Raw genomic sequence first — 56709 nt, 5'->3', positions numbered from 1 at the left:
GACATCAGTGACGCCCCGCGGACACCGACCTGCCACCGTCCTTCCGCGCCGCGCCGAACGTGGCGGCAGCACCCGCGGCCGCGACCACCGGCCAATGGCCCGAGCTGCCGGCCCGTCCCCTCGACGCCGCACCCCAGGAGTACCCGCTGGAGCCATCCCTGCGTCGCCTGACCAGGCTCGCCACCGAACAGGCGGCCACCTGACATGGAGCGCGTCGCCTTTCTGATCGAAGAGACCGGGCAGCACATCACCTGTCTGCTCAACCCCGAGACGGTGGTGATGACCCGGACCGCCGGGGTGGAACCGCGCCGCTCCTCCGGCGGTCGGTTGACCGGTTCCGGGCTCGCCGACGACCCGCTGATGTTCACCGGCGGCGGTCGCACCGAGCTGAAGCTCGACCTGCTCTTCGACGTCGACCTGGCGCCCTCCCACCTGACGGTCACCGATGTGCGACAACTGACCCGGCCGGTGTGGGCTCTGGCCGAGAACTCCGCCGAGGTCGAGCGGCAGTTCCGTCCCCCGCTGGTGATGCTGTTGTGGGGGTCGGCCTGGTCGATTCCCGGCATCGTCACCGAGGTCGCCGAACGCTTCGACCGGTTCGCCACCGACGGATCGCCGCTGCGCTCCTGGCTGCGCCTCACCCTGGTCCGGGTCGGCACCGCCGCCGACCGTGAGGGCGGCGAGGCCTGGGAGTTGCAGCAACGGCTGCCACCGGTCGACCTGGCCGCGCCCCCGGTGGGAACCCTCGCCGTGGTCGGCGACGGCAGCACCCTGGCCGGTCAGGCGGTGCAGGCGGCGACGATCGAACCGGCCCAACTCGGGTTGCTGTCGCGGGCCGCGTTCGGGGTCGAACTGTTGTGGAAGGACCTGCTGCAGTACAACGACATTGACGACCCGCTGCACCTCACCGGCCCGCTCGCGGTGCCACCCATCGGGGAGCAGTCCCCATGAGCCAGCAGCCGACCGTGGGTCAGCAGACCATGCGACAGGGCCAGTCGATGCGGCAGGTGCAGGGGCCTCCCGAGCTGATCATCACCCTGGCCGGGCGGCGGCTGAGCACCGGTGAGGTGGCGCGGGTGGTCAGCATCCGGGTGCATTCGGCGCTGGCCCAACCGGCGCAGTGCCTGATCGCCTGGGCCACCGACGAGCGCCTCGGCGTCGACCCGTCCACCGGGGACGCGCTGCGGGTCGAGATCGGCGGCCATCGCGAGCCGCTGTTCACCGGTGAGGTGACCGTCGTGGAGTACAGCTGGCGCGCCGACAGCGGCCGCCAGGTGCGCGTCCGCGCCTACGATGCCCTGCACCGGTTGCGCAAGCGCCAGTTCCACCGGCTGCACCCCGCCGCCACCCTGCCCGAGCTGGCCACCACCCTCAGCGCCGGGTGCGGGCTGGCGGTGGACGCCCCCGACGTCCGACTCGGTGACGTCTACCAGGTCGCCCGCTCCGACCTCGACCTGCTGGTGGCCCAGTGCGCCCGGGTCGGCGTCTACCCCGTCGTCCGCGACGCCACCCTGCGGCTGGTCACCCTGTCCGGGGACGGCGACCCGACCCGCGTCGACTACGGCGCCAGCCTGCACTCCGCCGAGATCGAGGTGAGCCAGGAGCCCGCCTTCCGCACCGTCGAGACCAGTTGGTGGGACGCGGTCGCCGCCAGCTCCGACCACGAGACCGCCGGCGACGCCCGGGCCGCTGCCGGCGTCAGCGCCGACCCCGATCCCGACCGGGTCGGCGGCGGCGGTGCCCTGCTGCGCGCCGACGACCTGGGCGAGCCCGGCGACCTGGCCCAGGCCGAACTCGACGTGCGCCGGATGGGTGAGGTGAGCGCCGTGCTGGTCGCCCAGGGTCATCCCGCGCTGCAGGCTGGGCGACGGGTCGAGGTCCGAGGGGTCCGGGCCTCCCTCGAGGGCGTCTATGCCATCGCTGAGGCGACCCACGACATCACCATCGCCGGCTACGAGACGACCCTGAGCACCCAGCCGCCACCACCGCCACCGCCGCGGCCCCCCGACCAGGTCACCCTGGGCGTCGTCGACGACTCCGACGACCCCGAGGACCGGGGGCGGGTGCGGGTCCGTCTGCCCGCCCACGGTGACCTGCTCAGCGGCTGGGCACCGGTGCTGCTGCCCGCCGCCGGGCCCGACAAGGGGCTGGTGGCCCTGCCCGAGGTCGACGACACCGTGCTGGTGCTGCTCCCGGGTCGCGACCCTGCCCAGGCGATCGTCCTGGGTGGCCTCTACGGCCAGCTGCTGCCACCCACCGTCCCGAGCGGACAGCGGGGGGCGTCGATGACCATCCGCACCCACGACGGCCAACAGCTGACCCTGGACGGCCCCGAACACACTTTGTCGCTCACCGACGGGGCCGGGTCCCGGGTCGAGCTGGGACCCGACCTGGTGCGAATCACCGCGGCCACCGACCTGCTCATCGAGGCACCCGGACGCGCCCTGCGCATCCGGGCCCGCACCGTCGACTTCGAGGAGGCGCCATGAGACTGCTCGTCCTGCCCGGGATGCTGCGCTGCGGTCACGACGGGGTGGTCGCCACCATCGCATCCCAGACCTGGGTGCGGGTGGCCGGAGCCCCGGTGCTGGTCTCGAACGACCCCGAGGGCCGCTCCATCTCGATGTGCCCCAACATCAGCACCAACACCAAACAGTGCACCAGGACCGGGGCCGTCACCACCGGCTACTCGACCTGGGTGCGCATTGGCGGGGTGTCGCTGTGCCTGGACTCGGTCGAGGGCTTCACCAACGGGGTGCCGCCCTCGAAGTACACCGTGCGCGACCCCGGACAACGATTCGTGGGGGCGGACCGATGAGCGCCCGCTACCGCGCCCCGGCCTTTGTGGTCGCCGGTTTCGACGATGGGGGCCTGCCCGGGCTGCGCCTGGACCCGCGCGGACGCCTGGCCACCGTCACCGATGCCGCCTCGGTGCGGCAGGCGTTGTTGCTGCTGCTGAGCACCCGACCGGGGGAGCGGGTGAACCGGGCGTCCTACGGCTGCCACCTGTTCCGGTTGGCATTCGAACCGGCCGATGACACCACGGCCGGCCTGGCCATCCACTACGTCTCCCGCGCCGTCGAGACCTGGGAGCAGCGGGTCACCGTGCTCGGCATCGAGGCCGGCGTGCCGCAGGACGACCCGTCGGTCCTGGAGGTGCGGATGCGCTACCAGATCAAGGCGACCCAGGGCGAGGACGAGATCGCCGTCGCCGTCCCGATCCTCGAACCGGGGGCCCGGCCATGAGCATTCCCGTCCCGAACCTCGACGACCGCGACTTCAGCGACCTGGTCGCCGAGGCGCTGGCCCGCATCCGCCAGGTCGACCCCGAGTGGACCGACCTGTCGGTGCACGACCCGGGGGTGGTGCTTGTCGAGGCGTTCGCCTACCTGACCGACGTGCTGCTGTACCGGCTCAACCGGGTGCCCGATCGGCTCTACGCCACCTTCCTCAACCTGATCGGGACGACCGTCGGCCCGCCCGGGGCCGCGACCGTCACCCTCGAATTCACCCGTGCCAAGCCCGACGGGGTGCTGCGGATCCCGCGCGGGACCAGGGTCACCTGCCCGCCCTCGGCGCCCGGGGTGCCGCTGCCGGTGTTCGTGACCCTGGCCGACGCCGTGATGACCGAGGCCGCCACCACGGTGACGGTCGAGGCCGCCGACGTGGTGCTGCACGACGCGGTGGTGCTGGGGGTCGGCACCGGCGGACCGGGCCAGAGCTTCACCCTGCCGGAGGCGCCCGTGGTCGGCGACCCGGGTGTCGGGGTCGGGGTGCAGGTGCCCTCGGTCGAGGCGCTGCCCAGCGGGCAGGCCGTGGTCGTCGACGGCCTCGCGTTCCGCGGCTTCCGCGAGGTAGGCGTGTTTGCCGATGCCCGTCCCGGCCAGGGCGTGTTCGTGCTCGACCGCAGCGCCGGCATCCTGTCGTTTCCGTGGTTCCCACCCGACGACCAGCAGCCGCCGGTGGTGCCGCAACCCGGCATGCAGGTGCGCGCCTGGTACCGCACCGGCGGGGGGTCCCGCGGCAATGTGGCGGCCGGCCAGTTGACAGTGCTGCGTGACCCGCTTCCGGGGGTCAAGGTCACCAACCCGACGGCTGCCACCGGGGGGCGCGACGCCGAGCCCCTGGCCGCGGCCCTGCGCCGCGGCCCGCAGGACTTCCAGGCCCGTGACCGGGCCGTCACCGCCCGCGACTACGAGGTGCTGGCCACCCGCCATGGTGGCGTCGAACGGGCCAGCGCCTGCACCCGGCGCGAGGCGTGGGCGTTCGCCGCGCCCGGCGAGGTCGAGGTGGTGCTGGTGCCTCACGTGCCCGCCGACCAGCGCCCCGACGGCAGGGTCACCCAGCAGGCGCTCGCCGCGAACGAGCGCGAGCAGGTACGGGCCCAGGTCGCGGACTACCTGGCCCAGCGGGCAGCCATTGGCGCGGTGCCCGTGGTGGGCTGGGGCCGGTACAAGACGGTCACGGTGGACGCCCGGGTCGTCGTCCGACCCGACGAGAACCCCGAGGCGGTCCGTGCGCGCATCCTGGCGCGGCTGGCCAGCACCATTACCCCGCTGCCCGACCCCGGGGCCGACACCGGTGCCGGCTTCGGCCGTCCGCTGCGGGTCTCGAACCTGTACCGGGCCCTCGAGCAGGCCGAACCGGGGGTCCAGTATGTCGAACGGGTGCACCTGGAACTGGCCGAGGTGCCGGACGCCGACGCGTCCGACCTCGTCCAGGCCGAGGGACAGCCGGGCACCTGGTTCGTGGCCCAGCACGGCACCGTCTTCCGGACCACCAACGCCGGGGACGGCTGGGAGGCGTGCGTCACCTTCGACGGGGAGACGGTGCGGGCGATCGTGCCCTGGCCAGCGACGGGTGCCGGCGGGGAGGTGGGCCGGGCCCTGCCCGGGCACGTCGCGGTGGCGACCGACGCGGGGACCTCGGGTCGCATCCATGTCAGCACCGACCTCGGCGGCAGCTGGCGGCAGCTGGCCGAGTTGGGCTTCGGAATCGCCGACCTGGCCTGGCTCGACCGGGCCGGGGTCCCCACCATCCTGGCCGCCGGCGAAAAGGGCCTCTACGAGATTCCGCTGGCGCCCGGGTCGGTGCCGGTCCAGAACGTGGTGGACCCCCAACAGCCCGACCGCGGATTCCAGGCGATGGCCACCTTCGTCGACGTCCGCGGACGGGTGGGGGTGGCGCTGGCGGCGGAGGCGGCAGGCGGCATCTGGTTGTCGGCGACCGGCGGAGCACCGGACTCGTTCCGGGTGGTGCGGGCAGCAGGCGACGAGATCCGCGCGCTGCGGGTGCAGTACGAGGGGGCGACGGTCTTCCTGTGGGCGCCGCGGGCAGCGCCGGAGGGGGACGGCACCGGCTGCATCCGGCTGCCCATCGACGAGTTGGGCAGGGTCGACGCCCCCACCCTGGCCAGCCGCTGGCAGGAGCTGGGCGCCGGGTGGACCGGCGGCAGTTGCTGGGACGTCCGGGTGGTCGGTGGCCGCGCCCATGCCGCCAGCCAGAGCGGCGGGGTGCTGTCCATGCAGCTCGGGGCCGGCGAACTGGTCTGGCAGCAGCCGAACGTCAACTGCGGGCTGCCATTGCGGGACCGGCGCCGGTTCATGCCGGTCACTGCCGTCTCGGGGATCATCGACGAGGACGGGCAGCCCTACCTGCTGGCCGCCGGCGCCGGGGGTGTGCACCGGTCCACCGACGGTGGCGTGACCTGGCGGACGTGCGCCGCCAGAGTGGTGGACGACGTGGTCACCATCCCGGCGTCCTGGCTGTTCTGCTCGGGTGACCACCAGGTCGAGGTGGTGCGGACCGATGGCTAGGACCTCACTGCGCAACTGCCTGCCCGAGGTGTTCGCCTCGGCGTGCCTGCCGGGCAGTCCGCTCGCGGCGCTGGTCGACGCCGCCGACGGCATGCAACGACCGGTCTTCGACGTGCTCGACGACCTGGACGCCCACGTCGACCCGTTCCGGGCCCCGCCAGCGATGGTTGCCTACCTCGCCGCGTGGGTCGACCTCGGCTGGCTGACCCTGCCGGCGGCCGGCGCCGGGTCGCGCTCGTCGCTGCCGTTGGGCAGCGCCCCGCTGCGTGACCTGATCAGCGCCTCGGCCGACCTGGCCGCCACTCGTGGGACGGCGGCCGGGCTGGTCCGATTCCTCGAACTGGCCACCCGGCAGACCGGCTACACGGTCCAGGACGCCGGCCTGTTCCACGTCCGGGTGCTCGTCCCGGCGGGGGCCGCCGACCAGCGCGAGACGGTGGCGCGGATCGTGGCGGCCATCAAACCCGCCCACGTCACCGCCGAGGTGGTCGTGGCGCAAAGCGCCGGGCCCGGGGAGGCCGCATCATGAGCATCACGCTGACACTGACGGTGGCGCAGGTGAGCGTCGTCGACGGCCGCGGGATGCTGACGGCCTCGGTCACCAACGGTGCCGCGGTCCCCGCCCGCGTCGTGCTGGGCGGTTTCGCCCCGTCCGGCGGTGCCCCCTCGGCGGTGGCCTGGACCAGCATCGATCGTCCGCTGCGTGACCTGGCCGCCGGGGCCACCGAGCAGTACGCGGTGGTGTTTGCACCGCCGCCTGGTACCGCCGCGGGGAGCTATCCCGTCCGGTTCATCGCCTACTCGGCCGACCAGGCGCCCGAGGAGTATGCCGACCAGGCCCGGCAGGTCGACGTGCTGGTACCCGCCGCCCCGGTGGTGGCGCCGCCCGTGAAGAGACCGTGGTGGCCGTGGGCCGCGGCGGCGGCGCTGGTGGTGGTCGTGGCGGTCGTCGGCTGGTTGGTGCTGCGGGGTGACCCGCCCGTGGCGACCCCCTCGACCAGCCCGGCACCATCGTCGACCTCGCCTTCGGTGCCCTTGACCAACACCCGGTGGCAATTGACCGCTTTTGAGGACGGCACCGTACCGGTGGCCGGTACGCAGGTGACGCTGAGGTTCACCGACGGCCGCGTCAACGGTCGGGCCTGCAACTCGTTCAGCGCGCCGGTGGTTGTCGCGGGGTCGAGCATCACCGTCGGGTCGATCGTCAGCACGCTGGTCTTCTGCACTGGTGCCGGCGTGATGGACCAGGAGAGGCGCGTCCTGGACACCCTGGGCGCCGTCACCACCGTGGCCCAGCAGGCCGCCACCTTGACCCTGACCGCCCCCGACGGTCGGTCGTTGACCTTCGTCGCATCCTGACCCACCGAGAGGACTCCCATGAGCACGATCACGCTGACCATGACGCAGCCGACGGTCACCCTGGCCGACGGTCGCGCCACGGTGACCGCCTCGGTCACCAACGGCTCGCCGGTGCCGGCGAAGGTGGTGCTGGGCGCGTTCGCCCCCACGGGGGCTGCGGCCGGGTCCGGCGCGGCCGGGTGGACCGCCATCGAGCGGCCGGTGCGCGACATCGCCGCTGGGGCCACCGAACAGTTCGCGGTCACCTTCGCCCCGACGTCGGTGCCGTCGGGCGGCAGCTACCCGGTGCGCTTCATTGCCTATTCCGCCGACCAGGCACCCGAGGAGAATGCTGACCAGGCCCGCCAGGTCGACGTGGTGGTGCCGTCGGCGCCGGTGGTGGTGCCGGTGAAGAAGCCGTGGTGGCCGTGGGCGGCGGCCGCCGCCCTGGTGATCATCGTCGGACTGGTCGCCTGGTGGCTGCTGCGACCCGATGACGGGGGACCTGTGGCCAGCCCGTCCCCATCGGTGTCGCTGAGCCCGACGCCGACCCCGAGCAGCCCGGCGCCACCGTGCCGGGAGCCGCTGGTGCCCCGGTTGACCCGGCCCACCGACCTCGTCTGCGTCACCAAGGTCAGCGCCGCCCAGGTCGTGATCGACAACTCACCCGAGGTGCAGGTCGACCGGCGCGCCGGGGGCGGGGCCTATGGTCCCGACACCTGCAAGGTCGGCTGGGTCTGGCGTGACGCCTTCGAGGGTGACCATGTCTGCGTGACCGGTGAGACCCGGGCGCGCACGGCGGCCGAGAACCGGGCGGCGACCGCCATCGTCGCGACGGTGAAGGCCACCATCTTCACCGCCAAGGCGCTGCCCACCACCACTCCCTGAGCGAGTCGGCCATGCCAGCACCCATCGACCGCAAACCGCTGATCGTCCTGCTCGGACTGGCGCTGCTGGTGCTCGTCCTGTTCGCAGCCGGGGTCGTCGGTGCCGGTCGCCGTCCCGCGGCCGAGACCAACCCGTCGTGGTTCGGTGCGCCTCGGGGTGGGCAGTTGGAGCCCGATGCCCTGGTGCTGGTCTCGGGGGCGTGTTCGGTGTCGGGGTCGAGCCTCAACCTCAACGGTGGCTGTGCCTTCGAGGTCACCCCGGTGCAGGGCGGCCTGCCCTGGTCGGACGCGGTGCGCCGCGCGAAGCTGCGGGTGACCGGCGGTGTGGTCATCGTCGCGGTGCGGATTCAAGGTCGGACGATGTCAACCACGCTTGACCCGGGGGAGGACGTCCGGCTGGTCTTCACCCGTGACGGGGGGCCGTTGACGCTGGGCTGCGTGATGGTTGGCGGCTGCACGGCGGTGCTGCTCGGGGACTCGGGACCATGAGCGGGGCGGGGGCGATGCTGGGTGAGGTGCTGCTGCTCGGGGACCCCGGACCATGAGCGCGGCGGGGGCGATGCTGCTTGAGGTGCTGCTCGGGGACCCCGGACCATGAGCGCGGCGGGGGCGATGCTGGGGGAGGTGCGCCGTCCGTTCCTGTTCCTGGCCTGTCTGGCGATGCTGCTGGTCGTCCTGGTCGAACTGGGCTCGGGGCCGACGCTGGGCGGTGGCGCCGCGGGTTCGATCGGGGCAGCCGCCGCCGGGGTGCCCGGGGTCGAGCCCGACATGCTCAGCGACGTGACCACCGAGGTGCCCCGCGGCAACGGGATCCGTTACCTGGTGCTGGTCGACGGGTTCCTGCTGTTCTCGGTGGTGATGCTGGGCGCCAGCGTGCTGGTCAGCCAGCGTGCCTATGGTCGGGTGCAGGGCATCATCACCCTGGTCTTCTCGTTCCTGTGGCTGATCATGACGTTCGTGATGGCGCTGGCCGCGTTCGTGCTGCTGATGGTGATGATCGGGTTGTTCCTGGCGGCCCCGTTCGGGACGATCGCCTACCTGGCGGTGTGGGGCTACTTCCCACGGGGCCAGTCGGCCGTGGTGCTGGGGCTGTTGCTGTTCCTGAAGCTGGTGTTCCTGGGGTGTCTGGTGCTCGCCCAGCAGCGGTTCCTGAGGGTGGTTCCGTTGATGACCCATGTGGGGGTGTCCTTCGTGCTGCAGGTGTTGCTGGGCGTGGTGCACGGGTTCCTGCCGTTCGTGGTGGTCAGCATCGGCGACCAGTTGTGGGCGCTGGTGGTGGCGGTGGTGGCCCTGATCGGGACGGTGGTGACGCTGGTCTCCTCGGTGCCAGCGGTGGTGAATGCCGCGCGGGTCTCGGCGTCGAGGCGCCAGTGAGGGATGGGTGTCGGCGCTGCACGGGTCCACCCGCTTGGTACACACATGCCGGGGTTGGCCCGTCCAGCCGGGTTGGCGTCATCCACCCGGGTTGGACCGATCTACCCGGGTTGCGCGAATCTACCCGCGGTGCACGCCGGGTAAATCGATGCAGGCCGGGTAATCGTGGCCCATCGCCCCGCCGGACCCGCAAACCCGGCCCTTCCTTGGCCCTGCACGGAGTCGTACAGTGTGCTCAGGGAGGGCTGCCTCCCGCGGAGTCCCAACGAAGGGGCACTCATGGACGCGCACCAGATGTCGTTCACCTTCGACACGCCGCCGGTGTCGAGACGCACCGTCATCCGGGCCTCCGGCGCGGGCGTGGGCTTGTGGTTCACCGGGTTCATGGGTGCCAGGGCCGTGGCGATGGAGGTTCCCAGAGATGCGTCGGCGGCCATCCCCGGGGGCACCCTGGACCCGGGAAGGGTGCCACGCTTCGTCACCCCGATGCTGATTCCGCCGGTCATGCCGCGCGCGGGCACGGTCGTCCTGCGGGGTGGCAAGAACGCTGACTACTACGAGATCTCCATGCGGCAGTTCCGTCAGCAGATCCTGCCGGCAGGGATGGCGTCGACGACGGTGTGGGGCTATGGCGCGGTCGCCGCGTCCTCGAAGAAGGGGCTGCTGCTGCACCATGCGCCATCGCTCACCATCGAGGCCCGGGTCGACCGGCCGGTACGGGTGAAATGGATCAATGACCTGCGCGACGAGGCCGGGAACTATCTGCCCCACCTGCTGGCGGTGGACCCCACCCTGCACTGGGCCAACCCACCCGGCGGGACGACCGGCCGCGACACCCGCCCCAGTTTCAGTGCCACCCCGGGTCCCTACACCGGGCCGGTGCCGATGGTCACCCACGTCCATGGCGCGGTGGCCGTGGGTGACGAGAGCGACGGATACCCCGAGGCGTGGTTCCTGCCCGCGGCCCGCGACATTCCCGTCGGCCACGCCACCGAGGGCACCTGGTATGACTTCTTCGCCGCCAAGGCGTCAGCCAGGTTCGGGGTGACCTGGGGACCCGGCTACGCCGTCTCGCAGTACCCGAACACCGACCGGGCCTGCGCGAACTGGTACCACGACCACACCCTCGGCATGACCCGGCTCAATGTCTACGCCGGTCCGGCAGGCTTCTACCTCCTCCGCGGCGGCCCGGGCGACGCGGTGCTGGACGCCGTGTCCGGCTCGGCAGCCGTCCTGCCAGGACCGGCACCCCGGGAGGGCGACACGTTCCCGTCGAACAAGACCTACTACGAGATCCCCATCGCCATCCAGGACCGGTCCTTCAACGAGGACGGATCGCTCTTCTACCCCGATACCCGTGCCTTCTTCGACGAGATCATCGGGCCGTACCTGCCCGAGACCGACGTGTCGCCGCACTGGAACCCTGAGTTCTTCGGCAACACGATCATGGTCAACGGCACCACTTGGCCGTTCCAGGTTGTGCAGCAGGGGCGTTACCGGTTCCGGATGCTGAACGGCTGCCAGTCACGCTTCCTCGTGCTTGACTTCAGTGCCATCCCGGGGGTGGAGGTGTGGCAGATCGGCAACGAGGGCGGCTTCCTCGACGGGACGCCGGTCAACCTGAGCACCGCCCACCGGAACCGGCTGCTGATGGCGCCCGCCGAGCGTGCCGATCTGATCGTCGACTTCACGCATGTCGCAGCAGGCAGTTACGTGCTGGGCAATATCGGCCCGGACGAGCCCTTCGGCGGCGGGGAGCCCGATGTGGACTTCGACCTGGCTGATCCGGCCACGACCGGTCAGGTAATGCAGTTCCGGGTGGTGCCGGCCACGGCGGCGGACCCGTCAACCCCGCCGGCGAACCTCGTCCTGCCAACCAGGACGCCGTTGCCGGCCGCGTCCGTGACCCGGCGTCTGGTCCTGGCCGAGATGATGTCCATGCACTTCGATGACGCCCCCGTTGCGGCACTGCTGGGCACCGTTGACGGGGACCCGGACGCCGGACCCGCAGCGTTCACCCCACGCATGTGGCATGAGCCCATCACCGAGAACCCGACCCCCGGCACCCCCGAGATCTGGGAGTTCCACAACGCCACCGCGGACGCCCACCCGATCCACGTGCACGAGACGAAGTTCGAGGTGGTCAACCGCCAGACGATCCTCGTCGACGAGGAAGCGATGACAGTCCAACTGGCACCCGGTTCGACGCCACTGCTGCCCGAGCCGTGGGAGGCGGGGGCGAAGGACACGGTGGTGGCCTACCCGGGGCAGGTCACCCGGATCAAGGTCCGGTTCACCAGTGCCGGTCAGTACGTGTGGCACTGCCACATCGTGGAGCACGAGGACAACGAGATGATGCGTCCCTTCCGCGTGGGCCCGGCGCAGGCGGGGCAACCGTGAGTTGAGGGCCCGGGTGTCCCCAGCAAAAAGCCCCAGGACCGGAACGGGACGCCCCTTTGCGGCAGTTCTGGCGATCCTGGGGCGTTCTGCTGGGTCCGGCCGGGGCGCAGCACCTCGGAGGAGCGGTCCGGTCAACCCAGTCGGCGCACCCGCGACCTCGCCACCCACACCCCGACGAAGCCGGCGGCGAACAGGACGAACTGGGTCGCCCACGCCAGCCGGAAGTTGCGCGGTGAGTAGCCTCCGGCCAAGTCCAGCGCCAGCCCGAACAGGGCCATCCCGGTCACCCCGAACAGGAACGCGCCCATGATGACCACCCCGGCCGCGGTCCCCATCCGGCTGGGTGCGTTGCGGGTGCGGGCCACCTCGATGCCAATGTTGGAGCCCGCGGCATTGGCCGACATGGCCACGATCCAGGTCACCAGCACCCAGGCCGGCGGACGCTCGAAGCTGAGCACCAGCCCCAGCGCCACCACATTGGCGGCAGCCACCGTCAACGAGATGGACGACAGTCGCGTCGGATGGCGTGGTGCCAGCCACCCGATCAGTGGTCCGAAGACCAGCCCGCTCACGACCAACAGCGTGAACAGCCCCGAGATGGCGGTGGCCGACAGTCCCACCCCGCCCTCCAGGTAGGGGTATCCCCACATCATGGCGAAGACCAGCCCCGGGAAGCCGGCCACCGCGTGCAGGAAGAAGCCCAACCGGGTGGCTGGGGTGCGCCACACCTGCCGGGCGGTGTCGATGAAGCTGAACTCCGCGTCCGAGGAGGTGTGCACCCGGCGTCCGTCCGGTCGGTTGCGGACGAATCCCCAGGCCAGCACCATGGCCCCCAGCGAGACCATGGCCAGCAGCGTGAACGCCGGCGTCCAGCCCCGGCTGCGCAACAGGGCCGCGAAGGGGATCGTCGACAACAACTGTCCGGCCTGGCCGAACATGCTGGTCAGCTGCACCAGCATCGGCACCCGCACCGCCGAGAACCAGAACGGCAGCAGCTTGATCACGCTGGTGAACGTCATGGCGTCGCCGGTGCCGATCAGGACGCGGGCCACGATCGCCGGCACCAGCGACGAGGAGTAGGCCAGCGACAGTTGTCCCAGCGCCATGATCAACGCCCCGGTGCCAATGGTCAGCCGTGATCCGAACCGGTCGGCGAGCAGCCCCGCGGGAACCTGCATCACCGCGTAGGTCAACAACTGCACCACCACGAACATGCTCAGCACGGTGGCCAGCACCCCGAAGCGCTCGGTGGCGGCGAATCCCGCGACCCCGAACGAGGAGCGCTGCCAGATCGCGGAGATGTAGGCGAGCAGCGCCGCCAGGTAGACCAGCCAGCTGAGGCGGGAGTTGACGGCGTGGTTCACGCCCAAACCCTAGGCCCAGTCGGACGACGGTGACGGCCTCGTCCGGGACTCAGGGGTGGGTCGGTCAGCCTCGGGGGTGCTGCAGCGCTGAAAGGGGTCAATCGGGCTCAGTCGCAGCGCGTCCGCAGTTCGCGCAGCTCTCGGGGGATTGCAGACTGACGTACGAGCGACGATTCACCCCGACCGGCTTCGCCGACCGGTGGCGGTAGCGGTGCATCCGTGGATCTTCGACCAGCGATTGAAAGGAGCCCGAAGAACGCTGGTCGTTGAAGACCTGTGGCCCGGGGTCAGCTCTATACAAGCGGAACGGCCAACCACTAGCGTCATCGCATGGAGACTCTTGCACCGGCGCAGAGGCGGGTCATGGCCCGGTGGATACTGTGCATCCACGGGATCGCGGCGATCGCGATCGGGTTCATTCTCGTCGCTTCCGCATTCGGCATGAGCGACCTCTACCGGTGGACCGCGGACGTCGCGGCCATCCCGGGCGCACGACCCTACGAAGGCTTGTTGTCCAACATGGGCATCATTGCTTGGTCGAGCGCCTTTGCCGTCGCGTTCTTCACCGGAGTGATGACACTGACTAATGGGCCCCGGGAGGTGCCGCGACTGCTCGTCGGCGGAGGTCTGGTGACGTTCGTGCTGCTTGTCGACGACCTCTTCATGCTGCACGACACGTTGCTCCCGGAGTACCTCGGCGTTCCAGAGGAGATTGCCACCGCGCTCGTGGGGCTGGTGGCGCTGGCCTTCCTCTGGATTTTCAAGCAGCAGATCCCGCGGACCCCGTGGCCACTGTTGGCGATCGGGGTGGCATACCTCGCCATCATGACGGTCTTCGACTTCCTGGAGAAGCGCGTAGACATCCCGGCTCACCAGGCCTGGGAGGAAGGCGCCAAACTACTGGGCGTCCTCCACTGGTGCGGCTACCTGGTCCTCACGTCAGTGACGGTGCTCGCAGGACGGCTGGCTGCCCGACCCGGGGAGCGGCTCGCGTCGTCCGGGATCAGTGGTCGTGGGGGCGGTCAGTGAGCGACGGATCTGGTTCCCCTAGATCGTGGGCTGCTATCACCTGATCGTGTCACGTGAGGACCCCACGGCCGCCTCGTGGGAGTGCAGTCGCCGCCTGGCCATGTTTGCGTCTGTCGACGACGCTTGAAAACTGGTCACTTTCGGCGGTGAAAAGTGGACACTCGACGATTGGACACTGATCACTTTGGAGGACCAGGCGTTGATCCGCAGGTTGGTTGCCGAGGGGGTGCCGAAGGCCCGGATCGCGGAGCGTTGGGGGATCGCGGGCCACGGTGTTGAGAGCGGTCCGTTCGGGGGAGCCGCCCCGGTATGAGCCGAGGTCGACGGAGTCGTCGTTCTGCAAGGTTCGAGCCGCGCGGATGAGGGCGTTGTTGGCCGACACCCCAGAGATGTCCGCCACGGTGCTCGCGGAGCGGGTCGGTTGGGAGGGCTCGATCACCTGGTTCAGGCAGGGGCGCGACGACGGGCGCGACCTCGTCTAGGCACGCCCCGGCGGCGCCGCTCAGCGACCGGGTCTGCCCGCGTCCCGGAGCTCACCCGAGGTGGTGCGCGCGGGGACGGCCCCTTGGCGTGTCTTTGCCCGTTCCAGCGCCTTGGCGTACCCGATGCCCAGGCCGAGCAGCAGCAAACCGACGACCAGGAAGGCGGCACCTCGCCAGATGCCATTAAGTGCGGACAGGTCGTAGAGGAACAGCTTGGCGACCGCGACACCGGCCAGTCCGAGGGCCAGCTTGATGCCCAGGTCGGCGTTTTCGGTGCGGCGCAAACCACGCATGAGCAAGAACGCTGCGGCGAGCATCCAGATGATGGTGGCGATGGCGTGGCCCGAGACGAACCCGACGGTGGGGTCGTCGATCTGTCGCCCGACGCCGACCCCGAGGGCGACGGCGGTCATCATCATGCCCAACAGGCCCACCACGACGGCCGCGACCAGACTGGGGCGGGTCGCCGAGTTGGTCCGGGCGAGGCGGCGGACCGTCCACAGGGCGACCGCCGCCCACAGCGCTGCCAGGAGGCCGGTGAGCAACAGCGGCAACCACGGTTCGTACTGCAGTTGGCGCCGCGACAGTGACAACTCGATCATGGGCACCGTCGCCAGCAGTGCCACCGCCGAGATCACGGCCGCCGAGCCGGCGACGGGTTCTGCGCCCAGCACACCGGCGAGGGCGGTGACCAGAAGTGCGGCACCGAGCAGTGCGGGGGCGCGGTAGCCGTCCGGCACCGGCAGGGCCATCACCAGACGCAGCAGGGCCACCGTGGCGAGGACCATCACCGCCCAGCCGAAGGCGTCCGACCGGGCACGGTCACGGGGCACGACGACGAACAGGATGAAGCCGACCACGATGACGGCGCCGAGCAGGGCCTCGTTGGTGCCGTGGTCGTGGGCACTGCTGATGACCAGGTAGGGCAGTCCCGCGCAGATCGCCATGAATACTCCGGCGCGGGACGCCTGGCGCTGGTGAGCCTCGGCCGTGGCGACTCCGAGTCCGGTGGCCAGCAGCAGCGCCGAAACCACGGTCACCAGCCACACGTCGTCGGTGGGACGGCCGAGGTTCGACGCGCTGGCGTTGAGCTGGACGACCGTGGCGGTGAGGATGCTGACCACTCCGAGCAGTTTCCAGTCCCGGACGTGCAGCGGCGCCAGGCCCACCGTGACGAGCACCACGAAGGCACCGGCCCACGCCGGTGAGTCGGTCAGCGGCAGGGCCAGCAGCCCGATCGAGACGACCTGGATGATCGCCATCCATTGGCTCTGCCAGCGCAGGGAGGCGAAGATGCCCACGGCCGCGACCAGCCCGGCGAGTGCCAGGCCGGCCGGCAGCGGCACCCATTGGTAGAGCCGGGTGATGGCCAGCACCACCAGGTACAGGCCCGCGTGTCCGGTGGCCGCCAGGGCCAGGGCGCCGTTGTTGGTCCGTCCGGTCGGGCCGCGTTCGTGGATGACCCAGGCGCCGATGACCAGGGCCACCGACAGGACCGTCCCCAGAGTCACTCGCAGGGTCGGGGTGAACCAGTTCTGTTGGACGGCCAGCACCAGCAGCAGGGTGAGGCCGGTCAACGTGACCAGGGCGCCAGCGATGCCGAGGACGCGGGTGATCGTGGACTCGCGCTGCCACCACGCGACCAGTGCGCTGGGCGGCGGGGGCGGGAACGGTGGCGGCGAGTGTCTCGGGGCTGGTTGTCCCGGTCCCCTGGGGAGGGATGGCGGCAGGTGTCCCGGTGCCGTGGGGTAGGGATGGGTCGGCATCGGGGGCCGCGCCATCGGCGGTGTGACCGGATGGAGCGGCGCTGCCGGAGCGGGTGCTGGGGTGGCTGGGCGTCCGGACAGGTCGCTCTCGAGTTGGTTGAGGCCCTGCCCGACTCGGTCGATTGTCCGCTTGGCGCTGGCCAGTTCGGCCTTGAGCCGGCGGATTTCGTCGAGCGGTGATGCACTCATGGCTCCATCATGGCCGGGCCGGGGCCAGATGGTGGGAGGAGCCACCGTGGGTTAGTCGATCTGCTCGCCGGCCAGGGCACGGGCGGCGAGGCGTTCGTCCTCGCTGGCCTCCCACACCTCCCGCGCGGCATGGAGCCCGAGCAGGATGATGCCGACGCCCAGCACCAGGTCCGGCCATCCCGAGCGCGTCGCCGCCGTGAGAAAGCCCATGGCGATGATGGCCACATCGACCAGCACATCGTTGCGGGCCGACAGGAAGGCTGCTGCGCTCAGCGATCCGCGGTGGTGGCGGACGCGCGACAGCAGTACCGCGCTGACGCCATTGACCGCGATGGCGCCGAGGGAGGCCAGGACGAGGGGAGTGACCAGTGGGGGATGGGGTTGGCGAAGCCCTCGATGGCCTTCCAGCCGGCGAGGATGGCCGGTGTCAGCAGGACCAGGGTCATCAGCTTGCCCAGTGTCGCGCGGCGGGCCAGCGACCAGCCCAGCGCGACGAGGATCAACAGGTTGATGGCGGTGTCCTCGAGGAAGTCGACGCTGTCGGCGAGCAGTGACACCGACCCAGCGGTGAGTGCGACTGAGAACTCGACGAAGAAGTAGGCGAAGTTGAGCAGCGCCACGATGAGCACGGTTCGCCGGAGCTGCTGGGGTTCGACGGGTTGGGTGTCCTCGTGGGTGGTCACAGGACGATCTTCACAGATGGAAGTCGGTCGGTTGCTGCCTACCGGGCGTGGGAGGCGGTGAGGTCTGTGGTGCGGGGGAGGTGAGCGGGTTCATAGCGGCGCGTCGTGGCGTCGTGACGTGGCTGGTGGTGTCCGGGTCGGGTGAGCTCGGCCGCCTGGCGGGGCTGCGGCAGTTCGGTGCACCTGCACGGGTTGAAGCGCGGCAACAGCACGCAACTGCCGCAGCTGTTCGTCGAGAGGTAGCGTTTCGGCATGACCTCTTCGGCGGACAGTGCACAGGGCTCATTCACCGTCACCTTCGATACGCCGCTCGCCCCTGAAGACGCACTCCGTCGCATCCTTGACCTGCGCCAGCACGATCGGATCATCCCGTTCACCCGTCTGACGCCGACAATCGCTGCCGACCAACTCAGGCCCGGTAAGGAGTTCGTCGCGCGCACGGCCATCGGCCCGGTCGGGTTCAACGACGTGATGCGGGTGGAGCAGATCACCCTGCGCCGGGACGACCATTCGGCGGCCAGCGCGGTCATCAGCAAGCACGGCCGGGTCATCAGGGGCACCATTCGGCTGACCATCACCCCGACGCCCACCGGCAGCCACGTCCGGTGGGATCAAGCAGTCCAGTTGCCGTGGCTGCCTCGATTCACGCAGGCCCCGGCCGTCCGCATCATCCGGGTGGGATACCGAAGAGTGCTGTCCCAACTGCTCTCCGCAGAACCCGTCGCCACCACGCCATAACCGAGACAGCAGGTGGACGTGATCCTCACCCCCGACGGCTTGATCGAGCGGTCGGGTGTCGCGCGTCACACGTCTTCGTCGGCCACGTTCCTCAGCACATGGAACGCCGGCTCCTCGTAGGGATGCACCTTGCGCAACACCTCCACCACCGTGGCCCGCAGCGCGCGGGGGACCGCCAGTTCGATCCGGTTCTCCGGCACCTGCTCCTCGTCGCCGACGTCGCCGATGGTGGGATCGGCGCCCGGCAGCGGCCGGAACTGACCCATGCCTGAGGTCGTCCAGGCGCACCGGTCGTAGCGGCCCATCTTCCCGGCGCCAGCGTCGAACAGTGCCTCCAGCACCGCTTCGGTGTCGTCCACCGGGACGTAACAGACCAACACGTCGAAGGGTTCACTCATGGCACCAGAGTAGGAGGCCATGCCGGCGCCGTCGGCGAACGGCGGCCAGTCATCCACGACGGCACAGCGGCCAGAACGCCCTCCCACCAACACCCAAGACGTATACTCATGTCTAGACAAGGTGTTCCCTACTAGTGCGAGCAGTCGGGTGCAGTCTCACACTGAGCCATCGTCGGCGATGGCACTGCCACCGCTCCCGCCATTGAAAGGCCACGATGATCGACTTCGCGCGACTCAACCACCATGACCTCGGCAAGTACTTTGACTTCTCGGTGCTGCCCAAGGAGACCACCGAGGCCGACATCCGTGCCGGTTGTCGCACCGCCATTGAGTACAATTGCATGGCGTTCTGCTTCTCCTCGACCTACTGGATTCCCGTGGTCAAGGAAGAACTCGCAGGCACCGATGTCCTAATCGGTGCCGCGATCGCCTTCCCGTTCGGTCAGCAGTCCAATGCCGTGAAGTGCTTCGAAACCGAAGAGGCCGTGCGCCTCGGTGCGACCGTTCTGGACAGTTGCATGAACGTTGGTGACCTGAAGGACAAGAAGTACGACAAGGTGCTCCAGGACTTCAAGGACTACGTCGACGCCGCCCAAGGGGTCACCACCAAGATGATCCTGGAGACCTGCTACCTCACCGATGACGAGGTGGCCACCGCCTGCCAGCTGGTCGCGGAGTCTGGCATCGATTGGGCCAAGACGTCATCGGGCCAGTACGAGGGTCCGACGCTGGAACAGGTGCTCATCATGGTCGACACGCTGAAGGGCACCGACGCCAAGGTCAAGGTTGCCGGGGTCAAGTTCCCCCGACCCCAGAACGCGTACACGTTCTTGAAGGCCGGCGCCGAACTCATCGGCACCCGCGCCGCACCCGAAATCATCGATGCGCTCCCGACGATGCGCCGGATCGGTTTGGTGGAGGACTACACGGGCTGACCTGTACAGGGCAGGCGCCGGCTGGGGACAACAACGCTGCTTCCCCCGGGTGTCGACCACGCTCGAATGTATGCACCTTCCCAATACGGGTGAACCGCGCACCGACCTAGGCCCTTTGGGTGCTTAGCGGTGGGCGCAGTGAGTGAATGCCTGACGACGAGATATCGTGTCGGCAACAGCCGCCGATCACAAAGTGAGGGCTTTCCACTCGTGTCAACCCATTCTCTTGCGATCGGCCCGCGTCATGGCCGCCGGTGAATCAGCCGGCACCGAGGCGCGACGGCAGGTGGCACTGGCGGAGGCCCACGAACGTGCAGCGGTCGATGCGCGTGCCATGGCGGGGCGGTATGGCATAGCGGAGGTCACCGAGAAGCGGGTGGCCCGGGTGCTCGCTCCCCTGTCCGCCATGGACTACCACCTGCTCGGTGATCGGCGTTGGCCCGGAACCAGACGTGCCCAGGTTGATCTGGTCGTCGTCGGCCCTGGAGGCCTCTTCATCGTCGACACCAAGGCCTGGCGTGAGGTCAGCATCGACAACGACCGCGTCTACCGCGGCGACGCCGACGTCACCGATGATTTGTTCGCGTTGGTGGACCTCGCCGACAAGGTCCAGGCGGACATGGCCGAGATCGGACTCGCCCCCGGCGAGGTCCGCCCGTTGGTCGTTCTGGCCGGACGCAGTGGCGTGGACGTCACTGTGAACGGCGTTCGGATCCTCGGTGAGCGGGACGTCCTGCGAGCCATCGCCTCCCACGGATCGAGGCTGACGCCGGGCCAGGTCGACACCGTGCTGGCGCGGGCGCTGAATCTGTTCTCGCAACTCAATGCGCCGGCACCGGTGGTGGCGAGCGTGCCGGAACCGGTTGTCCCGGCAGCGCCCCAAGAGCCCCTGATGAGCGATGAAGAGATCAGCGACGCACTGCTGCAGGGCGTGCTGGCCCAGCCCGTCGAGGAATGGATGTCGTTCCTGCACCCGCAGCAGGCGAAACTGGTCCGCCGGTCGTTCCCCGGCCCTTCCCGCGTCCGGGGGCCGGCAGGTACGGGCAAGACGGTCGTCGGCCTGCACCGCGCAGCGCACCTCGCCCGGACCACCGAGGGACGAATCCTGGTCACCACCTTCGTCAAGACGCTGCCCGTCGTCTTGCGGGAGTTGCTGCACCGGTTGGCGCCCGAGACCGTGGAGCGGGTCGAGTTCACCGGCATGCATGCCTTCGCGCGCCGGATCCTGCAGGAGCGCGGGATCGGCGTCGAGGTCGATCCTAAGGGCAGCGACGATGCCTTCACCCAAGCGTGGCACCAGGTGGGCGCACCGTCCCCACTGGCCGATCTGGGGCTGGGCGAGCGCTACTGGGACGAGGAGATTCAGTACGTGCTGAAGGGACGCGGCGTTACCCGGTTCGAGGACTACGCCGAGATGGCACGGACGGGACGTCGCCAGCGACTGTCGGTCAACTCGCGGCGCATCGTCTGGGACCTGTACCAGGCCTACGACGAGAACCTCCGCTCGCGGGGGATCCACGATTACGCGGACCTGATTCTGCTCGCCGAGCAGGACCTGGTGCGGGAGCCGATGAAGGGTCGGTACTCGGCAGTAATCGTGGACGAGGCGCAGGACCTGTCGCTGGCGATGATCCGGTTGCTGCACTCGCTGGTCGGGGACGAAACTGACGGGCTGACACTCATCGGGGACGGGCAGCAGTCGATCTACCCGGGCGGGTACAGCCTGTCCGAGGCGGGGGTATCGGTGGCCGGACGCGGTGTGGTGCTGGACGTGAACTATCGCAATACGGCACAGATTGTGTCCTTCGCGCAGCGGCTAGTGGACGGGTCGGAGTACGCCGACATCGAGGGCGTGGTCTCCCAGGGGGATCGGCCCTCCAGCGTGCCGCGCAGCGGGCCGGAACCGGTGATCAGCCGTTTCAGCGGATGGCGGCAGATGAACGAGGCGATGCTGGCCCGGATCGCCGACGTGACCAAGGAGGTCAGCACCGGACTGGGGGACGTGGCAGTGCTGTGCCTGACGAGGCGGTCGGCCCAGGCGGCGGCGACCGTGCTGCAGAAGGCAGGAGTGCCGGTGGTCGAGCTGGAGAAGTACACCGGCAAGCCCGTCGACGCGGTCAAGGTAGGCACGATCAAGCGGGCGAAGGGCCTGGAGTTCAAGCAGGTGCTGATCCCTGACATTCGGCAGAACCAGACCTCAATGCAGCCGCCGGCCGCGGAGTCGGCGTTCGAGCGCTGGGAGCTGACAAGGCGGGAGCTGTACGTGGCGATGATCCGGGCTCGGGACGGGCTGTGGGTGGGGATCGGGGGGTGAGGAAGCTGTGCTGTTCGAGCCGGAGTTCGTTCGCTAGATCGGCCGGGCGCTCCACATAGCCATCGTCATGCGCATGCGGCTGGGCCGAGGAGCGGCGCCGCATGGATCTTGGCGTCAAATGTTACGGGCGGGTGCGAGCTGCGCGCGCCATGCGGGGAAGTTCCCGGCGTAAGCTCTTGTAGGAGTTTGGAAGGCCCTTCGCGGCGAGCCCAGTCACCGCCTTGAGCAGTGCCTCTTGGGACTTGATCTTCTTGTAGTTGTTGACGAGCAATTCTCGTGTCGTGCGCCGGGCTAGCGGCACCCTCAAGTGGTCATGCAACCGCTCACGCGGGCCGGCAGCGCCGACGAGATCTATCTCCAGGGAGTAGCGGAAGCAGAAGAAGCCGACTTCTCGGAGGAGTTCCATCGCCGCAGAGTGGTTCGCTGTGAGTTGCTTTGCCACCGCCTCGCGCGCGGTGGCCTTCGGGAAGATGATCTCAAGGAGCGTGCCCGACTTAGGCGTTGGACCGTATTGAGGGAAGCTCTTCGGATCAAGGCTGCTGGCTCGGTCGCCGGCTCGATAGGGCAGGAAGTAGTCCTTGTCGACGACGTAAGAGGACTCAATGCCCAGGCCGTGGAGAAGGTAGTACATATAGTCAATAGACTCGACGCCGTCCAGAGAGATCACGCTGACCCCAAGTGATTCGATATCCTCACCGGCGTCAGTGAGCACCTGGGACAGTACTGCAGCATCGATCGGACTCTCGGTGACGATCACGAAATCGGCAAATAGGAACTCCGAGTTCCGGCGGCGATGGAACTTGTAGTACTTGTCGCGGTCGAGACCGTGAACCGTGAAGAAGGCGTGCCCAATCTGCGACAACTCCACTTCGAGCTCGCGGCGCTTGCCAACGACTCGGCGGCACAGAACGACGTGTTCGTGGTCAAGCGCATCGACGATCGTAGGCGAGTGGGTTGTGAAGACTACCTGGAGCCCCAGCTCGACGAGCTTTCGCATAAGTTGCTTCTGCGCCTGCGGGTGCAGATTTTGCTCAGGCTCTTCGAACCCCAACATGTAGGTCACGCTTCGAAGCTCCGCAAGGTAGGCGTACAGCCCGAAGACGGCCATGCTCTGGGTCCCGCTGCCGCTATCGGAGAGAGGGATCGGCTGGCCCCCCTCCGATACCGAGATTTCCAGGTTCTGTAGAAGCAAGCGGTAGTCCGGTTGGACCGTGTAGCTGAGGCTGAACTGGAAGGGCCCGTCAGGTGGTGCGACCTTGCGGCGTTGCTTCTCCAAGCCTGCGAGTGACCGCGTCTGCAGCGAAGCGCCTACCTTCGCGACCTGAGGACTCAACCGATCACGCTGCCGGTTGTGCGTGACCCATTCCTCGACGGCTCGGGCCAACAGACCACGTGACGGGTCGTGAGCTACTTCATGGTCGCGTCGTACTGGTACTAAAGCGAATGAGATGTGTTTCTCAAGAACATCGTGGAGATTCGTCGGCGCCGCTTGCCACCTGCTACCGGTGAGGCACTCCCAGACTGGAGCCTTCTTGAACTTCAGTCTGGCGCGCACCTCGTCGCCGCCAGTTTGAGTGGTGGGGAGACCGGCGCCCTTGAGGCCCACCAGAGTGATCTCGATGACTGCTTGAGACGTCTTCGTGTAAGCGTGGCGGCCCGTCTCGAAGTCTTGCCGCTCCTCCTCGAAGTTGAAGAACGCGTTGAGGGCTCGGAGCGCGCTCGACTTCCCGGCCCCGTTCTGCCCGACCAGCGCGACTGTGTCGCCGAGTTCAATCTCGGCGGACCCTATTGCGCGGAACTTCTCGATCTTCAGGCGGGTAACGCGGACCTTTCCCGGCTCAGGTGGGTTCGTGCTCATCCTGTCACCAGCTGGAGCAACGAGTCGTAACTGTCGACGACGTCATACTTCACGCCTTCGTGAGACTTGTCGCTGAGGGAAGCGAAGAACTTGCGGGCGCACTCGATCTTGGCGTTCTCCACACCCTTAAGTTGGAGGGTCGACATGGAGCCCTTCGTCTCGGCGACGAAGTAGACGTGCTTGATCTTCGTCGTGTCGTCACGGAAGGCGATGGCCCAGTCGGGGTTGTAGTCACCTACTGGGGTGGGGATGAAGAATCCGCGGGGCAGCTTCGAGTAGACGACGACCTCATCGCTGACATCGAGCTCCTCGACAAAGGACCGCTCTACCTTCGAGTCGGTGACGACGTACTCGTAGACGCTCTTCTTGAGTTTTTCGCCTGCCTTGGAGAAGTCCTGCGCGGTCTGGTTCTCCGTGAAAATCGAGGAGTCGTACCTGTTGTCCAGGGGGTCGTAGCTGAGGTGCTCGACGATGACGGTGGCCTTCTGCTCGTTGATCAGCCGGGCGGCCTCGGTGATGAACTGTTCAGGGTTCTGCTTGAACTTAGCGAAGGTGCCCGGGTTGATGCCGGTGAGGATCGCGGCGCAGGTGCGGCGGGTCAGCTGCGTCTTCTCCGCGATCTCACCGAGCAAGTCGTACTTGACCGTCGAGCCCGCTGAGACGGCGGAGTGTTCGACCTTGGTCTCGGAAACTTTGAAGCCGGTTCCGGCCTCCAACTGCTCGACCTCGAGATTAACGACCTGCTTGCCGCTCTCGACGAGGTATTGCATGACGGTGACGTTGAGAGAAGTGTCGAGGACACGGACGCAGTTGCGAATCAACTCGGCCGAGTCGAACTCAACCTGGTAGACGGCCTTGTGGTTGATGCGGCCCCACAGCTCTTGGAACTCGCGCCTCTTGAAGTTCGCCTCGTTGAGTGGGATCTTCTTCGGCTTTCGCCCGTCAGTCGGCTTGGGCACGTCGAGGTAAAGCGCGTCGACCAGGGGCCAGACGAAATCGATCACCGGCTTGAGCAGCGCCGCCGTGGGCGCGGCGAGCGCCCCGTCAGCCCGGGCGTCCTTGTATGCCTGAGTGACGAAGCCATCGTCGTCAATGTAGTCGTGGCGGATGAGATGGTGGTAAAGGGCCTGCCCGAGCGTCTCCTCCAGCACGCTGGTCGACCCGTCGGCGAGCTTGATGTGCTTGCCGGTGAAGTAGCTGACGCTCGCCTTCCGCGGGCGGGCCGACAGGGACTCGATAATCTCCTTCTGCAGGGCGGTGACGAAGCTGGTGTACGACTCGTCGGTCACGACCGTCAGCTCGTTGATGTCGTGCACGGTGACGGGGTTGTCCATCCGCTCGCCATGCTGATTGACCGACAGGCGCAGGCCGCGGCCGATCTCCTGCCGCCGCGTGGTGGTGTTGTCGCTCTTCTTGAGCATGCCCATCACGAACACGTTCGGGTTGTCCCAGCCCTCGCGCAACGCCGAGTGCGACCAGATGAATCGCACCGGCTCCTCCAAGGAGAGCAGCCGCTCCTTGTCCTTGAGGATTAGGTCGTAAGCGTCGACGTCCTCCGACTGGCCTGCGAAGTCGCCACGCACGGCGACCTTGCCGTCGACCGATCGCCCGCTCTTCTTGTCAATCGAGAAGTAGCCCTCGTGTGTCGACCGCACAGGGATCGCCTCGATGTGCGTGCGGTACGCCTCCGCGGCCTCGTCGAAGTCGAGCTGGCTGAGATAGTCGGCGAGCACGGCCTCGTACTCTTCCTCGAACACGCGGGCGTACTCGCCGAGTGTGTCCTCGCGCTTGTAGTCGCGGTACTTGGCGACCTCGTCAATGAAGAACAGGGACAGTGCCTTGATACCCTGCGCGAACAGCTCGCGCTCCTTGTCGAGGTGAGCGCGGACGACCTCGCGGATCTGGATGCGTCGCTTCTGGTCCTCGGCCACGTCCTGGGTGACTTCTCCGGCGCCGATGATATCGCCGTTGCTCAGCTCGATGATGTCTCGGTTGGCGTCGACGTCCCGGATGAACAGGCCCTTGTACGCTTCGACGCCTCGGGAGATGTCGTGCAGGTTCATGCCCTGGCTCAGGCGCTTGACCTGCCGCCTGATGCCCTGCGCCGTCTGCACCTCCAGCTCGACGCGCGCCTTCGGGAAGTCCGCGCCCTTGCCGACCTCGAGGCCATCCACGTACAGGTAGGCGGTGCTGCCGGCCAGGTGCTTGACGGTGATGCCGCGCACCGCGATCTTCTTCACGAGCTTCTGGTTGTAGGCGTCGACCGCGTCGAGCCGGTGCACCTTCGTGCGCTCGATCTTGTGGGTGGCCGAGTAGCGCAGTGCGAACAGGGCGTTGAACTGGCCGAGGGCCTCGAGCGACTTGGACGGCTTTTTCGCGTCGCCTTCGATCTTCTGTGGCTCGTCAATGATGAGGATCGGCCGGTTCGCGGCGATCACGTCGATGGGCTTGCGCGACTGGAAGTCGTCGAGCACCTCGTAGATGCGCCGGGCATCCTTGCCGGTGGCGTTGAACGCCTGGATGTTGATGATCATCACCTGCACGCCGGAGTCGGACGAGAACCGCTCAAGCTCGTGCATCCGCGAGGAGTTGTAGACGAAGGTGCGGGGCTTGGTGCCGTACATCTGCTGGAAGTGCTCGGCGGTGATGTCGAACGACTTCTTCACGCCCTCGCGGATCGCGATTGACGGCACGACCACGATGTACTTCGACCATCCGTACCGCTTGTGCAGCTCCATGATCGTCTTGATGTAGACGTAGGTCTTGCCAGTGCCGGTCTCCATCTCGATGTCGAGATTGATCGGGGCCGCCGACTTCTTCACCGGGTCCTTGTCCTGCGACAGCTCTAGCCCACGGGCCTGCTGGACGCGGTGGATGTTCGTAAGGAGCTGCGGCAGCGTCAGCGCGATCTCCGTGTTGCGCAGACCGGCGTCCTCCAGCCGGGTTTGCGCCGGCTCGTTGCCGGGGTCGATGCGGTATTTCACGCCGTCGGCGTACGGCTGCCCGGTGAACACGGCGACCACGGCATCGACGGCCTCAGTCTGATAATGCTGAACCTTGAACTGCAGCTTCATTGGGTCAGATCGCCCTTACGTCTGTCTCGGGTGACGCCTCGCGGAAGATCTGCTCGGCGTTGATGCGCGCTGCGTCGGTGGCGAACCCGGCGTCCAAGAACACCGCGCGGAGCGGATGCCGCTTTGCGATCGCCTCCACTATGTCGTCCGTCACCTCGTCGGCGAAGCACGCGATCAGCGCGTCGTCGGCCACAGCCAACACGTCACGCCCGTCGATCGCCTCGGTCGAGATTGGTTCCGTAAGGTCGAGGCCCCAGTCGAGCAGCACCTGGAATAGCAAGTCTTCGCTGGTGCGGCCCGGCTTCACACTATCGATGACGGATTCAAGCGAAGCCTGGGCGAGCCGGTCGGGCGAAGAGGCGACGGTGGCCATGTTCGACGTGTCGACCGTAAGCGCGCGAAATCCCGTATCCAGAGGAGGGTTGTCTCTGACGAGGCGGCTCGACCGTTCGTCCTGGATGTTGCAGGCGGCGAGAGCGACACGGCGACGCGCGATGTCAGCGATGGATTTGTACCCCGCCTTGTACGCGTTTGAAGACCCGTCTGTGGGCTCCGCGATCTGGATGAGGATGAACCGGCGTGTTCCACCATCGGCGGCATTCTGCGCAAGAACAGCGTGACCCGTACTGCCGGATCCCGCGAAGAAGTCCATCACGATGTCATCCGCCGAGGTCACCTGCTCTACGAGCATCTGGAGCAACGCAACGGGCTTGGGGAAGTCAAATACCTTGTCGCCGAACAGGTCGCGCACCTCGCGAGTTCCCGCGTAGTTGTACCCAACCTCGTCCGAGAGCACCCAGGTGGACAGGCCCGTGACGCTCGCCTGAAGCTCGCCGAGAAACTTCTTTTCCCGGGGACGGCCAGTCGGCGACGACGGCCACAGGATGCGTTCCTCTGCGATGAGACGGTCTGTGGTTTCCTTTGCCTTGGCCCAGCCACGACTTGAGCTCGGTGGGTATCGGATGCCGGTCTCGGGGTTGACCAGGTCGTAGTGAAGGTTAGGGCGAGCGCTCGCGCCAGCTAGTCCAGTTAGGTTCTCACTCGTCCAAGGGCCACGAGGGTCTCCGTCGGGATTTCGGTACTTGGACTCATCAATCCCACGTCCCTTCACGCGCGCCGTCTCGCTACGCCCGTAGAGGAGCACGTACTCGTGATCGGTCGACACACGGCTGAAGTTGCGGCTATCGGCTGTCGGCCGACGCCGCCAGGTGAGTGCGCCAAGGAGGGCGCCGCGGCCAAACAGTTCATCGCCCAGTGCGCGGAGGCGGGCTACCTCGTGATCGTCGATGGAAATCGCGAGGACTCCATCAGTCGTAAGCAGGCTCCGCGCCAGTTTCAGCCGGGAATACATCATGCTCAGCCAGTCGGAGTGGAACCGGCCGTTCGTCTCCGCGTTCGCGACCAGGCGATCTCCCGTCTCCGACTTCTGGCCGGAGCGGGCCAGGTAGTCGGCACTCGACTCCGCGAAGTCGTCCTCGTAAACGAAGTCATTACCCGTGTTGTACGGAGGGTCGATGTAGATCAGCTTGACCTTGCCGAGGTACGACTCCTGGAGCAGCTTGAGCGCCTCAAGGTTATCGCCCTCGATGAAGAGGTTGCGCGTCGTGTCGAATTCGACCGACGCCCCGCGCACCGGGCGCAGCGTCTTGGCGATCGGGGCGTTGGCGGCGAAGGCCGCGGCGCGCTTGCCGGGCCAGTCGAGCTGGTAGCGCTCCTGCGGCCCCTCGACGACGTGGTCGGAGAGCTCCTGGCGGAGGGCGTCGAAATCGACGGCACGTACCTGATTGCCGTCCGCGTCGATGCTCTCGGTAATGACCGTGGGGAACAGGTCCGCGATGGCGTCGATGTTGCGCTGGGTGAGGTCCGGCGAGTGCATCTTGAGCTTGTCCACGGTCATTCCTTGCTGCTTGGTAGGAGGTCGGTCAGTTCGGTGAGCACTGCAGTGCGTTCCTTGATCTGCTTGCGAAGCTCGATCTTGCGGTTGAGCTGTGGTTCAGTGTGCATCTTCTTCTCGAGGGCGGCGATCTCACGTGTGAGCCCGCGAGCACGTCCGATCCGGTCGAGGGCGTCCGAAAGCTGTTCTGCTGGCCTGATCGGGTGGGGGAGCAGGCGCCCTAGAAGTTGGCTGTACAGTTCGTCCATGTCGAGAGCCGCGGGTAACTGGATGCGCGGTTGATCAGTTCCGATCCAGCCGGTGCGGAAGTAGTCCGTGCCCTTGGTCTTTCCGCCCGCGCGCTTGTAGGCGGCGGCCATCGCCTGCTCGGCCCAAATGCCGTCCTCGCGCCGCAGCTCGAAGACAATCTGGCTCGGGATCGCCTTGTCGATGGAAACGAGCACAGAGTTGTCGAGGCTGGAGCCCTTCAACTCGATGATGAAGACCTGAATCTCGGTTGCGATCTTGCCCGGCGCGAGGCGTAGGGACTCCTCCCCGAGCTTGTATGCCCAGCGGACACGCTGGACCTCCTCGACGAACCTCTGCTTCAGAGGGGCACCCGCTCTGGCCTCGGCATACAGGCGCTCCTTGGGGATTATCCGATCAACCTTCGCTGTCTCCGGCCACTGGATCAGGTCAGTCATCGACCACCTCCGGCTCGACGATGGCGAGGAAGGCGATCAGCTCGAAGTCGTCAAGTCCCTCGAAACTCTGCTGCAGGGCCGTGGTCTTCGCGCCGGAGAAGAGGCTATCGATGTCGCGCTCCTCTGTGACGTTGATCAGCGATTTGATGGCCTCGTTGAGCAGGTTCGAGTAGAAGGCCATTTCGGCGCCTTCTCTGGTGAGCTGGTTGAAGACGTGGTACGCGGCGGGGATCGGATGGTGCGAGCCCTGGCAGCTCGCACGGATCAGGTCGAGGAGTTGCTTGACCTCGGTGTGGTCTGTGATGACGTTGCCGTTGTTGTCGAGGTAGATCAGGTAGTGCGGGTGCAGGCGGTTGTGACGGTTGATCTTCGAGTGGTCATCGATGCTGCGCAGCGCGAAGATCACGCCGGGGCGAAGGCCCCGCTCGAGATTGGAGGGGACTACTGCGTGCAGGCCCTTGGGCGAAGAGGCCAGATCGCCGTATTGCTCCATGTACTTGAGCAGGTCCATGCGGAAGTCGTTGAGCCCCAGGTCGGTGATGGAGACGCCCGTGCGTACGTCCTCTAGTTCGATGACCTCGTCCTGGAGGCGGCGGAGCTGCTCCTTGCGGAACTGGGTGTCGCTGGACTCCTGGCTGAGGAGGTTGTCGTCAGCAGTTGCCGCGAGGTCGGCGATCACCATACGGTTCTCGACTCGTTCCTTCAGGTTGATGTATTCATCAAGGCTGATGTCGGGCCAGAAGTTGACCATCTGGATCACGGAGTTCTTAGAGCCGATGCGGTCGACGCGGCCGAAGCGCTGGATGATCCGCACTGGGTTCCAGTGGATGTCATAGTTGACGACGTAGTCGCAGTCCTGAAGATTCTGTCCCTCGGAGATGCAATCGGTGCCGATCAGCACGTCGATCTCGCCGGGTTCGTTCTGGAAGATGGCTGCCTTGTCCTTCGAGCCGGGGGAGAAGAAGGTCAGCAGCTTCTGGAAGTCGAAGCCGTCGCCCAAGGTCGTCTTGGGGTGGGTGGCGCCGGTGACGAGGCCGAGTTCGAGCGAGCGCTCGACGTGGAGTGTCTTCTCAAGATTGCTGTACAAGTATCGGGCGGTGTCGGCGAACGCCGAGAACAGCAGCACCTTCTTGTTGTGGCCGTTCAGAGGCTTTTCGACCTTGGTGCTGATGACCTGCCGAAGTCGCTGGAGCTTGCGGTCGTGATCCGGAGTGATGAGGTCCATCACGTCGACGAGCTCGCGGATGGTCTCCCGGTCGTGCCACAGATCATTGCGCCACGACGTGGTGTCCATGTCCTCGAGGTCGATCTGGTACTTCCTGCCAACCGACGGAGCGGTGGGGACCTCGAAGTCGTCGTCATCGGCCTCGATGTCTCCAAAGGCAGCCCCAATGTCGGCGATCCTGCCGTCCTTGTCATCGAGGTCCTGCAGAGCGTGGTCTATCGCAGCCTCGACCTTGCGGAGCGTGATCCGGAACGCCTCGACCGAGCTTTCCAGACGCTTCAACAGGTTGACCGTCATCAAGGTCTTGAGTCCTTGCTCGCGGCCGGCCATGCCGAGGTTGCCCCGGGCGGTGCCGCCCTGGACCGCGTAGCGGTCCACGTACTTCTGCATCCTGCTCGGATACACATAGGACAGTGGTGTGTAGACAGCGAGATTGAGGACTTGGAGCTGCTCGAAGATCTCATTGAACGTCGGCGCTTGCGGTAGGTCGGTGAGCGGCTCGCGGAGCGATTCCGGCCGAAGGCGGTGTGGGAAGGCGCCGATGTCGGCGGTGTCGTAGAACGACTGGATGTGCTTGCGGGAGCGGGCAATGGTGACCGCGTCCAGGAGTTCGAAGAAGTCGAAGTCCAGCATGCGCAGGATCGCTTCGGTGGTGCGCTCCTCGGCGTCGAGCTCGGACCATCTCTTGAAAGCGACTTGGGCTTCGCGGAAGACCTGCTCGATCGACTTGCTGATGTCGAGCTTTGCCGAGAGCTGTTCTGACTCGCCTTCGTAGGCAAGTTGCAGTTGATTCTTGAGATCGTTGAAGCGATTGTTCACGGGGGTGGCCGACAGCATGAGGACCTTCGTCTTCACGCCACTTTGGATGACCTTGCGCATGAGCCGCTGGTACCGGCTCTCCTTCTCCTCAGAGTAGTCCGCATTGCGGAAGTTGTGGGATTCGTCGATCACGACGAGGTTGAAGTTGCCCCAGTTCAACTTCGCCAGGTCGAGCTGGCCGGCGTAGCCCTTGTCCCGAGAAAGGTCGGTGTGGGCGAGCACGTGGTAGCTGAAGCGGTCGGCTGAGAAGGGGTTGGTCACGTAGGGGCTGTTGTAGGTCGTCCAGTTGTCCTCGAGCTTCTTCGGCGCGAGCACCAGGACCGACTTGTTTCTGCTCTCGTAGTACTTGATGACGGCGAGGGCCGTGAACGTCTTGCCAAGGCCGACACTGTCAGCCAAGATGCAGCCGTTGTACGTCTCCAGTTTGTTGATGATGCCTATGGCGGCGTCGCGCTGGAAGTTGTATAGATTGGACCAGATTTGCGAGTCGCGCCATCCGGTGAGGTCGTCGGGCAGCACATCCTCGCTGATGTCCTCGAGGAACTCTGAAAACAGGTTGTAGAGGATCAGGAAATAAATTCGCCCGGGACTGTTCTCGGCGTAGATGCTGGCGATGTGCTCGTGCACGAGATTGGTGACGTCCTCGACATGCTGATGGCTTGACCAGATTTGATCGAAGGTCTGGAGGTAGGCCGAGGCAAGCGGAGCTTCGTCGATCTTGTTGACGAGGTTGGAGATGGCGTTGCCGCGCTCGTAGCCGAGGTCGGCGGACGTGAAGCCCTGGAGTGGCATGTAGGCGGTGCGGTCATCGATAACGGCGAACTGCTGCATCTCTGCGCCGGTCTTGTTCGACTTGAAGGTGACCTTTTGCTTGATCCAACCGGCGCACTCCCGGGCGATCGCTCGCTGCGTGAGCTTGTTGCGCAGTCGGATCTCAAACTCGGAGCCGTAGAGGCTGGACTCACGCTTGCTTTGCGGGATGTAGAACTCCCGGCGGGCCCTATTGACCTTGTCGGTGGCCTGGCTGGCCACGAACGTCGGTGCGGTGAAGATGAATTCCAGCTCCTTCACGCCCTCGAGCTCCGTGCGGAGCGCCTCGAAGGCGTAGATGGAGAACGTGGACGCGGCGATGCGGAGCTTGGAGCCGGGAGTAAGCGTGGCCTTGATGTCGTCGCCGAGCAGCTTGTTGAGGTTGTCAATGATCTCCATCAGCGAGCCCCCTTCTCCCAGGCCTCTGATGTCACGTCAGGGCTGCCTTGGCGCACCGGTGCCGAAGTGTGCGGGCGCGGCCAGCCCGCCCACGAATGGGTGATGGGATTCAAGGTCATCGAAGCCGTCGCACGAGGCGTAGCACGGAGTAGGTTCGCGCGCCCCGAGGAACTGGGGAGATGCGCTTCGATGTCGACCACAACGGGAGCCTATCGCGTGTTTCCCCCGCGTCTGGGGGGGGGCACTCGGGAGCCGCCAAAGATCAACACAACTTACGATGTGAGCAGCTTCTGCTCCGTCACGAACGAGTGCTCGCCAGTCTCGTCCTTCCAGAAGACGAGCGTCGGTGAACCAATCGTGGGCGTGACTGTCTCAAGCGCTTTGGACGTAGCCTGGGCCGACTCAATGAGCGAGTGGAACTCGCTCATGATCTCCCGCTCGCTCTCCATCGTGGCGGTGTAGGCGGCTTTGCGTTTTACGAGTTCCTTCTCGAGGTTGGTGCGTTCGCCCCCCAAGACGTTGGTCCAGTTCATGTCGTGGAGCTTCTTCTCGAGCTCGCGAATCTCCTTCTTGAGGATGCGTGAGCGATTCTGAAGCCGCTGCCAAAAGACGATCCCATCCTCGATGACGTCCTTCAGCCGTTCCATCGAAGCACCTACTGACTTCGGATTCTCCTGCATGTCAACGCACACACGCAGGTAGGCGACTCGAAGCGCGACGAACGAGGCGAGCATGGCGCTATGGGCGTCGTAGTTCGCCTGCTGGACCTCTGAGAGTTCAGCGCCGTTCGTCGTGGTTCGTGCTTCAACGAGCTGTCGGAACCGGGCGGCGAGTGCCCTGACATCCCGCTCTGCAAGGGCGAGACGCACGAGCATGTCTTGGGAGAAGGAACCTTCCAGGCTGTACTGCGAGTACACGTCATCGACGGTGTAGGAACTAGCGAGAAGCTCGCCTGTATGAGTCGCCTCGATTCTGGCGATGGCTCTGTCCAGGGTGTTCTTGATCGTGTCGAGTTTTCGGTCCACCTGTTCGAACTGCTGCATCATCATGGCCGTGTTGAGCACCTGGATCGCGAGGATTGGTGCCACGACCGGCAGCGAACTAGCCACCGGAAGGAAGGGCGCTTGGCCGACGATGCCGCGGGTACCCATCACCGCGCTTCCCAGCCCCTGACCAATCTTCATGAGCGTGGAAGGATCCGCGGTGGCCACGTAGAGAGTGGATGCCAACGAAGCCGACAGGGCAGTGGCACCAAGCGAGGTACCGGCCACGGCGATCGACATTGCACCTTGTGTTGACACAGCCTTCGCGTCCGGGAGGTAGCTACCCGTGGTCAAATACCCTTGGCGAAAACTCGAGAGCATGAGATCCCGGAGCCTCCCCTGGAACTCGAAGACCGCGAGCTCCGCGCCCTCCTTGCCCAATCGCCGGACGGCGACCTCTTGAGGCTGAGCCTCTCCAGATGTTTCCACGACTCTCCTTCGCACCAGAGCGCGGTCCCGAGGGCTTCCCATCGGGAGGTGGGATACTTCCTGCGGTCGCGGGAAGCCAGGTGACACAGAGCGTAGCGGTGGCGAGCGACATTTCCTGTAGGGCATCTCGGGTCGGCACAGCACTCGACGATGCCGAGTCGTCCCGTGTCAGCACTCCGTCCAGTCTGTGGCGCCTATTGTCAGCGGATTGGAGCTGTGAGCAAGATGGCCATGACCGCCGGTCGACTACCTTCTGAAGTGTGCCGGAAATCGTCCGGGCGGCGCTCCCGCAGCCCATACTCGATGTCCTGTTGGGAAGTCCGGGCGAGCTGAGCGGAACGTGCAGTGCCTGGATGACGGGGGTCAAGGATGACGGTCTGGGAACTGTTGGCGCTGGCGGTCCAGGACCTGCCCGAGCGCTTCGCGCGTCAGGACATCCTGAAGTGGTTCGCCGACAAGCACCCGGAGGTGCACCAGCCCACCGTGAGTGCGCACATCCAGTACGCCACCTCGAATGCCCCCATCGAGAGCCGTGCAGGGTTCGCGGTCCGAACGCCGCTGATCACCAGAGTTGCCCGAGGCGAGTACGTCCGATACGCCCGTGACACGCCAGAGCCCGTGCCATCCACCACGAGGCTGCTGGCCTTTCAGCCGTTCACGCCGCGCGCGGAACCCGCTCAACCCAACCACCCAGCGGTCGACGAACCTGCTGCTGCAACGGACCGGACCTACGACATCGTCCTCGTCTCCTGCGGCCGTGCCAAACGCGACCGACCCAGCGCTGCCGCCGACCTCTACACCTCGCCCGGGTTCGCGAGCCGCCGGACTATCGCAGAGTCACAGGGGGAGCGCTGGTTCGTCCTCTCCGCCGAGCACGGGCTGGTCCAGCCTTACGAATGGCTGGCTCCCTACGATCTGGCGCTCGTTGACGCCTCCAGGGCGTACCGCGATGCCTGGGGACAATGGGTCCTCGCGAGACTGACCCGGATCGTCGGGGACCTGAACGGCATCTCAGTGCTGCTCCTGGCGCCGTCCGCCTATGCCGACCCGATTGGCCACCGCCTGCGCGCCGCCGGGGCCTCGGTGGTGGCGCCCTTGATCGGTCTTCGCCAGGGTGAGCAAATCGCGTGGATGGCCGAGCAGGCACGCCAAGTGCCCGCGACTACGAGGTCCGAACACGCGGCGACGTCCGCCCCACCTCCTACCGTGGGCCGATCCGTCCTGGGGTCCATCAAGAACTTCTTCTCCGGCACGTCACGCACCGAGCGACAAGCGACAGCACCACCACCTCACCCGACTCCCGTAGCAGCCGAGCCCAGCGCCCGGACGTCCCACGCCCGGCACCAGGAGCTCATCGCCGCCCTGCTCGAGTACCGACGCACCCACTACGAGCTGCCCCAAGGCGGTCAGCTGCGCTTCGCCCACACCGCAGAGGCCAACGCGCTGCTCGCTTCGGACCCGTTCGCGTTCCTGCTCGGTGTCGTCTTCGACCACGGCATCAAGGCCGAACGTGCCTGGGAAGCGCCCATGGAGCTCGTGCGCCGGATGGGGCACCTCGACCCGTGGCGGATGCGCGTCGAACCGGACGAGGTCGCTCGGGCGGTCACCACCCCACCAACCCTGCATCGCTTCCCCGACATCATGTCGCGCGCGGTCGTCTCTGCCGCTGACATCGTCTGCTCGAAGTACGACGGCGATGCCAGCCGGCTCTGGGCCCCAGGCTCAACCGCGTCAGAGGTCGATGCCCGGTTCCGCGAGTTCCGATGGGTCGGCCAGAAGAAGGCCGCCATGGCCGTGGAACTGCTGGTGAGCCGCATGGGTGTCGACATCGCGGACCTGCACGGCAGCGACGTGGCCTATGACGTGCACATCCGTCGGGTGTTCCTGCGCACCGGGTTGGTCGACCACGACTCGGTCGGTGAAGTGGTTGCCGCTGCCCGCCGGCTTTACCCCGAACGTCCCGGTTACCTGGACGGCCCGACCTGGTCGATCGGCCGGGGCTGGTGCCACTCCACGAACCCGGACTGTCCCAACTGTCCGCTCACCGACGCCTGCCCGAAGTTGACCAGTAGAAGCGTCTGATTCCCACCGGACGTACCGGCTGGCCTCGAGGCCGGTATCCGACCAAACGTCCTCCGCCCGACTCAGGTGATCGACGCCGCGTAGATGCTCCCCACCGACTCGTCCAGCGCTGCGTCGAACTCCTCCTGCGACTGCCCAATCGACAACCCCTCGGTCAGCGCCCGCGAGAAGCTGGCCACCACCCCGTGCTGTCGCGCCAACCGTTCGTTGGCCTCGGCCCTGCTGTATCCACCCGACAGGGCGAACACCCGCAGCACCCGCGGGTGGGCCACAACGTCGGCGTACAGGTCGTCCACCTCGGGCAGGGTCAGCTTCAGCATCACCTGCTGGTCGTCGCCCAGGTCATCCAGGTGGGTGACCAGCGCGTCATGCAACTGAGCCTCGGCCTGCTGCTTGTGGTCACTCTTGATGTCGATCTCGGGTTCGATGATCGGGACGAGTCCCGAGGCCAGGATCTGGCGTCCCACCTCGAACTGCTGGTCCACCGCCGCGTCCAGTCCCGACCCTGGCCCGCTGACCCAGGACCGCATCTTGGTGCCGAACACGTGCTGGTCGCGGGCGCGCGCCAGCAGCTCGTCCAGTCCGGGCATCGGCTTCATCAGCCGCGCCCCGTCCGCCTCGTCCAGCAGCCCCTGGTCCACCTTGATGATCGGCACGATGCCCTTCACGTCCCAGAGGTACCGGGCTGTGGGCATGCCCTCGACCTCGCGGTCCATGGTGTCCTGGAACAGGATCGTTCCCAGGATCCGGCCGCCGTCGAAGCTCGGGCTGGACATGATTCGGGCGCGCATCTCGTGCACGCGCTCGAACATCTGCGCATCATCGGCCCAATCCTCGACGCCGTACAGGCGCAGCGCCTTCGGGGTGCTGCCGCCGCTCTGGTCCAGCGCCGCGATGAATCCCGGCGCGCTGGCCATCTTGGTGAACTGTTTGCCGTCCATGATGATCACCCCTGGTCGTCGTTCTGGAAGAGCGCTTCGACGTCGGGCAGTCCGGTGAACCGGGAGAAGGTCCCGTCGCCGACGATTTCCTGGGCTGCCGCCAGGAACCCGCCCCACGCCGTCCTCGCCAGCGTGCCGCCGGTGCTGATCCGGCGCACCCCCAGGCGTTCGGCCTCGGCACGCGTCACGAAGGGCGCGTTGACCAGCAGGTTGACCGGCTTGGGAGCGACGGCCTCGACGATCGCCGAGATGTGCTCCAGCGACGAGATGCGCGGTGCGTACAGGCAGTCAGCGCCGGCCTCGGCGTAGGCGCGCAGCCGGCGGATCGTCTCGTCAATGTCGGGACGCCCGCACACAAAGCCCTCGGAACGTCCCGTCAGCAGGACCCCGGTGCCGCTCTCGTCGATGGCCGCCCGCGCCGCCCGGATGCGTTCCACCGCCACGTCGAAGCCGAACAGCGGTTCGTCGGCATCGCCCGAGGCGTCCTCGATGGACAGCCCCGCAATGCCCGTCGCGCACGCGAGCCTCACGTTCTCGGCGACTCCATCCGGGTCCGACGCGTAGCCGTCCTGGAAGTCGGCGTTCACCGGCACGTGTACCGCGGCGGCGAGGGTGCGCAGGTGTTCCAGCATGTCCTCGAGGCCGGTGTCGTTGTCGGCCCGCCCCTGGGTCCAGGCGTAGCCGGCGCTGGTGGTGGCCAACGCGGGGAAACCCAGTCGCTCCAGAACCTGGGCGCTGCCCGCGTCCCACGGGTTCGGCATCAGGAAGCAGCCAGCGTCGTGCAGGCGATGGAATGCTTCGACACGGTCGTCCGGGCGGTTCATGGTGCCTCCCGCGGAGAGTTTGGTGGGCAATGCCCTCCGCACCCTTCAAGAATCCACCGGTCCACCCCTGCTCGGCAAGGGCCGCGGAGAACCAGCCTGCGGGTTCTCAGCCTTCGCCGGCCAACTTGCGTTGCACCCGCAACTCCAGTTGTCGGATCTCCTCCAGCACCAGGTCATAGAAGCCGCCCTCGAAGCCCATGGGCTCCAGGCCGTCGCGGTACAGCTTCAGCAGCGTCCCGTGCTCGTCGCTCACCCACGGTGCCGGGTCGCGGGTGACCTTGAGCACCGGCACCAGGTCGGTGCGGTCGGGAAAGTCCAGCAGCATTTCCTCACGGGCGACCCGCATCTGCAGCCAGTCCGGCGCGCCGTCCGACAGCGAGTAGACCTGCAGCCCGTACTGGAACGACCACGCAGGCCCCACCGCGAACCGCTGCGGCCGCGGCCAGACGGTGTCCTTGGCCTCGATCAGCAGCCCACCGAGTTGGTGCTGCCCAAGTTCGCGGACCTGTCCCGGCAGCGGGAAACCGAGTTCAGCCTCGAAACCGACGACGTCGCCGTCGGTGGGTGCCTCCGGTCCCTGGGCGAAGGAGTCGAACAGGTCACGGTCGCGATTGCGGAACCATGCGATCAGGTCATCAATGTCTGCCATGCGGGCAAGACTATGAAGGCCCCGGGTCAGCGCCGGTGACCCGGGCCAGTTCCGCGGCCAGCGCACGACCGGCGATGCGGGCATCCACCGCCGAGGCGTCGGTGTGCACGGTCACCCGGAGTTGACCCGCGTAGGACATGGCGGCGACGCCGAATCGGACGTTTCCCTGAATCGGGACGACGGGCCAGACGTCCTGCAGCGCCGCCCCGCCCATCACCAGCGGCTGGTCCGGTCCGCGGACATTGGTCACGAACAGGGCGACGAACCGCTGGTGCCGCGCGAGCCGGGCGAACAGCCGGGAGCCCCAGCGGGTGCGAGTCAGTTCGTAGGTGCCCTGGGTGCGGGCCTCAGCCTTGGCGGTGCGGGTGGCAGCCGCGATCAGGCCGAGTCGGACGACGGCGTCCGGCTCTCCGGTGGGCAGGTGCACCACCATGATTCCGACCGCATTGCCGGAACTGCCGCGATCGGGCAGGGCGACCGGCACACTGGCCGGCAACACCGACGGCACCGGTTGACCCGCGGTGCGCAGGACGGTCGTGACAGCCACGCACACCGCCGCCAGCAGGGCGTCATTGACGGTGGCACCTGCGGACTTGGCGCCGCGGGACAACCCGGCCAGGTCGACCTCGGCAAACGCCAGACTGCGCCGCGGACCGATGGGTCCGAGCAGGACGGTGCGGGGAACTGTTGCCCTGACCATGGCCGTCACCCGGGTCACACTCGTCACCCGGGACCGCCATCCGCGCCGGACGATCGGCGTCCTGGTCGGGGCAGCCGGTCGGGGCTGGGAGGTTGGCTGCGTGAGGTCACCGAACAGTCGCTGCACCAACCGGACGCCCGCCACCCCATCGGCCACGCAGTGGTGCAGGCGCAGGATGATTCCGTGGCCACCAGATGAGGCGCCGGGGACGACCAACAGCTCCCACAGGGGCCGGTCCAGGGGCAAGGGCACCGTCATCAACTCGGCCGCCAGCTCCGTCAGACCCGTGCGTCCGTCCACCGGCTCGACCTGTCGGACGTGCCAGCCCAGATCCGGGGTGCAGGACTCCCAGACCAGGACCTTTCCCGCCCGCCGGACGCGTTGGCTGAACCGGCCAAGACCGGTGGACGTGGGGTCGTTGATGCGGGCATCGATGTCGGTGCGCACGTCGTCCAGGTCGAACCCGCTGCCCAGGATGCCGACGAGCAGGAATACGTTGACCTGGTCCTTGGCGTCGATCAGGATGTTCGAGGCGTCAGCGGCGCTCAGCCGCTCCCGATCACCACGCTCAACCATGGGTCGCGCCGAGCCGCAGCAACTTCCAGCCCACCCAGCCGGACCAGATCGGCAACAGCATCCCGTAGAGCAGGTAGCCCGACCCGATCATCGGGCGCAGCGCCTCACTGGCCACCCCGAGCGCGCCGGCGACGATGCCCAGCACCGCCCAAGCTCGGCTGAACCCTCCGCGCCACATCACCCACGACAGCACCCCGATGGCGGCGGCGGTCAGGATGCCCGCCCAGGACACGGCGTTGGTGGCCGCGACCAGCGCGTCGGCGGCGCTGACCAGCCCCGCCCGTTCGGCATCGCTGCCGGCGGCAGCATAGGAGCTGCTCAGCAGCACGAGCCCACCGTGCAGCGACTGGGGGCTGCTGCCCAGCGCCAGCGCGATCGTCTCGGACACGACGCCGAGCAGGCCACCAATGAGGGCCCCGGTCCGGTGGACGGGCAGCAGCGCCACGGCGAGGGCGAGGAACACCAGCAGCGCCGGCACCGCGAGACCGACGAAGCAGATCAACTCGACCAGGTAGACGAGCCGGTGCTCGGCAATGTAGACCAGCAGGGCCTGCCCGTCGGCGGGTGGGACGGGGGCGGCGAACACCAGCGCCACCGGCACCAGCACCAGCAGCATGAAGGCCAGCGCCGCGACCCCACCGACTCTGAAGAGGGGGTGCCAGGACAGGTCCGGACGGGCTGACGCCATGACTTGATCCTGCTCCTGCGCAGGCGCCGGGTCAATGGTCGGAGGACCTCGGCGTCGTCGCCCTGAGGTAGCCCCACGCCGCGAGCAGGCTGGCCATCACCACGAGCGCGACCATCACCAGCGGCGGGACGGGGTTGGACGCCGAGGAGCCCCACAACAGCACCATCGCCACCACGATGCTGGCACCCATCAGCGCCGAGAAAGCCAGCCAGGGCGCCAACCAGAACAGGCCGTACTGGCGGGTCCGCAGGGCCGCGACGCCGGTCAGGATGAACCCCGGCAGCACCAGTGACAGGTCGATCACGTGGATCGGGTTCACCCACAGCCCGGCCTCCGCCAGGCTGGCCGGCACCGTGCCGGCGACCAGCGCAGGGACCAGTTCGCTGAGCCACAGCGCGGCGAACAGCACGCCGATCGCGATCAGCACGGACGCTGCCAGGGTCCGAACGCGGCCCGACGGGAACCCAAGGTCCTGTCGGTCGAACTGGGGCACGTGGAAGATCAACGTCCAGGCGCTGAACCCCAGCACCGCGACGTAGACCAGGAAAAGGTAGTTCAGGTGCACTGCCAAGGCGTAGACGATGAATGCGTAGACCAGGTACAGCAAGGTGCCCAGCCACACCAGCTCGGCGCGTGCCGACCCGCGACGCATGCCGACGGCGGCGACCAGCAGGACAGCCACGGCCAGCAGGTTGCCGACGTCCTGGCCCTGCGCCTGCGCCATCCAGTTGGACGTCTCCTCGGCGTAGACCTGAGGGTCGGTGAGTCCCGCGACACTGGCGACCACCACGAGCACCGCAATGACCGCCGACCACATCAGCCCCACCCGGGGCGACGTTGTTGTCATGTCCCCACGCTACGGCCGGCCATGAAGCCCCCGGCATCCGCCCCCGTCAACTCCTCGTCCGGAGTGGCGGTGCCCGGGCAACCGACGGCAACCCCGGGAGTGCTACCGGTCAGGTGTGCCATGGTGAGGGCATGCCACGCTCCCGGACGAACCCCAACTCACTGTCGACGATCCTGCTGGTGTGCACCGCTGCGGTGGTGCTGAACATCACGGTGGGCTGGGCCGTGGGACTGTTGACCCTCTCCTTCCTGTTCCTGGACACCGTCGGCACCTTCATCGCTGCCGCCCTGTTCGGCATCCGCTGGGGCCTGTTGGTGGGCGTGGTCACCAATGTCGTGATCGCCCTAACCTTCCGTCCGCAGGCGATCTGGTTCGTCGTGGTGCAGATCGCGGTCGCGGTGGTCGTCGGTGCCGTCTCGCGGCCCAAGGGCTACACCGTCGCCTCGGCACCGATCGCGGCCGCGATTCTGGCGGTGCTCGTCCCGTTGCTGTCCACGATCATCGTCGTGGCCGTCTTCAAGGGTGCCCACGGCAACCCGGTCGACGACGCCGTCGCCGGTCTGCAGGCCGCCGGCAACTCCCTGTTCAGCGCCGCCTTCTGGCCCCGCGCCGGGCTGGAACTCATTGACAAGGTCGTCACCGCGGTGATCGCCCTGGTGGTGGTCAAGGGCCTGACCGGCAGCATCATCGCGCCCCGTCACACCGTGGACTCCGAGCGGCGTGAGGCAGCACTCGTCCGTTAGGGCGCTGCGCCGCCGGATGCTGAGCGGCTTGCCGACCCTCGGCGAGGGCTGGATGAACGATCCTGGGTGAAGTTTTGCCGCCGAGGGCAGAATGTCCGGCCGGGACGTGGCCGGAGCCTGACATCGTGGCGTGGAGGGCGCAATGTCCGGTCGGGACGTGGCCGGAGCCTGACATCGTGGCGTGGAGGGCGCAATGTCCGGTCGGGGCGTGGCCGCAGCCTGACATCGTGGCGCCGAAGTCACAATGTCCGGTCGGGACGTGGGCCGGCGCCTGACAACGTGGCGCCGAAGGCAGAATGTCCGGTTGGGATGAGCAGCACCCGAGGAAATGAGCACGCAGAGTACGCGAACCCGGGCCCGACCGTAGACGAAACGGCGTTTCTGCCCAATACTGGTCGCGACCCCATGCCAGAGACACCACGTCGCTTCATCGCGACCAGTCGACGGCAGCCGAGGGTCTGCTGCACCGGCGCCTGCCACCTCGTCACGCTATAGATCGGTCACTCATGGAGACCAACGGCCACCACTCCCTCGCCGTCAGCCCGCCGCGCACCACGGGCCACCCGCACCGCCACGGGGTCGTGGGCTACGTCCCCGGGGCCTGGGACATGTTCCACATCGGACACCTGAACATCTTGAAGCGCGCCCGCCAGCACGCCGACTGGTTGATCGTGGGCGTGGTCAGCGACGAGGCGCTGCTGGCCATGAAGGGCAAGACCCCAGTAATCACCCTGGATGAGCGGATGGCGATCGTCGAGGCGCTGCGCCTGGTCGACGAGGTGGTCGTGGACTTCTCGGTGAACAAGCTGGAGGTGTGGGAGAGCGTCAAGTTCGACGTCCTGTTCAAGGGATCGGACTGGAAGGGGACGCCGCGGGGCGACCAACTCGAATCCGACATGGCCTCGGTCGACGTCAAGGTGCACTATTTTCCGTACACGGTTCACACCTCCAGCACACTGCTGCGGGAATTCATCTCACGCTGAGGCGGTCGGTGTCGCGTCGCTGTTCTGGCCCACCGATCGAAAGGTACGTCATCATGCACAACAGTAACCAGCGGGGCTTTTCTGATTCCCTCGCGCGTCTGCGTTACGCGCAGAAGAGCAACAAGGGTGCGCCGCTGTATTCCATCCTGGTCAACCGCCCCGTGGGCAGGGTGCTGGCCGCTGCGGCCCACAAGGCGGGACTGACGCCCAATGGCGTGACCATCGTCTCGGCACTGTTCACCTTCAGCGGCATTGCCGTGATCGCGCTGGCCCGCCCCAGCCTGGGGGTCGGGGTGCTGATCGCGGCCCTGCTGGTGCTGGGCTACGCCCTGGATTCGGCCGACGGGCAATTGGCACGGCTGCGCGGCGGCGGCTCGATGCTGGGGGAGTGGCTTGACCACGTCATCGACTCCTTCAAGATCGCCACGCTGCATTCGGCGGTGCTGATCATGATGGTGCGCCACTACGACCTGGCGCGGTCATGGCTGCTGGTCCCGCTGGCATTCGGTGCCGTCTACGTCATCCATTTCTTTGGCATGCTGCTCACCGAACTGTTGGCCCGGGTCGCCCACGCCAAGGCCGGCGTGCCGATGCCGCCGAAGGGCAAAGGCTCCACGTGGGTGTCGTTGGCAAAACTGCCCACCGATTACGGACTGCTGTGCTGGATCTTCGTCCTGGTGGGCTGGCCGACGATCTTCCTGTCCGTCTATGCCATTCTCGGACTCATGACCGCCGCCTACACCGCCCTGGTGCTGGTCACCTGGGCGCGTCGGGTGGCGGCACTGGATCGGATGGGTTGAGCAGACCCGATGGGTCAGCAGCGACACAGCATGCCGCGGCAGCGGCCGGAAAGGCATTGATGCGCATCGTCATGCTGGGCACCCGAGGGGTTCCCGCACGCTACGGCGGCTTCGAGACGGCGATCGAGGAGGTGGGCTCCCGGCTGGTCGAACGCGGTCACCAGGTCACCGTCTACTGCCGACAGCCACCAGGGGAACCGGTGCTCCGTGAGCACGCGGGCATGCGTCTGGTCACCATGCCGGCCCTGAAGCGCCGCAGCCTCGAGACGCTGAGCCACACCGCCTTGTCGGTGTTGACCTCCTCGGTCGGCGGCGCGGATGCGGCGCTGGTGTTCAACGCCGCCAATGCCCCGCTGCTGCCCGTCATCCGGATGCGCGGGGTGCCGGTGGCCACCCACGTGGACGGCTTGGAATGGAAACGCGCCAAATGGGGTGGTGTCGGCCAGCGCTACTACCGCACCGCCGAGCAACTGGCGGTCCGCTGGTCCGACGCGCTGATCGCCGACGCCCAGGGCATCGCCGACTACTACCGCGACGAGTTCAATGCCCCGACCCGACTGATCGCCTATGGCGCCCCGATCCTGCGCGATCTCGGCAGCGACCGGCTGGCCGACCTCGGCCTGTCGGCCCAGCAGTACCACCTGGTCGTGGCCCGTTTCGAGCCCGAGAACCACGTCCTGGAGATCGTCCGCGGCTACGTCGCCAGCGGCGCCACCCGTCCGCTGGTGGTGGTCGGCTCCGCGCCGTACTCGGACGCGTACACCGCGGAGATCCGGGCGGCCGCCGACGACCGGGTGCGGCTGCTGGGTGCGGTCTGGGACCAGACCCAGCTCGACCAGCTGTACGCCAATGCGCTGACCTACCTGCACGGCCACAGCGTCGGTGGCACCAACCCGTCGCTGCTGCGGGCTGCCGGCGTCGGTGCCCACGTGATTGCCTTCGACGTCGCCTTCAACCGCGAGGTGCTCGAGGGCAGGGGCGCCTACTTCAGCGACCCTGCCGACGTGGCCACGGCGGTGGAGGCCGCCGAGGCCGACCCGCGGGCCTGTCGCCTGGACGGACTCGCGGTCCAGGACCGGATTAGCCGGTATTCTTGGGACGACGTGGCCGCGCGGTACGAACGGCTGTGCCTCGACCTGGCCGCCGGCCAGGTGCCGCGGCGCCCCTCGGGGAGGCGGATGTCGTGACGAACCCACCCCCTGCCCTGGTCGTGGGGGGTACGCCAGACCTGGTTTTCTTGGCGCGATCCCATCGTTGATGGCTGTCGGCGAAGGAACCGGGGCACGGTCAGCCTTCTTGTAGCCGGTTGGGCACAGTGACCACTTTGACCAGCTCTCGTCGATACCGTGCCGGTGCATGCCGTGTTTCCGCGCGCAGGCGGTCGTCATCGATGGTGGCGCGGACCTCCTGCCAGTTCGCGACGATCTCGACGACTCCCTCCGCAATGGCATCAGGTTCCTCAGGAGGCACCAGTTTGGCCCAGCGGTACCCTGCGACTGCCTCCTTCAGCCCGGAGGTGTCGCTCACGACCAGGGGCCGACCAGCAAGAATCGCCTCCACGGCGGTATTGCCGAACGGCTCGTCGGCGGTCGAGGGCACGAGCACGATGTCGGCCTGGTCGAGTTCTGACCAGACGTCGGGTCGAAAACCGAGCAAGCTGACATGGGCGTCCAATCCGGCCGTGGCGATCTGGTCGCGGATCTCAGCCTCGAACCACTCATAGCCCGGGAACGTGGCTCCCAACAGGGTGAGGTGAGCAGGCACTCCGGCCCGGTGCAGCGCCGCCACGGCATCGATGGCCACCTGCGGCCCCTTGCGGGGCGAGATGCGCCCCATGAACAGCAAGCGCGGCGGGTCGCAGGACTCGCGCAGCGGGCTTCGGCGCGCCGGCCCCGGCACAGGATTGTCGATGACGGTGGCACGCCGCTGCAACGAGGGCCAGGCGCCCGTCAGCACGTCGTGCGCGTAGCGGGAGTTGACGACGAGTTGGTGGGCGACGAGGAGCGGGGCGTACAGCACCTTCTTGATCAGCGGCTTCTGTCGTCCCTCCGCCTCGTGGACGTGACAGACGACACGCCTGCCCAGCATGGTGGGGATGACCACCCACGCCGGGATGGTCACCGTGTTCACGAAGACGAGGTCGGGTCGGGTGCGACGTACCAGCTGCGCTGTGGGCAGGATGGACCTGACACCTTCGGCAGCGAGTTTCACAAATCCGGCGGGGGAGAGAGCTGATTTGCGGATGACGGGGCTGGGACATTCCACGACCGTCGCTCCGCGTTCGGTGAGGTGCTCCACCAGCGGCCCCATCGATGGCAGGGCCACCGTCACCTCCGCCGCCGATTTCACCAGGGCGCTGACGGTGTCGAGCAGCACCCGGTCGGAGCCGTAGAGGTCCGGGCTGGGATGGGCCACCAAGACCCGCCAGGGCTTCCCCTGAGCGGTGGCCGGTCGGGAGCGCCGTGAGCGCGGTAGGGCCGCGGGAAGTGCCTGTCGGACCCCGGCCAATGTTCCCCGCAGCGCTGCCCAGGCCCCGGCGGGATGGTGCAGCAGCTGCCGGCGTCCACCACGCAGCCAGATCTGGGCCGACTCGGCGGGGGTGTGCCACAACCAGCGGCGTACCCGTGACGGTGCCAGGTTGTCGGCGGCGAACGCGAGGCGGTTACGGGTGTTCCAGTAGTAGTACAGGTCAGACATGGCGCGCGGCGAGACCGTCGGCCCCTGGGTTCCGCCGGCGTCGTGGGTCACCACGACGTCGTCACAGACGGCCAGGCGCACCCCCGCCCGCTTGGCGCGCCAACTGAAGTCGACGTCCTCCCAGTACATGAACATGTGCTCGGACAAGCCCTGCAGGCGCTCGAAGACCTCGGGACTGAAGGCCAGGCAGGCTCCACTCAGCCAGTTCGTCCGAGTGGGGTCCTGGTCGTCGACCCAGCCACCGCGCAGGTGCCCGGTGCGCAGGTCGAGGGTGGACCCGCGGTAGGAGACCTCACCGTCGGAGGTGAGGATGCGCGGTGACACCATCAGGTCAGGCTCGGTGCGCACGCGGGCGGCCAGCCTGCCCAGCGACTCCTCGCTCGCGCTCGCGTCAGGGTTGAGCAGCACCAGCGCGGTGCATCCGAGTTCGATCGCGCGGCGACAGCCGGCGTTCGCACCGCCGCCGAAACCGACATTCGGTTGCCCGATGAACTCCCACCCTCGACGCTCCGCGAGGTGCGCCGCGGCCACTCGCTCGGTCTCGTTCGAGAAGTTGTCGACGAGGACGACGCGCATGGTGGGGCCCAACTCAGGCAGGTTCTCGTCGACCAGACCCGAGGAGCCGTACGAAACGACGATCACACCGGTGCTCACGATGCCGCCTTCGGGATGGACCGCCCGCAGAATGGGCAGGACCCCTGTTCCACCGCGGTCTGGAAACTGTCGGACCGGGCCGGCACCTCCTTGGTACCGATCAGCGCCTCTCGCACTTTGAACATTCCTTTCAATGAATTCCCCGGCTCGATCCGGGTCCTTCTGTCTTCCGGATCGGACCGCGCCCACCTCGTCACCGGCGGAAACCCCCCGTTTGCGATACCCACGCTGGTATCAACGGTGGTCACTCCAGTCGATGGTCAGCAAGATCTGGCTGACCATCCGGAGACATCATTGCACCACATGCGAGTTTGGCCTCGAACAGGTCGCTCAGCGCTCCATCAGGATGACCGTCGACTGGCTTCCGGTCCAGCGGTAGCTGTCGCGGTAACCGGCGGCAACCAGGGTGGCGTGATCACCGGCTCGGCCACCATCACGGTTCGACCACACTCCCCAGATGCGCTGCGGGGCTGCGCGTAGCAACGTGGGGCTCAGAGGTGTGGACTCACCGTCCAGCGATCCCTCCTGAGCGGGGGTCAGCACGAGGGTGAAGTCGTCCATCCCGGTGAAGGCCGAGGGGTAGGCGAGCGAAATGACGCGGGTCGGTGGTTCTGTGCCGAAGTACACGCCGTCCCCCGCTCGGGCCCCCGACGAGACGGCGTCGGCCACCTGCGACCAGTCGTAGCCACCCTTGGAATCCACGTCGCGCTGAGACAGGTGAACAGGCACGGTGAGGACGACCAACATGCCGATCAGAGCCACGCGCGCCGTCCGAGGACCGATCCGTCGCAGACCGGCGACCACGGCGATGGCGAAGGCCGGCACGGCGAAGGCGAAATAGCGCGGATGGTAGAGGTTGCCATCGGTCAGCAGCGAGGCCAGCAGCACGAAGGTGGGCGGCAACACGATCCAGGGGATCGTCCACGCCAGAGCTTCCCAGTGTGGTGAGCTGGCCATTTCTGCTCGAGCATCGCCTGCTCGGGCATCGCGGACCGCGAAAACCAAGCTCAGGGCTATGGCACCCCACGCGAGTAACGCCAGTGCTACCGCCGCGGAACTCCACACCGCTTGGGGAACCCACACGGCAGTCTCAGCTGGCGTGTCACCCAGGGCGAACTGCTTGACCACCACGTCCCTGGCCCAACCGAACAAACCCAACTGTTCACGATCGCCCAGTTGGGCCTTCTCGTGGTTGGCGGCCACCAGCACAGGCGCGGAGACCACCATGGCGAGGACCGCTACAACAGCCCATCGTGCCAGTCGCCGCACGGCGACCCGCTGCATCAGCAAACTGAGCCCGTGGGCCGCCACCATGAAGACGACGTAGATGTTCAGGCTGATGCCGAGTACGAGCAGCAGACCGTAGGCCACCAGTGCACCGGACCGCCCGGTGCGCCGCCAGCGCATCAGGGCGAGCGTCGCCCCCAGCACCACCAGCGCTCCGATGGCCCAGGAACGTCCCTCGATCGCCATCCACGTGGTCCTGGGCAGGGCGGCGACGAGACCGGCCGCGAGACCAGCCCACGCGGGGCTGAACCAACTCCTGCTCACGAGGTGGGTGAGACCAATGAGCAGCCCGACCGCCAGCAGACTGGGCAGTCGCAGGGTGACCACGTTCATCGGAACGATGGTGAACCACACCTTCATGAGCGCGTAGTACACGCCGTGGACCGCGTCGATCCGTCCGAGCAGAGCCCACAACTCCGGCCAGCTCCGCTGCACCGCGCTCAGCGTGGCACCCTCGTCTGCCCACAGCGAGGGTATCCAGATGCGCCACGAGGACCATGCCGCACCGATCAACCCAAGAGTGAGCGCCCATTTCCCGTCAGTCGTCAGGGACCCTGCCCTGACGGGTGCCACCGTTTCCGCCCGATCAGCCATCTCGCTCTAGGACTCATCCCTGGTGACGCGGCGATACCAGTCGTCCACCATCGCGGGCAGTCGGTCGCGGGACCAACGATTGTGACGCACGCCGCCGGTCTTCCCCGCCAGTTCCAGTTGTTCAGCGACATTTGCCACGATGTCGCCGTCCAGGCTGGCGACGAAGGCATTGGGTTCTGCCAGCAGCGGCGGGCCTCCCAGGGGCAGGCACACGACGGGACAACCCAGTGAGCTTGCCTCGCCAGCCACCCAACCGGCCTGGTCGTGCATGGACGGGAAGAGCAGGGCATCCGCCGTCTCGAAGGCGGAGAGCACCTCGGTACGAGGACGATGCCCCAGGAACTCGACCCGGTCGGAGATTCCCAGACGCTGCGCGCGTCCGATGAGCGTCTCGCGATCGTAGCCATCCCCGTAGACCACAAGCCGCCAAGCCCCTTCCGGAGTGCGGGCGATCGCGTCCAGCGCCAGCCGAACCCCTTTCAGACCAATGAGCCTCCCGGCGAACACCGCGGTCTTGGTCGTGTCTGTTCCAACCGTGGGTCGCGAGCTTTCGAGTGGCACTGTTTCCAGAGAGGCATTTGGTTCGATCACCGTGTCGCCGAAGCGCGAGAAGCGTCTGGCCACATCAGCATTCTGGGCGACGACCAACGAGGCACGACGCGCCGCAGCACCGCCCCAGACAAGCCGGGGCACGCTGGTGACAACATCGCGAACGATCTCGGTCCTCAGGCCCTTGAGTCCCAACCAGTTCCGCAGTCGCCAGTAAGGGATATGGCTCGCTCCACCGATTGGACCCCACACCAGCGGCACGTCGGGCAGGTCAGTCAATCCACAGAACAACCAGTCATTGGCGAAGGTAACGTGGTGGGCCACGTCGAAGTGGTATCTCGCATGGAGTCTCCGAGCGATCCCTTTGAGCGCCCGCTGCCAGAGCAGGTAGTACCAGTACATGTCCCAGTCGTGCCTGCGCAGCGCCAGCACGCGATCGGGAAGATCGGTGTAGATCACTGTCAGGTGCCGTGCCAACTCGGGATCCTCCCGTCGTCTGGCCTCGACCGACTCGGCGAATCGCCGACGGGTCACCACCCAGACGTCGCTGGTGGCGGCCGCCGCCACCGCACAGGCCCAACCTGCGCTGGCTTCCGGTTCCTCGAGCGGTCCGCACGCGTACGCACCGATGAGGACTCGACGCCGATGGTGTGGACTGATCACGATTCTCCATGCTTCCCCCGCGAGGGACTCGCGCTGCCCGTGCAGGAAAGGAACTCGGCGACGGCCAAGCTGGCCGCAGCAGTCGAGCATGAGACATATCCTAGGGTGACTTCTGGGCGTGGCGAGGTTCGCCAACTGAAAGGTGGGCAATCGTGAGACACCCAAGCCGAATCGCTGTCGGAATGGCGACCTACAAGCGGCAGGACAATCTGCGCGTACTGGTGCCGGCCATTCTGGAGCAGGTGGACGCCGCGGCACCCGAGTTGAATCTGGACTGCGAGTGGACGGTCATCGTGGTCGACAATGATCCCACGGCCAGTGGACGCGAGGCCGCGAACCCGCTCGGGGACCCCCGAGTGCGCTATTCCGTCGAGCCGCGACCAGGCGTCGCCAGTGCCCGCAACGCCGTACTTCGGGCCGCAGATGACTGCGATGTACTGATCTTCATCGACGATGATGAACTCCCCCAGCCAGGGTGGCTCACCAACCTCGTCGGTGCCCATCTGTTGCACGACGCCGATGTCGTCAGTGGCCCGGTGAAGTCCGTGTTCGAAGGGCCCGTCGACCCATGGCTGGAAGCCAGCGACTCCCACTTGCGGCTCCACCGAAGTCACTTGCGTACAGGCGATGAGATCACCCGCGCCGCCACGAACAATCTGTTGTTGGACATGGCCACGGTGCGAAACCTCGGGCTCTCGTTCGATGAACGCTTCGGGCTGACCGGCGGGGAAGACTCGTTCTTCACCGGTCAACTGCACCAGGGCGGCGCGCACATGGTCTGGTGCGCCGAGGCTGTGGTGGATGATCTGGTGCCGGCCGAGCGCGCGAACCGCGAGTACAACCTGAGGCGGCGCTACAGCCTGTCCAACGCGAGCGCCCGAGTCGAAATCATGTTGGCGGAACCGGGTCTGGAGCGACTCGGCATCCGGCTGGTGTGCTTTGCGCGCGGAACTGCTCAAGTGGTCAAGGGTTCGGCGATGACTCTCGTTGGCCGAATCGGCAGGTCATTGCGTCAGCAGGCCCATGGTGAGCGTTACGTGATGGGCGGGCTGGGCGCCATTGCCGCCGGCGCGGGCGTCGCGGCGGCGCCGTATCTCCGGAAGAAGTCCGGCTAGCATGAACGTGCCGGGCCGTCGGGCCGGAAATGACTGGGAGGTTCCATGAAGGATCCCACCACGCGAGGTGTGCCAGCATGGCTCTGGCTGGTCTTGGCGGCAATGACCCTGGCAATAGCCATCCCGCTGTACCTCCGGGACCAGAACGCCCCGCCAGCCGCCACGGAATCGCCATCGGTCACCGCGTCCGCGCCCAGTTCACCCGGTCTCACGTCCTCGCCGACCGGTTCCAGTTCATCGACCTCGTCGACAACGAGCCCGTCGACACGGGCGAGTCAGTCGGCATCGGCCACTCCTTCCGGAACCAGGATCCTCCAGACTCCCTCCACTGCCTCGGAGGTCCTGCCCGAACTGCCACCCGTGGACCTCACCGGCGACTCTGAACGTGTCGGGGGCGTCGTGGTTTCCCTGCCCCTGCTGGAGAGTGTGGGGGGGAAGGCGCAATTGCCGGGGGAGGTCTCCGGCGAAGCACTGCGCGTGACCATTCGTGTGGTCAACAACAGCGCAACCGCGGTGAGTCTGGACACCGTCGTCGTCAACGCCTACCGAGGAGCGGCTCGCATCCCGCTCGAGTCGATCATTTCCCCGGGGGGTAGGCCGTTCGCGGGATCCGTGCCACCCGGCGGTGAAGCAACTGCCGTCTACCTCTTCACGGTCGACGTGGCAGATCGCTCGGATGTCACGATCACAGTCGACCTGAAAGCGGGCACCCCAGCCTCCGTCTTCCGGGGGGACGCGCGGCGATAAATCCGCCGCCGAAAATGGCGGGCGGCAGAGCGTTGTAACGCTGTCACCGTTCCGCTAGCATCGCGCCAGGACCTGGATCAATTTCGCTCCAGTCCAATGCAGCCTGGGGGGGGCTGGGCGAGTGCGTCGCACTCGTGGCTCAGGGCGATGGGGGATCTCGGTGAAGTCAACATTTGGCGCTTTCAGGGCAGGTCTGCACGGGGTTCTCGCGATGAGCCTGGGTGTGGGCATGGGGTTGTTCGGCATGGGGACCGCGCCGGCCCAGGCAGCAGAGGTACCGCCCCCCGCGCCCGTCATTTACGACCAGGCGCCGGTCACTGCTGACCCGCTACCCACGGTCCAGATGGACGGGGTCGCGTGGACACAGGTGATCTCGGGCAACACGGTGTACGTGGGAGGCCAGTTCACCAACGCGCGCCCGGCCGGCGCCGCGGCCGGCACCCAGCTGACACCCCGTACCAACCTGCTCGCCTACAACCTGACGACCGGCAACCTCATCACCGGTTGGGCTCCCACGTCCAACTCGCCGATCCGCGGCCTTGACGTGACGCCTGACGGAGCGACCGTCTACGTCGCCGGCCAGTTCACCCAGATCAATGGCACCGCGCGCAGCCGGGTCGCGGCCCTGAACGCCACCACCGGCGCGCTCAGGTCGTGGGCACCTCAGGTCAACGGCCGGGTGAACTCCATCGTCGTGAAGGGCAACGTCGTCTACGTCGCCGGCGAGTTCAGCGCCGTCAACGGCATCAGCCGTCCCCGTGTGGCTGCGCTGGACGCCACCACCGGGGCCGTGCTTCCTTTCAGGGCCGATTTGGCGGGCGGCTACGGGGCACGAGGTGTCGTGGTCTCCCCTGACGGTGCGAAAGTTGTGGTTGGTGGCGACTTCACCTCGGCCAACGGGTCGACCAACCCGGGTCGCGGGCTCGCGGCCCTCGATGCCTCCACGGGAGCGTCGTTGCCATGGCTCGGCAACAGTGTGGTGAGGAACGCCGACCAGCGGGCCGGCATCTACAACATCGCCTCGGACGGCGACTCGGTCTACGCCACCGGGTGGGACTACGGAGGCGGACCGGATGACAAGTTCGAGGGGGCCGCGCGCATGGCGTGGGCGGACGGCTCGATCGTCTGGCTGGAGGACTGCCACGGCGACACCTACGACGTCGCAGCGTCCAGCGACACCGTCTACACGGTCAGTCACGCGCACTACTGCGGCAATATCGGCAGCTTCCCCCAGACCAATCCGTGGGGTTTCCAGCATTCCCTCGCGTTCAGCAAGGCGCCTACCGGCAACCTGATCACCCCCGACATCTACGGCTACAAGAGTTTCCCGGGGATGCAGGCGCCCCGGCCGCTCGCATGGTTCCCCAACTGGACCATCGGCACCTTCACGGGTCAGTCGCAGGCAGGCTGGACGATCAAGGCGACCGATGAGTATGTCGTCGTCGGCGGAGAATTCCTGGGCGTCTCCGGATCCAGCCAGCAGGGACTCGTCCGCTTCACCACCAAGGCGAAGGCACCGAACAAGATCGGCCCCCAGACCAAGGGAGGTGCGTGGAAGCTCACCACCACCTCTTTCAGGGCCGGTGAGGCTCGCCTCACGTGGCAGGCGAACGATGATCCCGACGATCCCGAGCTCACCTACCAGGTGTTCCGGCAGGATCGCGGCCTGACCACGCCGCTGGCGACCTTCACGCAGAAGTCGACGTTCTACAAGACGCCCGTCATGCAGTTCACCGACAAGAACCTGGCGGCTGGCTCCACCTACAACTACACCGTCAGGGTTTCAGATTCCTCGGGTAACAACACTCGCACCGACTGGACACCGGTGACCGTGACGACGACGACTCAGGCCACCGCCTACTCGGATTCGGTGTTGTCGAGTCTCCCTGCCTCCTACTGGCCGTTGGGAGAAGCGTCGGGCACGACCGGATACGACTGGTCCGGCGGCTACGACCAGACAGTTGCCGGCGCCATCCGCAACGCCACCGGGCAGCAGTTGAACGCCGTGAGTGGGGCCACCACGTTCGCCGGCAGCAATACGTCGTTCGCATCGAGCACCGCTTCGGTGGCCGGTCCCCAGGTGTTCTCGGTCGAGGCCTGGTTCAAGACGACCAGCACCAGCGGGGGCAAGATCGTCGGCTTCGGCAGCGCCGCAACCGGGCTCTCGAGCAGCTACGACCGCCACATCTATCTCAACAATGCAGGCGCTGTGACGTTCGGGGTCTACCCCGGGGGCGTTCGGACCATCTCAAGCGCGGCAGGTTACAACGACGGTCAGTGGCACCACGTCGTGGGGACCCTGAGCGCGGAGGGACAAAAGTTCTGGCTCGACGGCAACTTGATCGGGGCGAATCCGGCGGTGACGTCGGCGCAGGCCTACAACGGCTACTGGCGCATCGGGGGCGACAACACGTCGGGCTGGACGAACATTGGGAGCAGCAGCTACCTGGCTGGGACCATCGCCGATGTCGCCATCTATGACCGGGCTCTGACCCGCAGTGAGATCGACTCCCACTGGGTCGCCAGTGGCCGCAACACGACGATCCAACCTTCTCCGTCCGACACTTACGGTGCCATGGTCTACAACCTGGATCCGGCGATGTACTGGAGGCTGAACGAACCCCAGGGCAACGCCACGGCGGCCGACGCTGGCATGAACGACTACAACGGCACCTACACCAACGGCGTCCAACGCCGACAGCCCGGGGCACTCACGGGCGTCAACGATCAGGCGGCCCTGTTCAGCGGATCCAATACGGTCGTGGCAAAGACCCAGACCCAAAGTCCGACCACCTTCGCGCTGGAAACGTGGTTCAAGACCACCAGCACGACCGGTGGCAAGATCATCGGCTTCGGCAACGCCGCGTCCGGCTCGACGAGCACCACCCATGACCGCCACATCTACATGGATGCCGCCGGCGTGGTGCGATTTGGGATCAACTCTGGTTCGGCAGTCACCATTGCCAGCACGCGCGCGTTGAATGACGGCCAATGGCACCACGTCGTCGGCCAGGTGTCGGCCTCGGGAATGCAGTTCTACGTGGACGGCGTGCTCCAGGGGTCGAACCAAAACACCCCGACCCAGAACTACGCGGGCTACTGGCGTCTGGGTGGTGACACCACATGGGCAGGCGACAGGTACTTCGACGGCACGATCGACGAAGCCGTGGTGTATCGAGCACCCCTGACGAGCGCGCAGGTTCAGGAGCACCACATCCTCGGCGTCTCGGGCACGCCGAACGCCACCCCCGTCGCCCAGTTCACCACGGTCACCGACGACCTGACGGCCACGTTCGACGGGTCCGCGTCGAGCGACTCCGATGGGACCATCGCGACGTACAGCTGGAACTTCGGGGATGGCAGCACCGGCACTGGTGCCAAGCCGGAGCACACCTACGCCCTGCCGGGGACCTACCCGGTCTCCCTCACGGTGACCGACGACCGCGGCGCCACGGCGACCACGGAAGCCCCGGTCGTGGTGCGGGCGCCAAACGAGGTCCCCGTCGCCAACTTCAGCTTTGCGGCTGACTTCCTCCAGCTGAGCTTCGACGGCACTGCCAGCACCGACCCCGACGGCACCATCGAGTCCTACTCGTGGGCCTTCGGCGACGGGTCGGTCGGAACCGGAGCGACGGCCCAGCACAAGTACACGGCCGCCGGCCAGTACGACGTGACCCTGACGGTGACCGATGATCGTGGAGGAAGTTCCATCAAGACCACCAGCGTCACCGTCGAAGCCCCGCCGAACCAACCGCCGACAGCGCAGTTCACCGCCACCACTGATGGCAGGACCGTGTCTGTCAACGGGTCGGCAAGCAGCGATCCCGATGGCACCATCGCGAGCTTCGCGTGGGACTTCGGCGATTCCAGCACCGGTACGGGCGCCACGGCGACCCACACCTACGCCGCAGCTGGCACGTACACGGTGACCCTGACGGTCACCGACAACAAGGGAACACAGACGAGCATCTCGCAGCCGGTCGCCGTGAGTGCCTTCCGGGTGCTTGCCTCCGACGCCTTCGGTCGCGCTGTCACCGGAGGGTGGGGTTCGGCCGACGTTGGCGGAGCCTGGGTGACCAGCGGTGGGGCTGCGGCCTTCAGCGTCGACGGGTCGGGACACGTCCTGCTCCAGCCCACCTGGAATCGTCAGGCAAACCTGCCGGCGGTGTCGTCCACCAGTACCCGCAGCACGTTGTCCTTCTCCTGGGACCGCGAGTTCAGCGGTGGCGTCGTGTCGACCACGCTGGTCGGTCGACAGGTCGGCTCGTCGGTCTACTCGGCGCGCGCCAGGGTTGAGGCCGGCGGTATCCGGCTCTACATCCTGCGCGACGAGACCGCGCTCGTGGGCAGCTACATGATTCCCAACTACACCTACCAGGCCGGCGACGTGCTCAATCTGTGGCTGGAAGTGACTGGTACCAGTCCCACCACGGTCAAGGCAAAGGTCTGGGTCGACGGCACACCAGAGCCAACTAGCCCCAACCTGACGGGTACGGACTCGAACGCCGCCATGCAGACGGCCGGCGGCGTGGGGGTCAAGGTGACGTCCTCGTCGAGTACGGCGGGCAACAGGGTGATTACGGTGCGTTCCTACTCGGTGGTTGACCCGGCCTCGGTGGCGAC

General features: G+C 67.1%; 45 protein-coding genes. 25 read left to right on the top strand and 20 right to left on the bottom strand.

Annotated features, from left to right (window positions below; translation table 11 throughout):
• Nucleotides 1–59: 59 nt before the first annotated feature.
• The 12 genes from IPV09_RS08700 to IPV09_RS08645 all read left to right on the top strand — a co-directional run bounded on the left by IPV09_RS08700 (nt 60) and on the right by IPV09_RS08645 (nt 11815).
• On the top strand, nt 60–203 hold the full coding sequence (locus IPV09_RS08700; protein WP_207474849.1) for a hypothetical protein: 144 nt from the start codon (nt 60–62) through the stop codon (nt 201–203).
• Between the two features lies 1 nt (nt 204).
• Nucleotides 205–951 carry a hypothetical protein gene (locus tag IPV09_RS08695; RefSeq protein ID WP_207474848.1) on the top strand — a complete coding sequence of 249 codons (747 nt, stop codon included), beginning with the start codon at nt 205–207 and terminating at the stop codon, nt 949–951.
• On the top strand, nt 948–2489 hold the full coding sequence (locus IPV09_RS14480; RefSeq protein WP_207474847.1) for a phage baseplate assembly protein V: 1542 nt from the start codon (nt 948–950) through the stop codon (nt 2487–2489). The genes IPV09_RS08695 and IPV09_RS14480 overlap by 4 nt, the downstream gene beginning before the upstream one ends.
• The gene (locus IPV09_RS08685; RefSeq protein ID WP_207474846.1) at nt 2486–2818 is read left to right on the top strand and encodes a hypothetical protein; all 333 of its coding nucleotides are present in this window, start codon (nt 2486–2488) and stop codon (nt 2816–2818) included. Before IPV09_RS14480 ends, IPV09_RS08685 begins: the two co-directional genes overlap by 4 nt.
• Nucleotides 2815–3246: a GPW/gp25 family protein gene (locus tag IPV09_RS08680; protein ID WP_207474845.1), complete on the top strand. Its 432-nt coding sequence runs from the start codon at nt 2815–2817 to the stop codon at nt 3244–3246. The genes IPV09_RS08685 and IPV09_RS08680 overlap by 4 nt, the downstream gene beginning before the upstream one ends.
• Complete coding sequence (locus tag IPV09_RS08675; protein WP_207474844.1) at nt 3243–5816, top strand: baseplate J/gp47 family protein; 2574 nt, start codon at nt 3243–3245, stop codon at nt 5814–5816. Before IPV09_RS08680 ends, IPV09_RS08675 begins: the two co-directional genes overlap by 4 nt.
• Nucleotides 5809–6345 carry a hypothetical protein gene (locus tag IPV09_RS08670; protein ID WP_207474843.1) on the top strand — a complete coding sequence of 179 codons (537 nt, stop codon included), beginning with the start codon at nt 5809–5811 and terminating at the stop codon, nt 6343–6345. The genes IPV09_RS08675 and IPV09_RS08670 overlap by 8 nt, the downstream gene beginning before the upstream one ends.
• Nucleotides 6342–7175 carry an META domain-containing protein gene (locus IPV09_RS08665; protein WP_207474842.1) on the top strand — a complete coding sequence of 278 codons (834 nt, stop codon included), beginning with the start codon at nt 6342–6344 and terminating at the stop codon, nt 7173–7175. The genes IPV09_RS08670 and IPV09_RS08665 overlap by 4 nt, the downstream gene beginning before the upstream one ends.
• A gap of 18 nt (nt 7176–7193) precedes the next feature.
• Entirely contained in the window at nt 7194–8042 is an 849-nt protein-coding gene (locus tag IPV09_RS08660; protein WP_207474841.1) for a hypothetical protein, read from the top strand.
• A gap of 11 nt (nt 8043–8053) precedes the next feature.
• On the top strand, nt 8054–8530 hold the full coding sequence (locus IPV09_RS08655) for a hypothetical protein (protein WP_207474840.1): 477 nt from the start codon (nt 8054–8056) through the stop codon (nt 8528–8530).
• 105 nt (nt 8531–8635) lie between these two features.
• Nucleotides 8636–9415 carry a hypothetical protein gene (locus IPV09_RS08650; RefSeq protein ID WP_207474839.1) on the top strand — a complete coding sequence of 260 codons (780 nt, stop codon included), beginning with the start codon at nt 8636–8638 and terminating at the stop codon, nt 9413–9415.
• A gap of 279 nt (nt 9416–9694) precedes the next feature.
• Nucleotides 9695–11815 carry a multicopper oxidase family protein gene (locus IPV09_RS08645; protein WP_207474838.1) on the top strand — a complete coding sequence of 707 codons (2121 nt, stop codon included), beginning with the start codon at nt 9695–9697 and terminating at the stop codon, nt 11813–11815.
• A gap of 131 nt (nt 11816–11946) precedes the next feature.
• Here IPV09_RS08645 and IPV09_RS08640 read toward each other — a convergent pair whose 3' ends face one another.
• Nucleotides 11947–13179: an MFS transporter gene (locus IPV09_RS08640; protein WP_207474837.1), complete on the bottom strand. Its 1233-nt coding sequence runs from the start codon at nt 13177–13179 to the stop codon at nt 11947–11949.
• A 330-nt stretch (nt 13180–13509) separates the two neighbouring features.
• Between IPV09_RS08640 and IPV09_RS08635 the strand changes: the two genes are divergently transcribed.
• Together IPV09_RS08635 and IPV09_RS14400 are read left to right on the top strand one after the other, a co-directional pair.
• Complete coding sequence (locus IPV09_RS08635) at nt 13510–14208, top strand: hypothetical protein (RefSeq protein ID WP_207474836.1); 699 nt, start codon at nt 13510–13512, stop codon at nt 14206–14208.
• 359 nt (nt 14209–14567) lie between these two features.
• A complete protein-coding gene (locus IPV09_RS14400) occupies nt 14568–14690 on the top strand; it encodes a hypothetical protein (protein WP_255521321.1) in 123 nt (40 codons plus the stop codon).
• Between the two features lie 20 nt (nt 14691–14710).
• Here IPV09_RS14400 and IPV09_RS08630 read toward each other — a convergent pair whose 3' ends face one another.
• Genes IPV09_RS08630 through IPV09_RS08620 form a run of 3 tightly spaced genes read right to left on the bottom strand, consistent with a single transcriptional unit; the run spans nt 14711 to nt 17328 of the window.
• Nucleotides 14711–16645 carry a DUF2339 domain-containing protein gene (locus IPV09_RS08630; protein WP_207474835.1) on the bottom strand — a complete coding sequence of 645 codons (1935 nt, stop codon included), beginning with the start codon at nt 16643–16645 and terminating at the stop codon, nt 14711–14713.
• 51 nt (nt 16646–16696) lie between these two features.
• Nucleotides 16697–16855 (bottom strand): hypothetical protein, encoded by a 159-nt coding sequence (locus IPV09_RS08625; protein ID WP_207474834.1) that lies wholly within the window; start codon nt 16853–16855, stop codon nt 16697–16699.
• A gap of 59 nt (nt 16856–16914) precedes the next feature.
• Nucleotides 16915–17328: a cation transporter gene (locus IPV09_RS08620; protein WP_207474833.1), complete on the bottom strand. Its 414-nt coding sequence runs from the start codon at nt 17326–17328 to the stop codon at nt 16915–16917.
• Nucleotides 17329–17580: 252 nt separating this feature from the next.
• On the opposite strand from IPV09_RS08620, the gene IPV09_RS08615 reads away from it, so the two are divergent.
• Nucleotides 17581–18066 (top strand): SRPBCC family protein, encoded by a 486-nt coding sequence (locus IPV09_RS08615; protein ID WP_207474832.1) that lies wholly within the window; start codon nt 17581–17583, stop codon nt 18064–18066.
• Nucleotides 18067–18131: 65 nt separating this feature from the next.
• On the opposite strand, the gene IPV09_RS08610 is transcribed toward IPV09_RS08615, so the two are convergent.
• A complete protein-coding gene (locus IPV09_RS08610) occupies nt 18132–18464 on the bottom strand; it encodes a hypothetical protein (protein ID WP_207474831.1) in 333 nt (110 codons plus the stop codon).
• 215 nt (nt 18465–18679) lie between these two features.
• On the opposite strand from IPV09_RS08610, the gene deoC reads away from it, so the two are divergent.
• Nucleotides 18680–19399, top strand: a complete 720-nt coding sequence (gene deoC / locus IPV09_RS08605) for a deoxyribose-phosphate aldolase (RefSeq protein ID WP_207474830.1) — start codon at nt 18680–18682, stop codon at nt 19397–19399.
• 244 nt (nt 19400–19643) lie between these two features.
• The gene (locus IPV09_RS08600; protein ID WP_207474829.1) at nt 19644–21713 is read left to right on the top strand and encodes a nuclease-related domain-containing DEAD/DEAH box helicase; all 2070 of its coding nucleotides are present in this window, start codon (nt 19644–19646) and stop codon (nt 21711–21713) included.
• A 121-nt stretch (nt 21714–21834) separates the two neighbouring features.
• Here the strand turns inward: IPV09_RS08600 and IPV09_RS08595 are convergent, their stop codons facing one another.
• From IPV09_RS08595 to IPV09_RS08570, 6 genes are all read right to left on the bottom strand, one after another.
• Complete coding sequence (locus IPV09_RS08595; RefSeq protein ID WP_207474828.1) at nt 21835–23571, bottom strand: ATP-dependent endonuclease; 1737 nt, start codon at nt 23569–23571, stop codon at nt 21835–21837.
• On the bottom strand, nt 23568–26645 hold the full coding sequence (locus tag IPV09_RS08590; RefSeq protein ID WP_207474827.1) for a type III restriction-modification system endonuclease: 3078 nt from the start codon (nt 26643–26645) through the stop codon (nt 23568–23570). Before IPV09_RS08590 ends, IPV09_RS08595 begins: the two co-directional genes overlap by 4 nt.
• Nucleotides 26646–26649: 4 nt before the next feature.
• Nucleotides 26650–28542 carry a site-specific DNA-methyltransferase gene (locus IPV09_RS08585; RefSeq protein WP_242681408.1) on the bottom strand — a complete coding sequence of 631 codons (1893 nt, stop codon included), beginning with the start codon at nt 28540–28542 and terminating at the stop codon, nt 26650–26652.
• Nucleotides 28539–29222, bottom strand: a complete 684-nt coding sequence (locus IPV09_RS08580) for a DUF4391 domain-containing protein (protein ID WP_207474825.1) — start codon at nt 29220–29222, stop codon at nt 28539–28541. Before IPV09_RS08580 ends, IPV09_RS08585 begins: the two co-directional genes overlap by 4 nt.
• Nucleotides 29215–32475 (bottom strand): helicase-related protein, encoded by a 3261-nt coding sequence (locus IPV09_RS08575; RefSeq protein ID WP_207474824.1) that lies wholly within the window; start codon nt 32473–32475, stop codon nt 29215–29217. The genes IPV09_RS08580 and IPV09_RS08575 overlap by 8 nt, the downstream gene beginning before the upstream one ends.
• A 272-nt stretch (nt 32476–32747) precedes the next feature.
• Nucleotides 32748–33947, bottom strand: a complete 1200-nt coding sequence (locus IPV09_RS08570) for a hypothetical protein (RefSeq protein ID WP_207474823.1) — start codon at nt 33945–33947, stop codon at nt 32748–32750.
• Between the two features lie 369 nt (nt 33948–34316).
• Here IPV09_RS08570 and IPV09_RS08565 point away from each other — a divergent pair, with 369 nt between their 5' ends.
• On the top strand, nt 34317–36029 hold the full coding sequence (locus tag IPV09_RS08565) for a DUF6884 domain-containing protein (protein WP_207474822.1): 1713 nt from the start codon (nt 34317–34319) through the stop codon (nt 36027–36029).
• A gap of 62 nt (nt 36030–36091) precedes the next feature.
• Here the strand turns inward: IPV09_RS08565 and IPV09_RS08560 are convergent, their stop codons facing one another.
• The 6 genes from IPV09_RS08560 to IPV09_RS08535 all read right to left on the bottom strand — a co-directional run bounded on the left by IPV09_RS08560 (nt 36092) and on the right by IPV09_RS08535 (nt 41254).
• The gene (locus tag IPV09_RS08560) at nt 36092–36970 is read right to left on the bottom strand and encodes a fructose bisphosphate aldolase (protein ID WP_207474821.1); all 879 of its coding nucleotides are present in this window, start codon (nt 36968–36970) and stop codon (nt 36092–36094) included.
• A 5-nt stretch (nt 36971–36975) separates the two neighbouring features.
• Nucleotides 36976–37794, bottom strand: coding sequence for an oxaloacetate decarboxylase (locus IPV09_RS08555; protein ID WP_207474820.1), 819 nt, complete (start codon nt 37792–37794; stop codon nt 36976–36978).
• Between the two features lie 106 nt (nt 37795–37900).
• Entirely contained in the window at nt 37901–38443 is a 543-nt protein-coding gene (locus IPV09_RS08550; RefSeq protein WP_207474819.1) for a hypothetical protein, read from the bottom strand.
• Nucleotides 38444–38453: 10 nt separating this feature from the next.
• Entirely contained in the window at nt 38454–39719 is a 1266-nt protein-coding gene (locus IPV09_RS08545; protein WP_207474818.1) for a wax ester/triacylglycerol synthase domain-containing protein, read from the bottom strand.
• Nucleotides 39712–40407 (bottom strand): hypothetical protein, encoded by a 696-nt coding sequence (locus IPV09_RS08540; protein ID WP_207474817.1) that lies wholly within the window; start codon nt 40405–40407, stop codon nt 39712–39714. Before IPV09_RS08540 ends, IPV09_RS08545 begins: the two co-directional genes overlap by 8 nt.
• Before the next feature lie 31 nt (nt 40408–40438).
• A complete protein-coding gene (locus tag IPV09_RS08535; protein ID WP_207474816.1) occupies nt 40439–41254 on the bottom strand; it encodes a hypothetical protein in 816 nt (271 codons plus the stop codon).
• 131 nt (nt 41255–41385) lie between these two features.
• Between IPV09_RS08535 and IPV09_RS08530 the strand changes: the two genes are divergently transcribed.
• From IPV09_RS08530 to IPV09_RS08515, 4 genes are all read left to right on the top strand, one after another.
• Complete coding sequence (locus IPV09_RS08530; RefSeq protein WP_207474815.1) at nt 41386–41997, top strand: hypothetical protein; 612 nt, start codon at nt 41386–41388, stop codon at nt 41995–41997.
• A gap of 506 nt (nt 41998–42503) precedes the next feature.
• Complete coding sequence (locus IPV09_RS08525) at nt 42504–42980, top strand: adenylyltransferase/cytidyltransferase family protein (protein WP_207474814.1); 477 nt, start codon at nt 42504–42506, stop codon at nt 42978–42980.
• Nucleotides 42981–43033: 53 nt separating this feature from the next.
• Entirely contained in the window at nt 43034–43780 is a 747-nt protein-coding gene (locus IPV09_RS08520) for a CDP-alcohol phosphatidyltransferase family protein (RefSeq protein WP_207474813.1), read from the top strand.
• Between the two features lie 59 nt (nt 43781–43839).
• On the top strand, nt 43840–44967 hold the full coding sequence (locus IPV09_RS08515) for a DUF1972 domain-containing protein (RefSeq protein ID WP_207474812.1): 1128 nt from the start codon (nt 43840–43842) through the stop codon (nt 44965–44967).
• A gap of 100 nt (nt 44968–45067) precedes the next feature.
• Here the strand turns inward: IPV09_RS08515 and IPV09_RS08510 are convergent, their stop codons facing one another.
• From IPV09_RS08510 to IPV09_RS08500, 3 genes are all read right to left on the bottom strand, one after another.
• Nucleotides 45068–47131, bottom strand: a complete 2064-nt coding sequence (locus tag IPV09_RS08510; protein ID WP_207474811.1) for a glycosyltransferase — start codon at nt 47129–47131, stop codon at nt 45068–45070.
• Nucleotides 47132–47461: 330 nt separating this feature from the next.
• A complete protein-coding gene (locus IPV09_RS08505; protein ID WP_207474810.1) occupies nt 47462–48853 on the bottom strand; it encodes a hypothetical protein in 1392 nt (463 codons plus the stop codon).
• Nucleotides 48854–49018: 165 nt separating this feature from the next.
• Nucleotides 49019–50224 (bottom strand): glycosyltransferase, encoded by a 1206-nt coding sequence (locus IPV09_RS08500; RefSeq protein WP_207474809.1) that lies wholly within the window; start codon nt 50222–50224, stop codon nt 49019–49021.
• Between the two features lie 152 nt (nt 50225–50376).
• Between IPV09_RS08500 and IPV09_RS08495 the strand changes: the two genes are divergently transcribed.
• The 3 genes from IPV09_RS08495 to IPV09_RS08485 all read left to right on the top strand — a co-directional run.
• Nucleotides 50377–51339, top strand: a complete 963-nt coding sequence (locus tag IPV09_RS08495) for a glycosyltransferase family 2 protein (protein ID WP_370590260.1) — start codon at nt 50377–50379, stop codon at nt 51337–51339.
• A 360-nt stretch (nt 51340–51699) separates the two neighbouring features.
• Nucleotides 51700–52086 (top strand): hypothetical protein, encoded by a 387-nt coding sequence (locus IPV09_RS08490; protein ID WP_207474807.1) that lies wholly within the window; start codon nt 51700–51702, stop codon nt 52084–52086.
• A gap of 211 nt (nt 52087–52297) precedes the next feature.
• Nucleotides 52298–56709: PKD domain-containing protein (locus IPV09_RS08485; protein ID WP_207474806.1), on the top strand; the 4412-nt coding region annotated here is incomplete at its 3' end.

The organism is Tessaracoccus sp. SD287 (assembly GCF_017355265.1).
Taxonomy (GTDB): Bacteria; Actinomycetota; Actinomycetes; order Propionibacteriales; family Propionibacteriaceae; genus Aestuariimicrobium.
Note: the sequence above shows the minus strand (reverse complement) of the source record. Positions and strands in the feature narration are given on the sequence as shown.

Excerpts from the sequence above, each read along its gene's own strand:
- IPV09_RS08590 (WP_207474827.1), bottom strand. The coding sequence starts at position 26,645 with ATGAAGCTGCAGTTCAAGGTTCAGCATTATCAGACTGAGGCCGTCGAT.
- IPV09_RS08545 (WP_207474818.1), bottom strand. The coding sequence starts at position 39,719 with ATGGTTGAGCGTGGTGATCGGGAGCGGCTGAGCGCCGCTGACGCCTCG.
- IPV09_RS08535 (WP_207474816.1), bottom strand. The coding sequence starts at position 41,254 with ATGACAACAACGTCGCCCCGGGTGGGGCTGATGTGGTCGGCGGTCATT.
- IPV09_RS08650 (WP_207474839.1), top strand. The coding sequence starts at position 8,636 with ATGAGCGCGGCGGGGGCGATGCTGGGGGAGGTGCGCCGTCCGTTCCTG.
- IPV09_RS08515 (WP_207474812.1), top strand. The coding sequence starts at position 43,840 with ATGCGCATCGTCATGCTGGGCACCCGAGGGGTTCCCGCACGCTACGGC.
- IPV09_RS08600 (WP_207474829.1), top strand. The coding sequence starts at position 19,644 with ATGGCCGCCGGTGAATCAGCCGGCACCGAGGCGCGACGGCAGGTGGCA.
- IPV09_RS08575 (WP_207474824.1), bottom strand. The coding sequence starts at position 32,475 with ATGGAGATCATTGACAACCTCAACAAGCTGCTCGGCGACGACATCAAG.
- IPV09_RS08540 (WP_207474817.1), bottom strand. The coding sequence starts at position 40,407 with ATGGCGTCAGCCCGTCCGGACCTGTCCTGGCACCCCCTCTTCAGAGTC.
- IPV09_RS08670 (WP_207474843.1), top strand. The coding sequence starts at position 5,809 with ATGGCTAGGACCTCACTGCGCAACTGCCTGCCCGAGGTGTTCGCCTCG.
- IPV09_RS08610 (WP_207474831.1), bottom strand. The coding sequence starts at position 18,464 with ATGAGTGAACCCTTCGACGTGTTGGTCTGTTACGTCCCGGTGGACGAC.
- IPV09_RS08585 (WP_242681408.1), bottom strand. The coding sequence starts at position 28,542 with ATGACCGTGGACAAGCTCAAGATGCACTCGCCGGACCTCACCCAGCGC.
- IPV09_RS08555 (WP_207474820.1), bottom strand. The coding sequence starts at position 37,794 with ATGAACCGCCCGGACGACCGTGTCGAAGCATTCCATCGCCTGCACGAC.
- IPV09_RS08635 (WP_207474836.1), top strand. The coding sequence starts at position 13,510 with ATGGAGACTCTTGCACCGGCGCAGAGGCGGGTCATGGCCCGGTGGATA.
- IPV09_RS08550 (WP_207474819.1), bottom strand. The coding sequence starts at position 38,443 with ATGGCAGACATTGATGACCTGATCGCATGGTTCCGCAATCGCGACCGT.
- IPV09_RS08655 (WP_207474840.1), top strand. The coding sequence starts at position 8,054 with ATGCCAGCACCCATCGACCGCAAACCGCTGATCGTCCTGCTCGGACTG.
- IPV09_RS08675 (WP_207474844.1), top strand. The coding sequence starts at position 3,243 with ATGAGCATTCCCGTCCCGAACCTCGACGACCGCGACTTCAGCGACCTG.
- IPV09_RS08530 (WP_207474815.1), top strand. The coding sequence starts at position 41,386 with ATGCCACGCTCCCGGACGAACCCCAACTCACTGTCGACGATCCTGCTG.
- IPV09_RS08615 (WP_207474832.1), top strand. The coding sequence starts at position 17,581 with ATGACCTCTTCGGCGGACAGTGCACAGGGCTCATTCACCGTCACCTTC.
- deoC (WP_207474830.1), top strand. The coding sequence starts at position 18,680 with ATGATCGACTTCGCGCGACTCAACCACCATGACCTCGGCAAGTACTTT.
- IPV09_RS08685 (WP_207474846.1), top strand. The coding sequence starts at position 2,486 with ATGAGACTGCTCGTCCTGCCCGGGATGCTGCGCTGCGGTCACGACGGG.
- IPV09_RS14400 (WP_255521321.1), top strand. The coding sequence starts at position 14,568 with ATGAGGGCGTTGTTGGCCGACACCCCAGAGATGTCCGCCACGGTGCTC.
- IPV09_RS08625 (WP_207474834.1), bottom strand. The coding sequence starts at position 16,855 with ATGGGCTTTCTCACGGCGGCGACGCGCTCGGGATGGCCGGACCTGGTG.
- IPV09_RS08645 (WP_207474838.1), top strand. The coding sequence starts at position 9,695 with ATGGACGCGCACCAGATGTCGTTCACCTTCGACACGCCGCCGGTGTCG.
- IPV09_RS08630 (WP_207474835.1), bottom strand. The coding sequence starts at position 16,645 with ATGAGTGCATCACCGCTCGACGAAATCCGCCGGCTCAAGGCCGAACTG.
- IPV09_RS08520 (WP_207474813.1), top strand. The coding sequence starts at position 43,034 with ATGCACAACAGTAACCAGCGGGGCTTTTCTGATTCCCTCGCGCGTCTG.
- IPV09_RS08660 (WP_207474841.1), top strand. The coding sequence starts at position 7,194 with ATGAGCACGATCACGCTGACCATGACGCAGCCGACGGTCACCCTGGCC.
- IPV09_RS08695 (WP_207474848.1), top strand. The coding sequence starts at position 205 with ATGGAGCGCGTCGCCTTTCTGATCGAAGAGACCGGGCAGCACATCACC.
- IPV09_RS08560 (WP_207474821.1), bottom strand. The coding sequence starts at position 36,970 with ATGGACGGCAAACAGTTCACCAAGATGGCCAGCGCGCCGGGATTCATC.
- IPV09_RS08665 (WP_207474842.1), top strand. The coding sequence starts at position 6,342 with ATGAGCATCACGCTGACACTGACGGTGGCGCAGGTGAGCGTCGTCGAC.
- IPV09_RS08525 (WP_207474814.1), top strand. The coding sequence starts at position 42,504 with ATGGAGACCAACGGCCACCACTCCCTCGCCGTCAGCCCGCCGCGCACC.
- IPV09_RS14480 (WP_207474847.1), top strand. The coding sequence starts at position 948 with ATGAGCCAGCAGCCGACCGTGGGTCAGCAGACCATGCGACAGGGCCAG.
- IPV09_RS08680 (WP_207474845.1), top strand. The coding sequence starts at position 2,815 with ATGAGCGCCCGCTACCGCGCCCCGGCCTTTGTGGTCGCCGGTTTCGAC.
- IPV09_RS08580 (WP_207474825.1), bottom strand. The coding sequence starts at position 29,222 with ATGACTGACCTGATCCAGTGGCCGGAGACAGCGAAGGTTGATCGGATA.
- IPV09_RS08595 (WP_207474828.1), bottom strand. The coding sequence starts at position 23,571 with ATGAGCACGAACCCACCTGAGCCGGGAAAGGTCCGCGTTACCCGCCTG.
- IPV09_RS08565 (WP_207474822.1), top strand. The coding sequence starts at position 34,317 with ATGACGGTCTGGGAACTGTTGGCGCTGGCGGTCCAGGACCTGCCCGAG.